This is a genomic window from Streptomyces tibetensis (assembly GCF_007655005.1).
Taxonomy (GTDB): domain Bacteria; phylum Actinomycetota; class Actinomycetes; order Streptomycetales; family Streptomycetaceae; genus Streptomyces; species Streptomyces tibetensis.
The window spans coordinates 166,724-222,556 of the sequence record NZ_SZVW01000014.1; the positions used below are offsets into that span (position 1 = coordinate 166,724).

Annotated in this window: 53 protein-coding genes (1 of these 53 running past the window's edge); 28 read left to right on the plus strand and 25 right to left on the minus strand. The window is 71.8% G+C overall.

The window, feature by feature from the left end:
• Positions 1-69: 69 nt before the first annotated feature.
• The 5 genes from FDO69_RS24455 to FDO69_RS24475 all read left to right on the plus strand — a co-directional run bounded on the left by FDO69_RS24455 (position 70) and on the right by FDO69_RS24475 (position 4,746).
• Positions 70-1,035: an NADPH:quinone oxidoreductase family protein gene (locus FDO69_RS24455; protein ID WP_104782000.1), complete on the plus strand. Its 966-nt coding sequence runs from the start codon at positions 70-72 to the stop codon at positions 1,033-1,035.
• Positions 1,032-2,213, plus strand: a complete 1,182-nt coding sequence (locus FDO69_RS24460) for an acyl-CoA dehydrogenase family protein (RefSeq protein WP_104782001.1) — start codon at positions 1,032-1,034, stop codon at positions 2,211-2,213. The genes FDO69_RS24455 and FDO69_RS24460 overlap by 4 nt, the downstream gene beginning before the upstream one ends.
• Positions 2,192-3,292 carry an acyl-CoA dehydrogenase family protein gene (locus tag FDO69_RS24465; RefSeq protein ID WP_104782002.1) on the plus strand — a complete coding sequence of 367 codons (1,101 nt, stop codon included), beginning with the start codon at positions 2,192-2,194 and terminating at the stop codon, positions 3,290-3,292. Before FDO69_RS24460 ends, FDO69_RS24465 begins: the two co-directional genes overlap by 22 nt.
• A 202-nt stretch (positions 3,293-3,494) precedes the next feature.
• A complete protein-coding gene (locus FDO69_RS24470) occupies positions 3,495-4,358 on the plus strand; it encodes a phosphatidylinositol-specific phospholipase C/glycerophosphodiester phosphodiesterase family protein (protein ID WP_104782003.1) in 864 nt (287 codons plus the stop codon).
• A 193-nt stretch (positions 4,359-4,551) separates the two neighbouring features.
• On the plus strand, positions 4,552-4,746 hold the full coding sequence (locus FDO69_RS24475) for a hypothetical protein (RefSeq protein ID WP_104782004.1): 195 nt from the start codon (positions 4,552-4,554) through the stop codon (positions 4,744-4,746).
• A gap of 2 nt (positions 4,747-4,748) precedes the next feature.
• Here the strand turns inward: FDO69_RS24475 and FDO69_RS24480 are convergent, their stop codons facing one another.
• The 6 genes from FDO69_RS24480 to xylB all read right to left on the minus strand — a co-directional run bounded on the left by FDO69_RS24480 (position 4,749) and on the right by xylB (position 11,340).
• A complete protein-coding gene (locus FDO69_RS24480) occupies positions 4,749-5,981 on the minus strand; it encodes a phosphodiester glycosidase family protein (protein WP_104782005.1) in 1,233 nt (410 codons plus the stop codon).
• Between the two features lie 127 nt (positions 5,982-6,108).
• Positions 6,109-7,323 (minus strand): bifunctional class I SAM-dependent methyltransferase/NUDIX hydrolase, encoded by a 1,215-nt coding sequence (locus FDO69_RS24485; protein ID WP_104782090.1) that lies wholly within the window; start codon positions 7,321-7,323, stop codon positions 6,109-6,111.
• 3 nt (positions 7,324-7,326) lie between these two features.
• Positions 7,327-7,725, minus strand: a complete 399-nt coding sequence (locus tag FDO69_RS24490) for a luciferase domain-containing protein (RefSeq protein WP_104782006.1) — start codon at positions 7,723-7,725, stop codon at positions 7,327-7,329.
• 119 nt (positions 7,726-7,844) lie between these two features.
• Positions 7,845-8,444 (minus strand): N-acetylmuramoyl-L-alanine amidase, encoded by a 600-nt coding sequence (locus FDO69_RS24495; protein WP_104782007.1) that lies wholly within the window; start codon positions 8,442-8,444, stop codon positions 7,845-7,847.
• A 226-nt stretch (positions 8,445-8,670) separates the two neighbouring features.
• On the minus strand, positions 8,671-9,879 hold the full coding sequence (locus FDO69_RS24500) for an ROK family transcriptional regulator (protein WP_104782008.1): 1,209 nt from the start codon (positions 9,877-9,879) through the stop codon (positions 8,671-8,673).
• 15 nt (positions 9,880-9,894) lie between these two features.
• Positions 9,895-11,340: a xylulokinase gene (gene xylB, locus FDO69_RS24505; protein ID WP_104782009.1), complete on the minus strand. Its 1,446-nt coding sequence runs from the start codon at positions 11,338-11,340 to the stop codon at positions 9,895-9,897.
• Between the two features lie 130 nt (positions 11,341-11,470).
• Here xylB and xylA point away from each other — a divergent pair, with 130 nt between their 5' ends.
• Complete coding sequence (gene xylA, locus FDO69_RS24510) at positions 11,471-12,637, plus strand: xylose isomerase (protein ID WP_104782010.1); 1,167 nt, start codon at positions 11,471-11,473, stop codon at positions 12,635-12,637.
• A gap of 150 nt (positions 12,638-12,787) precedes the next feature.
• Positions 12,788-13,138, plus strand: coding sequence for a hypothetical protein (locus tag FDO69_RS24515; RefSeq protein WP_104782011.1), 351 nt, complete (start codon positions 12,788-12,790; stop codon positions 13,136-13,138).
• Between the two features lie 575 nt (positions 13,139-13,713).
• On the opposite strand, the gene nadC is transcribed toward FDO69_RS24515, so the two are convergent.
• Entirely contained in the window at positions 13,714-14,832 is a 1,119-nt protein-coding gene (gene nadC / locus FDO69_RS24520) for a carboxylating nicotinate-nucleotide diphosphorylase (protein ID WP_234388064.1), read from the minus strand.
• A 3-nt stretch (positions 14,833-14,835) separates the two neighbouring features.
• Between nadC and FDO69_RS24525 the strand changes: the two genes are divergently transcribed.
• Positions 14,836-15,261 (plus strand): winged helix-turn-helix transcriptional regulator, encoded by a 426-nt coding sequence (locus FDO69_RS24525; RefSeq protein WP_234388065.1) that lies wholly within the window; start codon positions 14,836-14,838, stop codon positions 15,259-15,261.
• Positions 15,262-16,012: 751 nt separating this feature from the next.
• Positions 16,013-16,306 carry a DUF1330 domain-containing protein gene (locus tag FDO69_RS24540; RefSeq protein ID WP_104782013.1) on the plus strand — a complete coding sequence of 98 codons (294 nt, stop codon included), beginning with the start codon at positions 16,013-16,015 and terminating at the stop codon, positions 16,304-16,306.
• Between the two features lie 519 nt (positions 16,307-16,825).
• Here FDO69_RS24540 and FDO69_RS24545 read toward each other — a convergent pair.
• Positions 16,826-18,853, minus strand: coding sequence for a HelD family protein (locus FDO69_RS24545; protein ID WP_104782014.1), 2,028 nt, complete (start codon positions 18,851-18,853; stop codon positions 16,826-16,828).
• Positions 18,854-19,837: 984 nt separating this feature from the next.
• Between FDO69_RS24545 and FDO69_RS24550 the strand changes: the two genes are divergently transcribed.
• On the plus strand, positions 19,838-20,020 hold the full coding sequence (locus tag FDO69_RS24550; RefSeq protein ID WP_010040978.1) for a hypothetical protein: 183 nt from the start codon (positions 19,838-19,840) through the stop codon (positions 20,018-20,020).
• A gap of 55 nt (positions 20,021-20,075) precedes the next feature.
• On the opposite strand, the gene FDO69_RS24555 is transcribed toward FDO69_RS24550, so the two are convergent.
• A complete protein-coding gene (locus FDO69_RS24555) occupies positions 20,076-20,975 on the minus strand; it encodes a hypothetical protein (protein WP_104782015.1) in 900 nt (299 codons plus the stop codon).
• A 135-nt stretch (positions 20,976-21,110) separates the two neighbouring features.
• Positions 21,111-21,407, minus strand: a complete 297-nt coding sequence (locus FDO69_RS24560) for a hypothetical protein (protein ID WP_104782016.1) — start codon at positions 21,405-21,407, stop codon at positions 21,111-21,113.
• A 97-nt stretch (positions 21,408-21,504) separates the two neighbouring features.
• Here FDO69_RS24560 and FDO69_RS24565 point away from each other — a divergent pair, with 97 nt between their 5' ends.
• Positions 21,505-22,404, plus strand: a complete 900-nt coding sequence (locus FDO69_RS24565) for an oxygenase MpaB family protein (RefSeq protein ID WP_104782091.1) — start codon at positions 21,505-21,507, stop codon at positions 22,402-22,404.
• A gap of 115 nt (positions 22,405-22,519) precedes the next feature.
• On the opposite strand, the gene FDO69_RS24570 is transcribed toward FDO69_RS24565, so the two are convergent.
• Positions 22,520-23,119, minus strand: a complete 600-nt coding sequence (locus FDO69_RS24570) for a class I SAM-dependent methyltransferase (protein ID WP_104782092.1) — start codon at positions 23,117-23,119, stop codon at positions 22,520-22,522.
• Positions 23,120-23,271: 152 nt separating this feature from the next.
• Between FDO69_RS24570 and FDO69_RS24575 the strand changes: the two genes are divergently transcribed.
• From FDO69_RS24575 to FDO69_RS24595, 5 genes are all read left to right on the plus strand, one after another.
• The gene (locus FDO69_RS24575; RefSeq protein ID WP_104782017.1) at positions 23,272-24,045 is read left to right on the plus strand and encodes an MHYT domain-containing protein; all 774 of its coding nucleotides are present in this window, start codon (positions 23,272-23,274) and stop codon (positions 24,043-24,045) included.
• Between the two features lie 243 nt (positions 24,046-24,288).
• Entirely contained in the window at positions 24,289-26,901 is a 2,613-nt protein-coding gene (locus tag FDO69_RS24580) for a nitrate- and nitrite sensing domain-containing protein (protein ID WP_104782018.1), read from the plus strand.
• Positions 26,898-27,335 carry a roadblock/LC7 domain-containing protein gene (locus tag FDO69_RS24585; RefSeq protein ID WP_104782019.1) on the plus strand — a complete coding sequence of 146 codons (438 nt, stop codon included), beginning with the start codon at positions 26,898-26,900 and terminating at the stop codon, positions 27,333-27,335. Before FDO69_RS24580 ends, FDO69_RS24585 begins: the two co-directional genes overlap by 4 nt.
• 22 nt (positions 27,336-27,357) lie before the next feature.
• Positions 27,358-27,768, plus strand: a complete 411-nt coding sequence (locus FDO69_RS24590; RefSeq protein ID WP_104782020.1) for a DUF742 domain-containing protein — start codon at positions 27,358-27,360, stop codon at positions 27,766-27,768.
• Between the two features lie 118 nt (positions 27,769-27,886).
• The gene (locus FDO69_RS24595) at positions 27,887-28,492 is read left to right on the plus strand and encodes a GTP-binding protein (protein ID WP_053674300.1); all 606 of its coding nucleotides are present in this window, start codon (positions 27,887-27,889) and stop codon (positions 28,490-28,492) included.
• Positions 28,493-28,513: 21 nt separating this feature from the next.
• Here FDO69_RS24595 and FDO69_RS24600 read toward each other — a convergent pair whose 3' ends face one another.
• Positions 28,514-28,942, minus strand: coding sequence for a PPOX class F420-dependent oxidoreductase (locus tag FDO69_RS24600; protein WP_104782021.1), 429 nt, complete (start codon positions 28,940-28,942; stop codon positions 28,514-28,516).
• 104 nt (positions 28,943-29,046) lie between these two features.
• On the opposite strand from FDO69_RS24600, the gene FDO69_RS24605 reads away from it, so the two are divergent.
• The 4 genes from FDO69_RS24605 (at position 29,047) to FDO69_RS24620 (ending at position 31,921) form a co-directional block, all read left to right on the plus strand.
• Complete coding sequence (locus tag FDO69_RS24605) at positions 29,047-29,460, plus strand: roadblock/LC7 domain-containing protein (protein ID WP_104782022.1); 414 nt, start codon at positions 29,047-29,049, stop codon at positions 29,458-29,460.
• A 191-nt stretch (positions 29,461-29,651) separates the two neighbouring features.
• The gene (locus tag FDO69_RS24610; protein ID WP_234388066.1) at positions 29,652-30,656 is read left to right on the plus strand and encodes a DUF6397 family protein; all 1,005 of its coding nucleotides are present in this window, start codon (positions 29,652-29,654) and stop codon (positions 30,654-30,656) included.
• Positions 30,657-30,753: 97 nt separating this feature from the next.
• Positions 30,754-31,125 (plus strand): VOC family protein, encoded by a 372-nt coding sequence (locus FDO69_RS24615; protein WP_104782023.1) that lies wholly within the window; start codon positions 30,754-30,756, stop codon positions 31,123-31,125.
• A gap of 10 nt (positions 31,126-31,135) precedes the next feature.
• On the plus strand, positions 31,136-31,921 hold the full coding sequence (locus FDO69_RS24620; RefSeq protein WP_104782024.1) for an Fpg/Nei family DNA glycosylase: 786 nt from the start codon (positions 31,136-31,138) through the stop codon (positions 31,919-31,921).
• 122 nt (positions 31,922-32,043) lie between these two features.
• Here the strand turns inward: FDO69_RS24620 and FDO69_RS24625 are convergent, their stop codons facing one another.
• The 3 genes from FDO69_RS24625 to FDO69_RS24635 all read right to left on the minus strand — a co-directional run bounded on the left by FDO69_RS24625 (position 32,044) and on the right by FDO69_RS24635 (position 36,484).
• Complete coding sequence (locus FDO69_RS24625) at positions 32,044-32,997, minus strand: DMT family transporter (RefSeq protein WP_234388067.1); 954 nt, start codon at positions 32,995-32,997, stop codon at positions 32,044-32,046.
• 63 nt (positions 32,998-33,060) lie between these two features.
• Positions 33,061-33,933 (minus strand): acyl-CoA thioesterase, encoded by an 873-nt coding sequence (locus FDO69_RS24630; protein ID WP_104782025.1) that lies wholly within the window; start codon positions 33,931-33,933, stop codon positions 33,061-33,063.
• Positions 33,934-33,970: 37 nt separating this feature from the next.
• The gene (locus FDO69_RS24635) at positions 33,971-36,484 is read right to left on the minus strand and encodes a DEAD/DEAH box helicase (RefSeq protein WP_167526675.1); all 2,514 of its coding nucleotides are present in this window, start codon (positions 36,482-36,484) and stop codon (positions 33,971-33,973) included.
• 145 nt (positions 36,485-36,629) lie between these two features.
• Between FDO69_RS24635 and FDO69_RS24640 the strand changes: the two genes are divergently transcribed.
• Positions 36,630-37,424 (plus strand): metal-dependent hydrolase, encoded by a 795-nt coding sequence (locus tag FDO69_RS24640; protein WP_104782026.1) that lies wholly within the window; start codon positions 36,630-36,632, stop codon positions 37,422-37,424.
• Positions 37,425-37,524: 100 nt separating this feature from the next.
• Here FDO69_RS24640 and FDO69_RS24645 read toward each other — a convergent pair whose 3' ends face one another.
• From FDO69_RS24645 to FDO69_RS24660, 4 genes are all read right to left on the minus strand, one after another.
• Positions 37,525-37,770: a type B 50S ribosomal protein L31 gene (locus FDO69_RS24645; RefSeq protein ID WP_104782027.1), complete on the minus strand. Its 246-nt coding sequence runs from the start codon at positions 37,768-37,770 to the stop codon at positions 37,525-37,527.
• 91 nt (positions 37,771-37,861) lie between these two features.
• Entirely contained in the window at positions 37,862-38,332 is a 471-nt protein-coding gene (locus FDO69_RS24650) for a DUF5709 domain-containing protein (RefSeq protein ID WP_104782028.1), read from the minus strand.
• A gap of 212 nt (positions 38,333-38,544) precedes the next feature.
• Positions 38,545-40,326, minus strand: coding sequence for an ABC transporter ATP-binding protein (locus tag FDO69_RS24655; protein ID WP_104782029.1), 1,782 nt, complete (start codon positions 40,324-40,326; stop codon positions 38,545-38,547).
• Complete coding sequence (locus tag FDO69_RS24660; RefSeq protein WP_104782030.1) at positions 40,323-42,128, minus strand: ABC transporter transmembrane domain-containing protein; 1,806 nt, start codon at positions 42,126-42,128, stop codon at positions 40,323-40,325. The genes FDO69_RS24655 and FDO69_RS24660 overlap by 4 nt, the downstream gene beginning before the upstream one ends.
• 427 nt (positions 42,129-42,555) lie before the next feature.
• On the opposite strand from FDO69_RS24660, the gene FDO69_RS24665 reads away from it, so the two are divergent.
• The 3 genes from FDO69_RS24665 to FDO69_RS24675 all read left to right on the plus strand — a co-directional run bounded on the left by FDO69_RS24665 (position 42,556) and on the right by FDO69_RS24675 (position 46,573).
• Entirely contained in the window at positions 42,556-43,287 is a 732-nt protein-coding gene (locus FDO69_RS24665) for a L,D-transpeptidase family protein (RefSeq protein ID WP_104782031.1), read from the plus strand.
• A 43-nt stretch (positions 43,288-43,330) separates the two neighbouring features.
• The gene (locus tag FDO69_RS24670) at positions 43,331-44,935 is read left to right on the plus strand and encodes a peptide-N4-asparagine amidase (protein WP_104782032.1); all 1,605 of its coding nucleotides are present in this window, start codon (positions 43,331-43,333) and stop codon (positions 44,933-44,935) included.
• 174 nt (positions 44,936-45,109) lie between these two features.
• Positions 45,110-46,573, plus strand: a complete 1,464-nt coding sequence (locus FDO69_RS24675) for a cation:dicarboxylate symporter family transporter (protein ID WP_104782033.1) — start codon at positions 45,110-45,112, stop codon at positions 46,571-46,573.
• 120 nt (positions 46,574-46,693) lie between these two features.
• Here FDO69_RS24675 and FDO69_RS24680 read toward each other — a convergent pair whose 3' ends face one another.
• The gene (locus FDO69_RS24680) at positions 46,694-47,143 is read right to left on the minus strand and encodes a MarR family winged helix-turn-helix transcriptional regulator (protein WP_104782034.1); all 450 of its coding nucleotides are present in this window, start codon (positions 47,141-47,143) and stop codon (positions 46,694-46,696) included.
• Between the two features lie 86 nt (positions 47,144-47,229).
• Here FDO69_RS24680 and FDO69_RS24685 point away from each other — a divergent pair, with 86 nt between their 5' ends.
• Positions 47,230-49,032 (plus strand): ABC transporter ATP-binding protein, encoded by a 1,803-nt coding sequence (locus FDO69_RS24685; protein WP_104782035.1) that lies wholly within the window; start codon positions 47,230-47,232, stop codon positions 49,030-49,032.
• A gap of 43 nt (positions 49,033-49,075) precedes the next feature.
• The gene (gene mltG, locus FDO69_RS24690; RefSeq protein ID WP_104782036.1) at positions 49,076-49,927 is read left to right on the plus strand and encodes an endolytic transglycosylase MltG; all 852 of its coding nucleotides are present in this window, start codon (positions 49,076-49,078) and stop codon (positions 49,925-49,927) included.
• Between the two features lie 21 nt (positions 49,928-49,948).
• On the opposite strand, the gene FDO69_RS24695 is transcribed toward mltG, so the two are convergent.
• The 5 genes from FDO69_RS24695 to FDO69_RS43100 all read right to left on the minus strand — a co-directional run bounded on the left by FDO69_RS24695 (position 49,949) and on the right by FDO69_RS43100 (position 54,070).
• Positions 49,949-51,025: an NAD(P)-binding domain-containing protein gene (locus tag FDO69_RS24695; RefSeq protein ID WP_104782037.1), complete on the minus strand. Its 1,077-nt coding sequence runs from the start codon at positions 51,023-51,025 to the stop codon at positions 49,949-49,951.
• A 166-nt stretch (positions 51,026-51,191) separates the two neighbouring features.
• On the minus strand, positions 51,192-52,223 hold the full coding sequence (locus FDO69_RS24700; RefSeq protein ID WP_104782038.1) for an ABC transporter substrate-binding protein: 1,032 nt from the start codon (positions 52,221-52,223) through the stop codon (positions 51,192-51,194).
• A 45-nt stretch (positions 52,224-52,268) separates the two neighbouring features.
• Positions 52,269-53,009 carry an ABC transporter ATP-binding protein gene (locus FDO69_RS24705; protein WP_104782039.1) on the minus strand — a complete coding sequence of 247 codons (741 nt, stop codon included), beginning with the start codon at positions 53,007-53,009 and terminating at the stop codon, positions 52,269-52,271.
• Positions 52,982-53,851, minus strand: coding sequence for an ABC transporter permease (locus tag FDO69_RS24710; RefSeq protein ID WP_104782040.1), 870 nt, complete (start codon positions 53,849-53,851; stop codon positions 52,982-52,984). The genes FDO69_RS24705 and FDO69_RS24710 overlap by 28 nt, the downstream gene beginning before the upstream one ends.
• Positions 53,852-53,986: 135 nt before the next feature.
• Positions 53,987-54,070: a putative leader peptide gene (locus FDO69_RS43100; protein WP_349817350.1), complete on the minus strand. Its 84-nt coding sequence runs from the start codon at positions 54,068-54,070 to the stop codon at positions 53,987-53,989.
• A 122-nt stretch (positions 54,071-54,192) separates the two neighbouring features.
• Here FDO69_RS43100 and FDO69_RS24715 point away from each other — a divergent pair, with 122 nt between their 5' ends.
• Positions 54,193-54,615: a YjbQ family protein gene (locus FDO69_RS24715; protein ID WP_104782041.1), complete on the plus strand. Its 423-nt coding sequence runs from the start codon at positions 54,193-54,195 to the stop codon at positions 54,613-54,615.
• Between the two features lie 144 nt (positions 54,616-54,759).
• Positions 54,760-55,833, plus strand: partial view of a SpoIIE family protein phosphatase gene (locus tag FDO69_RS24720; protein WP_104782042.1) — the beginning only. The gene runs 1,989 nt beyond the window's last position; 1,074 of the gene's 3,063 nt are visible here — the first part of the coding sequence; it begins with the start codon at positions 54,760-54,762; its stop codon lies beyond the right edge, outside the window.

A 55,833-nucleotide genomic window follows, 5' to 3' on the forward strand; every position in this document is an offset into this window, starting at 1 on the left:
TCGGCAAGCGACCGCTTAGTATGCGAACCGACCCCGGTCAGACGAAGCAGTCCCCCGTGGAGGCCCCGCATGCAGGCATGGCAAGTGCACGAGAACGGCGAGCCGGGCGAGGTGATGCGGCTCCAGGACGTCGAGCCGCCCACCCCCGGTGACGGCCAGGTCCTGCTGAAGGTGCGCGCGGCCAACATCAACTTCCCGGACGCCCTGCTGTGCCGCGGCCAGTACCAGGTCAGGCCGCCGCTGCCGTTCACCCCGGGCGTGGAGATCTGCGGCGAGACCGAGGACGGCCGCCGGGTGATCGCCAACCCGGCGCTGCCGCACGGCGGCTTCGCCGAGTACGCCGTCGCGGACGCCGCCGCGCTCCTGCCCGCGCCCGACGCCCTCGACGACGCCGAGGCCGCGGCCCTGCACATCGGCTACCAGACCGGCTGGTTCGGTCTGCACCGCCGGGCCGGTCTGGAGGCCGGCGAGACCCTGCTCGTCCACGCTGCCGCTGGAGGGGTCGGCAGCGCGGCCGTGCAGCTCGGGAAGGCCGCCGGCGCCACCGTCATCGGTGTCGTCGGCGGCTCCGGGAAGGCAGCCGTCGCCCGCGAGCTGGGCTGCGACGTCGTGATCGACCGGCGCTCCGAGGACGTCGTCGCCGCCGTCAAGGAGGCCACCGGCGGCCGGGGCGCCGACGTGATCTACGACCCCGTCGGCGGCGAGGCCTACACCCAGTCCGCCAAGGTCGTCGCCTTCGAGGGGCGGATCGTCGTCGTCGGCTTCGCGAGCGGCACGATCCCCAGCCCCGGCCTGAACCACGCCCTGGTGAAGAACTACTCGATCCTCGGCCTGCACTGGGGCCTGTACAACACCAAGAATCCCAAGCTGGTCCAGCACTGCCACGAGCAGCTCACCGAGCTGGCCGCCCGGGGCGCGATCAAGCCGCTGGTGAGCGAACGCGTGCCGCTCGGCGGGGCGGCGGACGCCGTGCAGAAGGTGGCGGACGGCCTGACCACCGGCCGCATCGCGGTCGTCATGGAGGAGGCGGCATGACCGACGCCGAAGAACTGCGCACCCGTACCCGGGAGTTGCTGGCCGCCCACCCGCCGGCCTCCACCGACCGCCTGGACTTCCTGCGAGCCCGCTTCGACGCCGGACTCGCCTGGGTGCACTACCCGGAGGGCCTCGGCGGGCTCGGTGCTCCCCGCTCCCTGCAGGCCGTGGTGGACGCCGAGCTGGAGACCGCCGGAGCGCCCGACAACGACCCGCGGCGCATCGGCATCGGCCTCGGCATGGCCGCGCCGACGATCCTCCAGTACGGCACCGAGGAGCAGAAGCGGCGCTACCTCCGGCCGCTGTGGACGGGCGAGGAGGTCTGGTGCCAGCTGTTCAGCGAGCCGGGCGCCGGGTCCGACCTCGCCGCGCTGGGCACTCGGGCCGTGCGTGAAGGCGACACCTGGGTCGTCAACGGGCAGAAGGTCTGGACGTCCAGCGCCCACGTCGCCCGCTGGGCGATCCTCATCGCCCGCACCGACCCGGAGGTGCCCAAGCACCGGGGCATCACCTACTTCGTGTGCGACATGACCGACCCGGGCGTCGAGGTGCGGCCGCTGCGGCAGGTCACCGGCGAGGCCGAGTTCAACGAGGTGTTCCTCACCGACGTCCGCATCCCGGACGCGCGGCGCCTCGGTGCGGTCGGCGAGGGCTGGAAGGTCGCGCAGACCACCCTGAACAACGAGCGCGTGGCCATCGGCGGCATGCGACTGCCCCGCGAGGGCGGCATGATCGGCCCGATCTCGAAGACCTGGCGCGAGCGGCCCGAACTGCGCACGCACGACCTGCACCAGCGGCTGCTGAAGCTCTGGGTGGAATCCGAGGTCTCCCGCCTCACCGCGGAGCGGCTGCGCCAGCAACTCGTCGCGGGCCAGCCCGGCCCCGAGGGCGCCGGCATGAAGCTGGCCTTCGCCCGCCTCAACCAGGAGATCAGCGGCCTGGAGGTGGAACTCCTCGGCGAGGAGGGCCTGCTCTACGACGACTGGACCATGCGGCGCCCCGAGCTGGTCGACTTCACCGGCCGCGACGCCGGCTACCGCTACCTGCGCTCCAAGGGCAACAGCATCGAGGGCGGGACCAGCGAGGTCCTGCTGAACATCGTCGCCGAGCGCGTCCTTGGTCTGCCCGCCGAACCGCGCACCGACAAGGACGTCGCATGGAAGGACCTGGCCCGGTGAAGAACGAGCGCGACCTGTTGTATTCGGAAGAGGAAGAGGCGCTGCGCGCCGCCGTCCGCGACCTGCTCACCGACCACTGCGACGCGCCCGGCGTCATCGCCCGCACCGAGTCGGACACCCCGCACCACCTGGCCCTGTGGAAGGCCCTCACCGAGGGCATGGGTCTGGCCGGCCTGCTGGTGCCCGAGGAACTCGACGGCCAGGGCGCCACCCACCGCGAGGCCGCCGTGGTGCTGGAGGAGCTGGGGCGCGCGGTCGCGCCCGTGCCGTATCTGACGAGCGCTGTCGTCGCCACCGAGGCCCTGCTGGCCTGCGGCGCCGACGACCTGCTCCGCGACCTCGCGACCGGGGCGACGATCGGCGCCCTCGCGGTCGCACTGAACGTCGCGCCGGACGCCGCCTACCGGGTCGTCCGGCACGAGAACGGGCTGCTGCACGGCGAACTGACCGGCATCGCGGACGCGGCCGTGGCGAACGTGCTGCTCGTCCCGGCCGACGACGGCGGTCTGTACGCCGTCGACGCCACCGCCGCGACCGTCACGCCCCGGACCTCGCTGGACCTGACCCGGCCGCTCGCGACCGTCACCCTCGACGGGGTGCCGGGCCGCCTGCTGGGCGACGCCGAACCCGCCGTACGCCGAGCCCTGCGCGCCGGTGCCGGGCTGCTCGCCTCCGAGCAGTTCGGGCTGGCCGAGTGGACGCTGACGGAGACTGTCCGCTACCTGAAGGAGCGCAAGCAGTTCAACCGGCCCGTCGGCGGCTTCCAGGCCGTCAAGCACCGGTTGGCCCAACTGTGGCTGGAGGTCGTCAACACCCGCGCGGCCGCCCGCAACGCCGCCGACGCCCTGGCGAACGGCGAGGACGTCGACGTGGCCGTCACCGTCGCCCAGGCGTACGCGGCACCCGTGGCCGTGCGCGCCGCCGAAGAGGCCCTGCAGCTGCACGGCGGTATCGGCATGACGTGGGAGCACCCCGTGCACCTGTACCTCAAGCGCGCCAAGGCCGACTCGATCGCCTACGGCACGCCGGGCGCCCACCGGGGAGCCCTGGCCGCACTGGTCGACCTCCAAGCCCCCTGACGTCCCTCTTCACAACTCCGGGAACTCCCGGGCGAGAACGCGGACAGGCCCGTCCCACCAGGGGCGGGCCTGTCCGCGTGCCGGCCCGGTGAAGTGAACCCGTGGCGGCAGTCCGGCCAACTCCGTGCGCAGGCCTGCTCCTTGAGCTGTACGGCCCCCATACTCGCAGGGTCCCCGTACGGCATCTCCAGGGAGGCAGAGCATGGCCCTCACCACCCGTCGCACGGCCCTCACCGCCCTCGGCGCGGCCCTCGCCGGCTCGATCGCCCTGCCCGCCACCCCCGCGCCGGCAGGCGAACGCACGCACGCGCGCCGCCCGTTGTGGCGCGCCCACGCCCACAACGACTACGAGCACCCCCGCCCGCTGTTCGACGCCCTCGACCACCGCTTCGGCAGCGTGGAAGCCGACATCTACCTCGTGGGCGACCAGCTCCTGGTCGCCCACGACCCCGAGGATCTGGACCCGTCCCGCACCCTCGAGTCCCTCTACCTCGCCCCGCTCGCCGCCCGCGTCCGGGCCCAGCACGGCTCGGTGTACCGGGGGTACCGTGGATCGCTGCAACTGCTCATCGACATCAAGACCGAGGGCGCCTCGACGTACCGTGCACTCGACCGCCGGCTCCGGCGCCACCGGCACCTGTTCACCACATACGCCCACGGCCGCGTCCACCGCGGTCCGGTCACCGCCGTGGTCTCCGGTGACCGCGCGGCCCGCACGCCCATGGAGGCCCAGGCCGTCCGGCGCGCCTTCTACGACGGCCGCCTCGCCGACCTCGGCAGCCCGGCGCCCGCCTCCTTCGTGCCGCTGATCAGCGACAACTGGACGCTGAACTTCACCTGGCAGGGCATGGGCCCCTTCCCCGACGCCGAGCGCCAGAAGCTGCGGGGCATCACCGAGGCCGCCCACAAGCGCGGGCAGCGGGTGCGGTTCTGGGCCACCCCGGACCTGGCCGGTCCCGCCCGCGACGCGGTATGGGGCGAACTGCTCGCCGCCGGCGTCGACCACCTCAACACCGACGACCTCGCCGGCCTGGAGGCGTTCCTCGACGCCCGGCGGGCGGCTTAGGGGTCCTTGCACTACGAGCGCCCGGGTCGGCGCGACCTCATCGGGCGCTCATAGTGCAAGGACCCCTTGAGAGCGGCAGCAGGACACCACACGTTCGGCGGACACGTCAGCTGCCCGGACGAACCCTCCGCTACGCCACACTTGCGGCCGAACGCCGTGAACCGGACGTGACGGCGTGGCGGAGGAGTTGACGATGGCCATTTCCATCTCTGTGGTGCTGCTGCTCGCGATCCTTGCGGTGATCTTCCTGCGCAACGGCGGGCTGAAGGTCTCCCACGCGCTGGTCTGCCTGCTGCTCGGCTTCTACCTTGCCAGCACGAGCATCGCCCCCACCATCCACAGCGGCATCACGGCGACGGCGGAGATCGTCAGCGGTCTGCGGCCCTGAGCTCACCCCGAGAACACGCCGATGCCGTTCGGGACAAGGCGTTCGGCGCCGCCGCTGGGGTGGTTGCGCACGGAGACCGTGCTAGCGCCCGGCTTCCGCGCGACCAGCGTCGATGATCCGCCGCCGTCCAGGCTGAAGGCGTCCTGTGCGCCCAGATCCCGCATGGCGGCGGCGACTTCGGCGATCGTCAGGCCGCTGCGGTAGGCGGCGGCGCCGTCCAGCGCGAGCAGAAGTACCCGGCGCCCGCCGTCGGCGATCCCCACAGCCGTACGGACGGCCGAGGTCGTGTCGTCGAGCCCCGGCAGCGGCTGCCCGCCCGAGAGCACCGGGTAGCCGCCCAGGGCGAGCCGGTACGCGACGCCGTCCGCCGCCACGAGGCTGTGCTCGATCTCGACCGGTTCACCGGTGGAGAACTTGCGCAGCTGCTGGGCGCCCGCCTCCCGGCCGACCAGCACGGTGGTCCCCTCGGCGATCGGGCCGCTGCCCGGGGTGTCGGCGGCCGAGACGACCTTGCCGTCGCGCACCGCCACCTCGTAGGTGTCCGTGCTGCACGGGGCGGCGCGGTCCGTGTCCGTGCCGCAGGTGGCGCGCACCCGCGACACGCTGCCCCACTGGGAGGTGAACGCACCGACCGACCCCTCCGGCAGCGCGTACTGATTGAGGCCGCCGAGCGGCAGCTGCGCCTCGGCCGTACTGACCGAACCGGCCAGCGCCAGCCGGTCCAGCCGCGCCCGTCCGTCGGTGCCGACGCCGAAGACGTCCTCGGGGGTCGTGCCGGGCGGCAGCTCCGGCCCGAAACGCTGCCCCTTCGGCACGGCCGCCTTGAGCATCCGCCCGGTCGCGATCGCCGGACCCACACTCGCACCGGTCGCCTCCACGCCCGGATGCTGCGTCTCGGTGATGTTGAAGAAGTCGCCGTTGACACCGGCGACCGCGCCCTGGGTGTCCGCCATCGCCGAGACCCGCGCGCGTGCGGCCACGACCCCCGGGTACAGCAGATCGACCCGTACCTGCGGGTTGCCCAGGTCGACCCTCAGCACATGTGCGTGCGTCACCCCCCTCGCCGCCTGGATGTCGAACTCCTCGTACGTCACACCCGGCGCGACCCGTCCGCCCTTCTGGACGGCGCCGGCCGGAGCCGCACCCGCCAGGCCCGCGCCGACCAGCGCGCCGAACGCCGTGAGAAACGCCAGTACCGCTCTGCCTGCTCCCCGTCGCCTGCGACGACCTGCCACCGTGCCCCCTGATGCCTCGTCAACTGTCGGGACCCTCAGAGGCAGTGCACCAGACACCACGGTCCGGCAGGGCGGCTGAGCGCGCACTACGCGGGAACGGCTGAAAAAACGCACCCCTCTGGGTGCTTCAGCTGTCACCCGTTCCGGTGTCGCACGCCGTGACATGCGCCGGTGAGTGGTCGACCGGCAGCCCGGGCCGCCACACATGTGCCGGCGTGTGGTCGATCGGCAGCCCGGGCCGCCACAGGGTGAGGGCCTGCGCGCTGCACACGAACAGCTGCTCCGGCAGCCGGTCCAGGGCGAACCACCGCCAGCGGCCCACGCTCTCCCCGGGCTGATCCGACGGCTCGCCCCGCCAGACGGTGACCCGGGCGGCCACGGTCATACGGACGACACCTCCCGCGTCGTCCAGCAGCGTCCCGAGCAGCCGGACGTCCTCGGGCCGCGCCACGAGCCCCGTCTCCTCACCGAGCTCGCGCACCGCCGTCTCCTGAAACGACTCCCCGGGCTCCACCGTCCCGCCGGGCAGCTCCCACGTCCCTCGCCGGTGCCGGCCCAGAAGCAGCCCGCGCGGCCCGTACAAGACGGCACTTACGCCGAGCGCGGCGTGCGCGGGCGGCGGCTTGTCGACGCGTGGCCGGGAGGACACCCGGACGGGCCGGGTCACCCGGAAGAGCCGGTAGGAGGCCCTGTTGCCGTCCTCCGGGGCGTCGAGGACGTCGATCCCCTCCACCCGTAGCCCGTACTCGGTCAGCAGCGCCGTCCAGAGCTCCGGGGCGAGCACCCACATGCGGACGGTGACTTCACCGCCGTCCGCGAGGCGCAGGGTCTCCGGCCGGGCAGCGACCCGGTCCGACGGCCCGTCACCCCGGCTGTTGGTGTGCAGCACCGTGAAGCAGAACCTGCCACCCGGCTTGAGCGCTCCGGCGAGGGCGGGCAGCAGCCGGTGCGGATCGATGTACGGGACGGCGTTGACGGAGTAGACGACGTCATACGGCTCGGCCGTGAGCAGGTGCTCCACCGCGTCGGTGAGGACCAGCCGCAGCCCGGGCAGTGAGCCGTAGCGTGCACGGGCCCGCTCGAACTGACCGGCCGAGGCGTCGACAGCGTCCACCAGTGCCCCGTGGGCCCGCACCAGATGGGCGGCGTGCCGGGCCGGACCGCAGCCGAGGTCCAGCACCCGCCGACCCGTCAGCTCCCCGAGGACCTCGCTCCCGGGTCCGCCGCCCGCGAACCCCCAGTCGATCCGGGCCGCCTCGGGCAGCGCCGTACCTCGTCGCAGATGGTGTGCTCCGTACGTCTCCCACGCCTCGGCGTTGACCGCCTCCGGTTCTCCCCTCAACACTCAGCCGCCCGCCACGGTGTCACGCGGCAGCACCGTGACCCGGTGGAAGTTGCACCCGGCGAGCCTCGGTCCGTCCTCGTCGGCCGGCGGGGCCTGGTGAGCCTTGAGGGCGATGCTCATCAGACTCAGCAGCAGATCGATGTCCGCCTCGCAGTCGAGGTGGACCGTCACCCAGCTCGATCCGGGCAGCAGGTGGATCGCGCTCGAACCCGCGAGGTCGTAGTGGAAGCGCTGTATGGCCCGGCGGGTGAGGTGGAGGTCGACGTCCCGTGAGGAGTGGAAGTGGACTATCTCGTCACGGACGGAACGAAGCGCCCTTCCGGTGCCGCAACTCGCCGGGCCCGCCTTGAGGTCGGGCCAGGCCTGCAGGCGCTCCATGGCGCGCTGGGCCAGAGTCATGGCCCCATCGTCGCCTGCTCACCGGTCCGCAACCAGAGGTTGAGCGATTTGTAACCGGGACGTGAGGTGGACGGCCAGGGGGTGTCCGGCATTTCGGGCGGACTCGAAGAGCTCGGTCCTCAGGCCGACTTGACGAGTCTGAGGTAGCGCTTCCAGTCCCAGTGCCTGCCCGGGTCGGTGTGATCGCTGCCCGGGACCTCATGATGGCCGATGATGTGCGCGCGGTTCCTCGGGATGCCGTGCCTCCGGCAGATCGCCGCGGTCAGCCGGGCCGAGCGCTCGTACATGACGTCGGTGAAGTATCCGGGCCGGTCCACCCAGCCTTCGTGCTCGATGCCGATGCTGCGGGTGTTGTAGTCCCAGTTGCCCGCATGCCAGGCGATGTCGGACTCGCGCACGCACTGTGCGACCCGCCCGTCCGAGGAACGCACCACGTAGTGTGCGGACACCTTCCTTTCGGGGTGGCGGAAGACGGACAGGGTGCCGGAGTAGGTCGTCTGCGCCACGTGGATGATCACGTAGCGCAGCGGATGGGCCCGTGGGCGGTTGGACGGCGTGTAGTTGCTGCGGCTCGCCGGTCGCCACGCCGCTCCTGGGTGATCGACGACCTGCGGCCGGGCGTCGGCCCGGGTGCCGGAGAGCAGGCCGGTCGGTACGGCGGCGAGGGCGGCGCCCGCGAGGATGCCTCGCCTGCTGGGGAAAAGGGTGGTCTGTGGCATGGGCGTGTGCCTTCCGGGTTCGACAGGAGGGTGTCTCTCGCGCGACTGCGCGGAGCTGCGGCCGTTGCGATCGCGGCCCGCGTGATCAAGCTACGACGCCCGGCGGCCGGCCCGGAGAGAGCGGCTCGATTCGGTGGACGGGCCCCCGGTTGTGGACAACTCCCTCACCCGGTCGGGTGGTCAGGGGAGAAGGGGGAGTGCCTGCGACCGGTGTCGACGCGCGACTTCAGGCCTGTCCGGCGAACGCCGCCGGGTCGTCCAGCACCGCCCGGATCACCGAATGGGCGGCCCCCAGCAGCGGCCCCTGAGGGCCCAGCCGCGACACGGACACGGGGCAGGCGGGACCTGCCGTCCGGCGCGCGAGTTCGTCCTGGAGCGAGGGCAGCAGCCAGGGCGCGAGCCCGGACAGTTCGCCGCCCAGGACCACGCTCTCCGGGTCGAGCAGGTTGACCGCCCCGGTCAGGGCCACGCCCAGGGCCGTACCCGCGTCGCGCAGGGCACGGCGTACGTCCTCGTCGCCCTGCGCGGCGCGACCCGCGAGCAGCCCGACCCTGTCCTCATCGGGTTCCAGACCGGCCGCACGCATCACGGCCTCCTCGCCGGCGTACTGCTCCAGGCAGCCCCGCCCGCCGCAGGCGCACTCCGGCCCGTCCGGCCGGACCGGCATGTGCCCCAACTCGCCCGCGAAACCACGCGTTCCGCGCAGCAGCCCGCCGTCCACCACGACCGCCGCGCCGATACCGATCTCCGCCGAGACGTGCAGGAAGTCACGAGGTGTTCCGTCACCCAGCCAGAGTTCGGCGAGGGCACCGAAGTTGGCCTCGTTGTCCACGGTCAGCGGGATGTCCGCCGGCAGCAGCGGGGCGAGGTCCGTGTCGTGCCAGCCGAGGTTCGGGGCGCGCACGACCGTCCGGGCGTCGCGCGCCACCAGTCCCGGCACGGCCAAGGCGAGTCCGGCCGGATACAGGCCCTCGCCCTCCGCCTCGTCGACGACCTGCCGGATCAGGTCGGTGAGCTCGGCGAGCACGGGCCGAGGGGAGCGGCCTCGGTTCGCTCCCTGCCGTATCGCCCGCGACCGGGTCGTGCCGCGCAGGTCGACGGCACAGACCGCGAGATGGTCGACGCCCACCTCCGCGCCGATGCCGGCCGGACCGCGTCCGCTCACGGTGAGCGCGGAACCGGGCCGTCCCACCCGGCCGGGCCGCTCGGGCCCCAGCTCTTCGAGGAGCCCCGAGCGGATGAGTTCGTCGACGAGCGTCGAGACCGCCGCCCGGGTCAGGCCGATCCGCGAGGCGACCGCGGCCCGGGACAGCGGCCCCTCGGCGCGGACGGTGTGCAGGACACGGGCGAGGTTGCGGCGGCGCATGCCCTGCTGGGTGTCGGGCAGCGCGCGTCCCGGCCCGGCGGGACGCGCCTCGTGCAGCGGTGCGGTCATGCCTGACGCCAGTCCTCAGTCGGTGTCCGTGGGCCGCTCCAGCAGCGGAGCCGCGTCGGAGAGTACCCCGGCGATCCTGGCCAGCGTCTCCTGGTCCCGCTCGACGGCGTCGAGCACCGGCCCGGCCGCCGTGTCCCAGCGGCGCGCGACCGCCGCCGGATCCTCCCCGGTCAGCAGCCCCGCCGCCTGCGCCGCGGCGCCGAGGGCGACCAGTTCTCTGGCCTCGGGCACCTGCACGGGGCGCCCCGACAGCCGCCGCACGGTCTGCTGCCAGGCGGTGCCCCGGGCGCCACCGCCGATCAGCAGCAGCGGTTCCGAGGGGTCCGCGTCCTCGTCGAGGACCAGGTCGAGCGCCCCGAGCAGGGAGTGCACGGCACCGTCGTAGGCAGCCTGGAGCAGCTGGCCCGCTGTCGTGTCGTGACGCAGGCCGTGCAGCAGACCGGAGGCGTTCGGCAGGTTCGGGGTGCGCTCGCCGTCCAGGTAGGGCAGGAGCGTCACGGCCGTGCCGGGCTCGACGGCTTCGCGGTCCAGGCCCAGCAGCGCCGCCACGCGGTCGACGGCGAGCGTGCAGTTCAGGGTGCAGGCCAGTGGCAGCCAGTCGCCGCGGGCGTCGGCGAAACCCGCCACCGTGCCGCTGGGGTCGGCGGGCCGCCGCTGCGACACCGCGTACACCGTGCCCGAGGTGCCGAGGCTCATCACCGCAACCCCGGGACGCACCCCGAGGCCCAGCGCCGCGGCGGCGTTGTCGCCGGTGCCGGGCGCGACCAGCGTGCCCTTGGAGAACGGCAGGTCGTGGCTGTCGCGCACGGTGCCCGCGATCTCGCCGGGCCGGACCACTCGCGGCAGCAGGGCCGGATCGAGCCCCACGTGCGCCAGGATCTCCTCGTCGTAGGCCTCCGTCCGGGACGCCCACCAGCCCGTCCCGCTGGCGTCGCCGCGGTCGGTCGTGCCCTGTCCGGTGAGCCGCTCGGTGAGGTAGTCGTGGGGGAGGCGCACGGCCTTCGTGGCGCGTACCGCCTCCGGCTCGTGCTCGGCCAGCCAGGCCCACTTGGTGACCGTGAAGGAGGCCGCGGGGACGCTTCCGGTGCGTTCGGCCCAGAACTTCGCTCCGCCCAGCTCCTCCGTCAGCCGACGGGCCTGGGGGGCCGAACGCACGTCGTTCCACAGCAGGGCGGGCCGCACCGGCTCGCCCTGGCGGTCCAGCGTGACGAGGCCGTGCTGCTGCCCGCCGACCGACACCGCGGCGGCCTCGTGAGCCGCCTCCCCGCACTGGTGCAGGGCCTCGCACAAGGCGTCCCACCACTGACGCGGATCGGTCTCGCGCCCGGCTCCCGAGGAGACCGTGTGCGGCGCCTGGCCGCTCGCGACCACCCGGCCGGTGGACGCGTCGACGACCAGCGCCTTGGTGGACTGGGTGGACGAGTCCACACCGACGACGAGCGGACCCTCGGCTGCTGACATCGGGCTTCTCCCTACTGCGCGCGGCACGTGACTCCGTTCGGAGGCACCTTGTCTCTTCCCAGAGAGGTGCCCGCATACTAATTTGTAAATCGGCATGACGAAATAGCCTCAGCGAGCAAGGAGCCGCGGCATGAGCTTCCAGCCCACCCCCGAGGACAGGTTCACCTTCGGCCTGTGGACCGTCGGCTGGCAGGGACGGGATCCCTTCGGCGACGCCACGCGGCGTGCCCTCGACCCGGTCGAGACGGTGCAGCGCCTGGCCGAGCTGGGCGCCCACGGCGTCACCTTCCACGACGACGACCTGATTCCGTTCGGCTCGAGCGACACCGAGCGTGAGGCGCACATCAAGCGCTTCCGGCAGGCGCTGGACGCCACGGGCATGAAGGTCCCGATGGCCACCACCAACCTCTTCACGCACCCGGTCTTCAAGGACGGCGCGTTCACCGCCAACGACCGCGACGTGCGCCGCTACGCGCTGCGCAAGACCATTCGCAACATCGACCTCGCCGTCGAGCTCGGCGCCCAGGTGTACGTGGCCTGGGGCGGTCGTGAGGGAGCCGAGTCCGGTGCCGCCAAGGACGTCCGCGCGGCCCTGGACCGGATGAAGGAGGCCTTCGACCTGCTCGGCGAGTACGTCACCTCCCAGGGCTACGACCTGCGCTTCGCGATCGAGCCCAAGCCGAACGAGCCGCGCGGCGACATCCTGCTGCCGACCGTCGGTCACGCCCTGGCGTTCATCGAGCGCCTGGAGCGTCCGGAGCTGTACGGCGTGAACCCCGAGGTGGGGCACGAGCAGATGGCCGGGCTGAACTTCCCGCACGGCATCGCGCAGGCACTGTGGGCGGGCAAGCTGTTCCACATCGACCTCAACGGCCAGTCCGGCATCAAGTACGACCAGGACCTGCGCTTCGGCGCCGGCGATCTGCGTGCCGCCTTCTGGCTGGTCGACCTGCTGGAGTCGGCCGGCTACGACGGACCGCGCCACTTCGACTTCAAGCCGCCGCGGACCGAGGACCTCGACGGCGTGTGGGCCTCGGCGGCCGGCTGTATGCGCAACTACCTGATCCTCAAGGAGCGCGCCGCTGCTTTCCGCGCCGACCCGGAGGTGCAGGAGGCGCTGCGCGCGGCCCGGCTGGACGAGCTGGCCCAGCCCACCGCCGCGGACGGTCTCCAGGCACTGCTCGCCGACCGGTCCGCGTTCGAGGCGTTCGATGTGGAGGCGGCCGCCGCGCGCGGCATGGCGTTCGAGCACCTGGACCAGCTGGCGATGGATCACCTGCTGGGGGCGCGTGGCTGAGCCACGCGCGCGTGCCGGCCCGTCGTCCGGTCGTTCCGGCCGGCCGACGGGCCCTGTCGTGCCGCGGAATCGTGCGATCCACGCCATGAGTCCGTATCAGCTTCCGTACGCCCCTCCCGGCGTGAGCGGTGTGCGGCGACGCTGGTCGGTATGGCCCTGCCGCCCGTACCGCCCCGCCCGCCCGGACCTCCCCGGCGCCGGAATCCGCTGTTCATCCTGCTCGCCGTGCTCGTGGCCGTGGCAGCCGTGTCGCTCGTGGTGCTCATGGCCTCGGGCCGGGGCGACTCGTCGGACGAGGAGCCGCCCGGCGAGAGCACGACTCGCACACCGGCCCCGTCCATCGGCCTCCCCACGAAGCTGCCCACCATGCTGCCGAGCGAGCTGCCGACCAGATTGCCGTCGGGCTTCCCGACCCGGTTGCCGAGCGAATTGCCCAGTGATCTGCCGAGCGGCCTCGAATCGCTCGTCCCGTCCCTGGATCCCGGCCGACTGGTGCCCTGACATGGGCTCCACCGTGACCCTGCGGCGAAGGTTTGGGACCAGACGATCCTGTTCCGGGTCGACCCCCTGCGGTGAGTTCCCTTTCCCGGCGCGAGTTCCGCCGAGGCCGGGGCCGTCACCGAGGCTAAGGCCGTAACCGAGGCCAGGGCCGTCGCCGGATCCTGGGGGGGGGCGCCTCCTGCGGGCTGCCGGTGCGGCCGGTCGCACCGGCCGACAGCCCATGGGCGGCTCTGCTCGGCACGCAGCCTGACCGGCCCTGAGTACCGCAGGCCTGGGACCGGACGGGCAGCAGAAGCCTCGGCCGCCCGTTCGACGCCACACAGGCGTCCCCGGCGACTGCGTCCTCGGGCAGTCCGAGGCCGTGTGCGATCGCCTCCAGTTCGGTCCCTTGGGCGTCGCTCAGGCTGACCGGGCCCGGATCGAACGATGCTGTCAAGTCGCGCGGAGAAAGACGGCGCGCGACGTTCCCCACTCCGTGGGAATACGGCATCGTTCCTCGTCGGCCAACGGCGCGTCGTCCAGAACGGCGGTCGCGCTGCCACCCCTGCGCTGTCTCTGACAGGCGTCGACGATCGCTACCTCGGGCATGGCGCCGGGCCGGTGGTCAGCAGCATCGTCAGGTCGAGTGAGGGCGCGCTGTGTGTCAATGCTCCGACCGAGATGAGGTCGACGCCCGTTTCGGCGATGGCGCGGACACTGTCCAGGCGGACGGTACCCGAGGCCTCCAGCAGGATCCGGGCAGCGTCGGCCCGTCCGGCCCGGATCTTCACCACCTGCTCGATGTCGGCCAACGGCATGTTGTCGAGCATGATCCAGCGGGCCCCGGCATCGAGCGCCTCAGCAGCTTCTGCCACGGTCTGCACTTCGACATCGACCTCCACCGTCTGCCCGGTACGCGCCATCCCGCGGCGGACCGCCTCGATCGCTGCGGTCACCCCGCCCGCCGCGGCGATGTGGTTCTCCTTGAGCAGGACCATCTCCGCCAGATCGAGCCGGTGGTTGCGGCCGCCGCCGACGGTCACCGCGTACTTGTCGAGGGCACGCAGGCCCGGTGCCGTCTTGCGGGTGTCCAGAATGCGGGTCTTGGTCGCGGCCACGGCTTGGACGTAGCGGTCGGTCAGTGTCGCGATGCCGCACAGGCGCTGCAGGAAGTTCAGCGCCGTGCGTTCGCCGGTGATCAGGCTGCGCGCCGGGCCGGACAGGCGTAACAGGACGTCGCCGTCGGTCAGCCGGGCGCCGTCGGCGACGCTCGCCTCGATCTCGACCTCGGGATCGACCTGCGCGAAGACCTCGGCGACCGCGGGGAGGCCGGCGGCAATGCCGCTCTGCCGGGTGCGGACTTCGGCCGCGGCCGCCAGGTCTTCGGGAACACTCCACGCGGTGGTGATGTCGTTCCCCGAGGCGTCCTCGGCCAGGGCGGCGGCGACGGCGGTTCGTCCCGCAGCCGAGGGAAACTGTGTCGTGGTCATCTGGTCTCCATCTCCGAGTGGGCGTTGAGCCTGGCGGTCACCACCACTGGCGCAGCTGCGGCGCAGGTAGTGCTCCCAGACGGTGATCGTGGGATTCCGCAGCGCACGGCGCGGGCGACGGGGGTGGGCGGTTGCCGCGACAATCCCCATCGTTTCGTTTTCCGAAGCGAACTCGGATGGTAGCGTTTCGGAATCCGAAGCATCACCTTGAAGGCTGGACTCCACGCCATGCCAATCCCGCAGCCCGGCAAGCCAGTTCGTGGTTCGACCACCGGTCGCCCCCTCATGGCCGCACTCGACCTGTTCGGACGGCGGTGGAGCCTGCGCATCCTTTGGGAGCTGCGCGGGGGCCCCCTTGGGTTCCGCCCCCTGCAGAAGCAGTGCGACGACGTGTCCTCCAGCGTGATGCGGCAGCGCCTGATCGAACTGCTGGATGCCCACGTGGTTCACCAACTACCCGACAGCCGGTACGAGCTCACTCCACTGGGGCGGGATGCCTGCCTCGCACTCGGCCCTCTCGTCCAGTGGTCGGAGCGCTGGGCGGCGATGCTCGACCCGCAACCGGCGCACCGCAACAGCGAGCGGCCCGCCGACGGCGCCTCGCATCCCGACACCGTGGGCGACGGGACGCCCGAGAGGGGTTCTGCCGGTTGACGCCCGCGCGGCCTGGGTTGACGGCGCGCTCGGAGCCTCCGCCGGCACCTGGGTCCTCGCCAAGCTGGGTGAGGTGATGGGCGTCGCCATGCAGAGTGAGCACCCGGGCGCCGGTCGGCCCGCCCAGCCGGGTGCTGAGCGCGCTCGATGGCATGCGTTCACAACGGCGCCGCAACTCCCGGAAGTTTGACGGGGCTTGGCTCGATTCCCACAGGATGTGCAGCGTCCAGCGCCGTCCGAGCAGATCGAGTACAGCCATGACCGGGCGCCCTGAACCGGACCCTCGTGCCGGTGAGCCAGGCCGAGGTGTGTTCCGGCTTCCGTGCCCACTCCTTGCGCTTCGGGTTTCGAAGCATCATAGTGATTCGAAAACCGAAGCATGAGGTGTCCATGCCGCGCATCGAACCGCTCACCTCGCCATATCCCGCGCCCATCGACCAGGCGCTGCGCCGACGGATGCCTCCCGGCGGGTCGCGGCGTGTGCCCCCATTCGTAGGCGCAGCCGGTGCGTGCGGTCACTCGGCAGGCCGGACTGAGCCGGGAACAGCTCCGGGCCACCACTGACATCGACGTCGCAGTCAACGCAGGGCTCCATCGCCACCTGAGACATCGTCTTATTTCAACGGCACACCACAATCAGCCAGTCCCTTGCGAACCGCCCTCTGAAACGCCCGGCGATCCGTCACCGGGGCCGATCGATCTGAGTGTCGACTCGAAGGCTGGCACGCTTGTCCGAACACTGGAGGTTTTCATGGCCAAGGGCTACTGGGTCAGCGTCTACCGCACCATTTCCGACCCCGAGAAGCTGGCCGCCTACAACAAGCTGGCCCGTTCGGCCGTCCAGGCCGGGGGCGGGCGGACGCTCGCCCGCGGCGGTCGGGTCGTCGCCCACGACGCCGGAATCGCCGAGCGCACCGTCCTGGTCGAGTTCGACACCTTTGAACAGGCGGTCGCGGCACGCGAGAGCGCGGCATACCAGGAGGCGCTGGCCGCCCTTTCCGACGGCGTCGAGCGCGACTTCCGCATCATCGAAGGCGTCGACTGACCGGCGCACTGACGTTCAGGCCGGCCTGGCGGCCCCGCCGGCCTCGTCGGCAGAACTCACGCTCGCCCGAAGTGAACCGCGAACCGGTACTCATACGACAGATCGGTCCAGCGAGCAAACGGATCTGATGACCAGCAGCACGTCCAGCATTCATCTGGTGTGTGACCCGTCGGGGCTACTTTTATGAAAGGCGCGTGACCAGCAGGAATGCCGGTCGCGGGCCTTTTTGCGACCTCCGGTGTGCACGCGAGTGTGCACGAGTGCCCGGGAGAACCTCCCGTCCGGCATTGCGGGACAAGCCTTACCCGTCCGAGGCGAACCCCTCGGACGGGTAGAACAGGTCGCAGACTCCGTCGGTCTCAGTCTGCAGGGCCCGGGTAGCCGGCTCTCTCGTTGGACGACGCACGCCGGACGGCAGGGCATCAGGCCGAGCAGGGAGGTCAGGGCTACACCAGTGCGGACGTTGACGACGCGTTGGGGCACTTGTGCACCCGCGGCGACCACGCGGGCACCGCGCCATCATGCGGACTGGGTGGTGATGGTGCACAGGCGCTTGGTGGCCCGGGTCAGGGCCACGTACAGGTCCCTCTCCCCGCCGGGGCGGGCCGAGATGATCTCCTCGGGGTTCAGGACGACGACCCCGTCGAACTCGAGGCCACGTGCTTCGGACGCGGGCACGATGCGTGCGAGGTCGGCGATGCCGTGCGCCGTCAACTGGCTCACCCGGGTGTCCGCGCAGATCACACCCAGGAGTTCGTCCGGCTGCGCGGTGCTCTGGGCGCGCAGTTCCTCCACGACGGCGGTGACCAACCCCTCCCCAGGTGTGGTCACGGTGCGCGGGCTCTGACCGCTGCGCAGTGACCGTGTGGGCCGCTGGTCCGGAGCGATCCGCGCGAGCAGGTCCCGGACGCTGTCCAGGATCTCCTGCGTGGTGCGGTAACTGACTGTCAGGTCGTGCAGTCTGAACCGCGTCCCGACATGCGGGCTCAGGGCTTCCTTCCAGTCGCGTGCCGTCGTGGCCGGGCCCGACTGGGCGAAGTCACCCACCAGCGTCATCGCCCTCGCCGGGCAGCGGCGGACGATCATCCGCCACTGCATGGCGGTCAGTTCCTGCGCCTCGTCGACGACGACGTGCCCGTACGTCCGCTCGGGCGGGCCGTCGACCAGGCTCGCCGCCTCGTCCAGCAACGGCACGTCCGCATCGGTCCACGGGGCGTCCGGGGCACGCAGGAGAAGGGACCGCTCCTGCGGGGTCAGGGTCGGCAGGCGCTCGGCCAGGGCATCGGCATCCGTCAGCAGTGCCTTCACGAGGTCGCCGGGTACCAGCCTCGGCCACAGCGCCTCGACCGCCCGGTCGACACCGGCGTCGTCGAGGAGATCGGCCCCGATGGCGTCCAGGTCCAGCTCGTGGACCGGACCCGGGTCGGCGGCGCCCTCGGCACGGCGCTGGGCGACCCCCGTGAACCGGTCGAGGTTCAGGCCCGTCATCTGCTCGGCATCGGCGTCGATCTGCTCCAGGAGGTCGCCCATGTCCCGTTGCATCGCGTCGGTGACGGCGTCGACCAGGAGTTCCTTGAACGCCTGGCGCGCGGGATTGTGGCCGGATGCGGCCGCCAGGGCGGCGGCGCGTGCAGTGGCGACCTCCTTCTCGGACAGGTGGACCAGGTCCTGCCCGACCCGGACGGTGAAGTCACCGGCGGGGGCCTGATGGTCTCGCAGCAGGCCGGCCAGGGCGTCGGCGAGGTCCAGGCCGCCCTTGAGGCGCGCCGTGTCGAACGAGTCCACCGCGTCCGGGGACACTCCGGCCAGTTCCTGACAGGTCGCCAGATCGACGTCGTTCTCCCCGAGCGAGGGAAGGACCTGGGAGATGTAGTCGAGGAAACGGGCATTGGGGCCCACCACGAGGACGCCTTCCTCCGCGGCGCGCGGGAACGCGTACAGGACGTAGGCCGCCCGGTGCAGGGCGACCACCGTCTTGCCGGTGCCGGGCCCGCCCTGCACCACGGTCACCCCGCGGTGGGCGGAGCGGACGATCTCGTCCTGCTCGGCCTGCAGCGTCGCGACCGCCGCGTGCATCCTGCCCGTACGCCGTGCCGCCAGGGCCTCGGTCAACGGGCCGTCCCCCACGACGTCTTCGTCGGTCGGGGCGGTCCCGTCGAGCAGTTCGTCGCTCACCGAGACGACCGTGCGCTCCTCGAGGCGCAGGTGCCGGCGCCGCCGCAGATCCATCGGGTGGACCGGTGTCGCCTCGTAGAAGGGCCGTGCCGCGTTCGCGCGCCAGTCCACGAGCAGCGGCAGTTCGTCCTCCTCCGTGTGCAGTCCGATCCGCCCGATGCGCAGGGCCGTGCCGTCCGCCCAGTCGATGCGCCCGAAGACCAGCCCTTTCTCGGCGCCTTCCAGCCGGCCGATCTCCTTGGTCAGACGGTCGGCGGCGATCTCTCTCTCGTACGCCTCGCCGGCGCCGTCCGCCGGGGCCTTCAGCACACTCGCCCGGTTCGCTCGCGCCTCGGAAAGCCGCTCGGTGAGCAGCTCATACAATGAGGACACGTAACCTTGCTCCGATTCAACCGCACGCACGGCGGAATCGTTTTTGTTTGACAACAAGGGACTCCTTCGATTCGAGCCGCACCATACGGCCAAAGTTCCCCAAAGGTAAGTCTTGACTTACTTGTTGCGTCTATGTCCTTACGGCTGACCGCACTTCGTGTCATGCATTCCGTCGTTTCCCTTGAATGCCGGTGATACTTTCCCGTGCACGGGAAAAGCAGTGAATCCACGGGAAAGGTTCGTGGTCGCCTCTCAGGTCGGACGGGGCTGGCCTGCATTCCATATGCGGACACCGGCGGCCGCCGTGATCCGGTTGTGCGACGCGGCGAGTTGGGTGATGTTCCCGCCGCCGTGTGCGGCCCGGATGCCGGACCTCAACGACTCAACATGCTGACCTGACAGGGAAGATCAGCGTGATCGTCTTGCCGAGTTCCATGCCGTCGGCGAGACCGTCGGCGAGTTCGGCCGCGTCCGGCACGGCCGCCGACAGCAGGGGCGTGAGGGGGCCCAGGCCCCAGCCGCACGGCGCAGGGCGAGCTGCTCCGGGCCGGGCAACCGCATCGGCCCGGCGCTCTCCAGGGGCACGGTGTGCGCTTCGGGAGGCGTCGCGGCGGCGAGGCGGCGTACGGCCTCGATGTCGCGGGCGCGCAGTGGACAGGCTGCCGGTGCGCGCGGGATCGCCGGGCAGGAAAACGGAGCGGCAGAGGGCCGGTTCGGAGTTGTCGGAGGAGGGCGCCGGGTGATTCCGATGCACGGCTATGACGTAGTCCTCAAATTTGACTAGTGGGAGGGGAGTCGCCGAGAGTACAGCACTTTCAGTGCGTATGGGTATGACTGCGCTGTGAGCTGGGTCACCATGGAGGTCTCAGGGGTGCGTCGGGGTCGCACCTCAGGGATGTCTCAGGGTCGCGGTCCGGAACCGCCGTGGAGGCGGGACCGTTTTCGAGACAGAGAGCGGCAGCGGCCGCGAAGGAGGCGACAGTCATGTCGAAGAACGCCAAGATCGCCGCGGGCGGTGTGGCGGTCGGGCTCATCCTGCTGATCTGGCTGCCCTGGTGGGCATCGCTCCTGATCATTCTGGGAGTCCCGGCCGCCGCGTACCTCACGCTCGACCCATCGCAGCGGCGCAGGCTGCGCCGCGCCACCCGCAAGGAACTCGGCCGCTGAGGCCCCGGCTCCGCACGGCCCGGCCGGGCGCCGCAAGGGGCCCGGCCGCACCGGCTCAGTTCGGCCGTACGGCCATCTTGTCCAGTGCCTCCAGGAGACTCGGCAGTTCCGGCCCCCTGCCCACCGGCAGGACCTCGCCGGGCTCCTCGTCGAGCAGTACGAACGCGATGTCGTCGGTCCGCGCGACGAGCGACCAGCCCGGACCGTCGGCCCGCAGGGTCCGGGCGTCACCCGGCGCGAAGGACGACCTGACCCGGCCCAGCGGCGGCGGCGAGTCGATATAGGTGCGGGCCTCCGCGAGAACGCGCCGGATGCCGCTGTGGCCACCTTGCCGCCCGTTCTCCCCGTGCCCGTCCGGACCGCCGGCCGACCCGCGCCCGTCAGGACCGTCGGTCGCGCCGCCCCCGACGCCTCCCGGGGACCCGGAGGCCTCAGAGGGCTGCGGCGCCGGGAACCCCGCGTCGGCGACCTGCTCCCGCCAGGTCGCCCACTGCAGCGCGATCTCGTCCGCGCCCAGACGCCGCTGGGCGGGGCCCCAGACACCGGTGTCCGGCGGGGCCAGCGGGGGCCGGTCGTCGGCCTCCGGACCCGGATCGTGCGGCGCGGGCACCCCGGGGGCCGCGACGGCGACCGCGAGAGGCCATCCGGGCAGGGCCGCGACGACCGTGCGCTCGTCGGGCGACAGCTCGTACTCCATGCCGCAGTCCCAGGACGCGATCGCGACGGCCACCAGCGAGACGTCGTCGATGGCCACCGTCCACCGGGCGCCCTCACCGTCCTGGCCGAGCACCAGCCCGTACCCGTCGGCGAGCGGCGCGAGGCCGAGCGCCGCGCATGCCTCGGGATAGTCGTCGCCCAGCACGCTCGGGAACTTCGCCGGCGTCAGCAGCACCGCCGTGAGCACATAGAGCGCATCGTCCGCGGCGGCGACGGCTTCCTCATCCGTCCCGGCCATCCCAGCCTCCCCATCGGTTCGTCCACCGGCGCGCACCCTAATGCGCCCGCAAGCCCCTTGTCACGGTCTCGCAGGCGCACTCGGAGCTGCAGTTTTCCGGCGGACGGGGCGAATCGGCCGTCCTGGAGGTGCACATCATGCTCCCGGCAGCCCCAGCAACCCGCGGGCCACGGTCTCCGGCGACTGGCCGCGCTCACGGGCCAGTGCGACCACGGCCCGGCTGGCCAGCTCGTTCACGCCGAACGACAGCGCCTCCGGCGACACCCAGCCGGCCGCTTCGTCGGCGCGCTCCGGGTCGTTCTCCACGGAGGCCGTGACATAGGCCGCCGCCGCCTCGAAAAGATTGTGCGGACGCTTGTCCCCACCGGCTTTCGGCTCCGTGCGCAAGACATCGGCGACCCTTCCCCCGGCTCTGCGGAACCTGCCCCACATGCTGACCACCTTCCCCCTGCCTCTGTTGTGCCCGGTCGTTCATCTCCCGGTCACCAACGTAAAGTTGCAGGACCTGTGGCAGAAGGGGGACGGCACGGTGAAGCGATTCTCACGGCTCGAACAGATCCGGCGGATGGACCCGTACGAGGAGGCCACGGAGATCTACCGGCTCAGCGTCGCCTACGAGTTCCCCTGGGACTTCACACGCGCCCTGGAGCTGGCCCTGTACCGCACGTACGCCGTCCCCGGCATCGGCAGGCTGCTCGCGCGCACGGCAGAGCTCACGGACCGGACGCAGAAGCGCTACGACGACACCTCGCTGCTGCTGGACACCATCGTCGAGCACGGTTTCGGCAGTGAGCAGGGCAGGACCGCGATCCGCCGCATCAACCAGATGCACCGCAGCTACGACATCAGCGACGACGACATGCGCTACGTGCTCTGCACCTTCGTCGTGATGCCCAAGCGGTGGATCGACGCCTATGGCTGGCGCAGGATGTCACGCCACGAGATCGTCGCCAGTACGGTCCACTACCGCACTCTGGGCCGGCACATGGGAATCAAGGACATCCCCGAGACCTACGAGGAGTTCGAGAGCTGCCTCGACTCGTACGAGGCCGCCCACTTCGCCTGGGACGAGGACGCCCGGCGCGTCTCGGACGCCACGCTGGGCCTGATGGCCTCCTGGTACCCCGGCCCCCTCGCGCCCCTGCTGCGCACCACGACCCTCGCGCTGCTCGACGACTCGCTGCTGCACGCCTTCCGCTACACCCCGCCGAGTGCCACCACGCGAGCGTGGGTGCGGCGCGCCGTCCGGCTCCGGGGCCGCGCCGTCCGACTGCTGCCGCCCCGGCGCACCCCGCACTTCGCCCGCCAGAACCGGGAGATCAAGGGGTACCCGTACGGCTACCGGATCGCCGACCTGGGCACCCGCCCGGTCCCGGGCGTCCGGGGCTGTCCCGTGCGGCACGCGGAGCCGGACGCCCAGGCCGGGTGATGCGGCGGGGGCGCCCAGGCGGGGTGACGGCGCCGGATGGTCGGCGAAGCGGCCATGTCGGGTGCCCGGGCGGGGCGACCCGACGCCGGACGCCCGGGCAGCGCGACGCGGAGGCTCAGTCCTCGCGCACGGCGAGCGCCAGGAAACGGGAGTCCTCGTCGACATACGACGTCAGGCGCCACCCCGAACCGGCCAGCAGTGGGCGGAGGTTGGGCTCGGCACGCAGGTCCTGTGGGGTGAGCGGGCGGCCGTGGCGTGCCGCAAGAGCCGCCCTGCCGATCGGGTGGAACAGCGCCAGCACCCCACCGGGGCGCACCACGCGTGCCAGCTCCCGCAGGTCCTCGGCCGGGCTTCCCAGGTGCGAGATGAGGCCCGCTCCGAACACGGCGTCCAACGACCGCGAGCGCAGGGGCAGCGCGGCGACGTCCGTGAGCAGCAACTGCCCGTCACGGTCCCGTCCGGCCCGCACGGCCTCCCGCAGCATGGCCGGCGTCAGATCGGCCCCGAGGACCACTCCCGATGGCCCCACGGCGGTTCGCAGGGGCGGCAGGGCGCGCCCGGTGCCGCACCCCGCGTCCAGCACCCGGTCGCCCGTACGCAGTCCGAGCTCGGCGACCGCGGCCGCGTAGGCCGGACCGTCGTCGGGGAAACGGCTGTCCCAGTCGGCGGCGCGGGCGGTGAAGAAATCCTGGACACGCGTCTGCTCGTCGCTCATGTACCGCATGATTCCTCACCGGCACGGATGACGCCTCAGTGCACACGTTCGAGCGTGACCCGATCGTTCCGGTACAGCCTTGGGTCATATTCCAACACCTTTCGAAATGCGCCCCCTTCGGGCGCCGGTGCCGGGTCTAGCGTCCCGGGGCCATGGGACACCTGGACCACGCAGCCCTGGGGTGGCTGACCCCCGTACTGTCGTACGTGATGGCCTGCATAGGCGCCGCGCTCGGTCTGCGCTGCACCGTCCGCGCGCTCGCGACCACCGGGCGCTCGCGCCGCAACTGGCTCGTCACCGCCGCCTCGGCGATCGGCACCGGCATCTGGACCATGCACTTCGTGGCCATGCTCGGTTTCGGCGTCACCGGCACCGACATCCGCTACGACGTGCCGCTCACGCTGCTGAGTCTGCTCGTCGCCATGGTCGTCGTCTGCGCCGGTGTCTTCGCCGTCGGCTATGGCAAGGACCGCGGCCGCGCCCTGCTCGCCGGCGGCCTCACCACCGGCCTCGGCGTCGCGAGCATGCACTACCTGGGCATGGCTGCCGTCCGGCTGCACGGCGACGTGACCTACGACCCGCTGCTCGTCGCACTCTCCGTGCTGATCGCGGTCGTCGCAGCCACGGCGGCCCTGTGGGCCGCCCTCAACATCAAGTCGCCCGTGGCGGTCACCATCGCCTCCCTGATCATGGGCGCCGCCGTCAGCAGCATGCACTACACCGGGATGTTCGCGGTGGGCGTGCGCGTCACACCCTCCGGACAGGCCCTGCCCGGGGCCTCGGCGATGCAGTTCATCTTCCCCCTCGCCGTCGGCCTCGGCTCCTACCTCTTCCTGACGTCGGCCTTCGTCGCGCTGTCGCCGACAGCGGGGGAGCGTGCGGCGTCCGCCTCGGCTCAGAGCCCGGTCCAGAGCGCCGCCCCCTAGCCACGCGGCGGCCCGAGACCGCAGACCGCTGCCGAGCGGCCCGGGGGGCCAGGGCATGCCTCGCATCGAGCGCGCCCCGGCGGCCGAGGAGGGGCCGTCTCGACGGACCGGACGGCGGTGGCGCACCCACCCACCCGCATGGACAGTCCCCCTCCAGGTCGGGCCATGCGCTCCGAGCTTCACGGGCGCCCCTGCCAGGACGCCGGCCCTCAGCCCTCCGACCCACTCCCGAGCGAGGAGTCCATGCGCACACCCCGTAGGACCCCCACAGCCGGCGCCGAGGCGCCGTCCCCTCCCGTGCGCGGACGCCGCGCGCACGCCGGGCCCCCGGCCGACGAGAGCCCCGACACGCCCTCGGACGCCGCGCCGGACGAGGCGCCCGCGCGCGCGGAGCGGTGGCACATACGCCCCCGCACCGTACGCGCCAAGATCGTCTGCCTGCTGATGGTGCCGGTCGTCTCCCTCCTGGCCCTGTGGGGATACGCCACCGTCACCACCGCCCAGGACGTCTCCCGGCTCCGGCAGGTGCAGCGCGTGGACGCCACCGTCCGCGCCCCCGTCTCCGCCGCCGTCTCCGCCCTCCAGGCCGAACGCGCCGCCGCCGTACGTCACGCCACCGACCCGTCCGCCGTCCGGACCGGGGAACTGGACGAGCTGGCCCGGCGCACCGACCGGGCCGTCGCGAAACTACGGCTCGGGCAGGGCACCACCGTCGCCGACAGCGGGGAACTGCCCGCCGGAGTCGCCCAGCGGCTGAAGACGTTCGTCTCCGGTGCCGAGCGACTGCGGCCCCTGCGCACCGCGGTACGGGACCGGCGCGCCGGCTGGGCCGAGACGTACGACCGCTACACCCGGACCATCTCGGCCGCGTTCGGCGTCGGGGGCGCCCTCACCGGCATCCGGGACGCCGACCTCGGATCCGACGCGCGCGTGCTGCTCGAACTGGCCCGCGCGGGCGAGGCGCTGGCCCAGGAGGACGCGCTGCTGGCGAGCGCCCGTCTGGACGGCACCCTGACGGGGGAGCGGCTGCGGCTCTTCACGGGCGCCGTCGCCCTGCGCCGTACGCTCACCGAGTCGGCCGTCGAGGACCTGAGCGGCGTCGAACGCTCCGCATGGGAGGCCCTCGCCGACAGCAGCGCCTACGCCGGCCTGGGCGACGCCGAGGACGTCGTCCTCACCCGGGGGCCGGGCGCAAAGGCGGTCGAAGCGGCACCCGAGAGCAGTTGGAACACGGCACACGCGCGCGTCCGGAACGGCATGCGCACCATCGAGGACGACGCGGCACGCGGGGTCGCCGACCGCGCCGACCCGTTCACCCGAGGACTGCTCACCCCGGCCGGCGCCGCCGTCCTGCTCGGCCTCGCCGCCGTCGCCGCCTCGCTCGTCATCTCCGTGCGCATCGGCCGCGGCCTCGTGGTGGAACTGGAAGGCCTGCGCAACAGCGCCCTGGAGATCGCCCGGCGCAAACTGCCCGACGCCATGCGCAGACTGCGCGCGGGCGATGAGATCGACATCGGCGCGGAGGCACCGCCGGGAGCGCCCGCGGAGGACGAGACGGGGCAGGTCGCCGAGGCCCTCACCACCGTGCACCGAGCGGCGCTGCGGGCTGCCGTGGAACGCGCCGAACTCGCCAGCGGAATCTCCGGCGTCTTCGTCAACCTCGCCCGCCGCAGCCAGATCCTCGTCCACCGGCAGCTGGCCCTCCTCGACAGCATGGAACGCCGCTCCGACGATCCCAACGAGCTGAGCGACCTCTTCCGCCTCGACCACCTCACCACCCGTATGAGGCGTCACGCGGAGAGCCTGATCATCCTCTCCGGGGCCGCCCCGGGCCGGGCCTGGCGCATGCCGGTCTCCCTGACGAACGTGGTCCGCGCGGCCGTCTCCGAAGTGGAGGACTACGCGCGCGTGGAGGTACGGCAACTCCCCGAGGCGGCCGTCGCCGGCGCGGCCGTCGCCGACCTCACCCATCTGCTGGCCGAGATCATCGAGAACGCCGCCCAGTTCTCCCCGCCCCACACGCGAGTGCGCGTCACCGGCGAACCCGTCGGCAACGGCTACGCCGTCGAGGTCGAGGACCGCGGCCTCGGCATGGGCAACGAGACCCTCGCGGAAGCCAACCGCCGCATCGCCCAGTCGGAGGCCCTCGACCTGTTCGACAGCGACCGGCTCGGCCTGTTCGTGGTCAGCAGGCTCGCCGCCCGGCACGACGTCAAGGTCCACTTGAGGACCTCCCCGTACGGCGGCACCACAGCGGTCGTCCTGCTGCCCACCGGTCTCCTTCACACGGGCGCGGCACCACGCTCCCCCGAAGCGGTGGAACGCGCGCGGCAGTCCGAGGAACGCGCCTACGCGCGCGTGCCCGACGACACACCGCTCCAGGACGCCGTCCCCGCCCGAAGCGACAGGCGGGCCCTCGTGGCCCCCGTGCCATCCGCCGCGGAGTCCGAGACCTCGCCCCACGCGGATCCCTCCCGTCGCGCTGAGGCTTCGCGACACGAGGAAACCTCAGGTCACGCGGACGGCCCGCGTCACCTGGAGACCCCGAGCCAGACCCCACCCCCAGGAGTCGCCACCTTGCGACTGCACCGCCCACCGCAGCAGCCCGAAGACTACGACGACCTTCCGCGCCGCGTACGTCAGGCCAGCCTCGCTCCCCAACTGCGCGACGGGCGCCCTGAGGAACAGCCGCCCGTGCCCGCCCCCCTGGACGACGAGCGAACACCCGAACTCGTACGCGACCGCATGGCCGCCTACCGCGACGGCTGGGCGCGCGGCGGCGGGAGGCGACCCGGCCGCGGCACCACTCCCGGCCCCGCGACGGGCAGCGACAGCAGCGAAGGAGACCCCGCATGATCCAGGATCCGAGCACACAGTCCGCCCGGCCATCCGGCGAACTCGACTGGCTGCTGGATGATCTGGTGCTCCGCGTGAGCGACATCCGGCACGCCGTGGTGCTGTCCAACGACGGCCTCGCCGTGGGCGCTTCGTCCGGCCTGCGCCGCGAGGACGCCGAGCACCTCGCGGCGGTCGCCTCGGGTTTCCACAGCCTCGCCAAGGGCGCGGGACGGCACTTCGGTGCCGGCGGCGTCCGCCAGACCATGGTGGAGATGGACGAGGGCTTCCTGTTCGTGGCCGCCGCGGGCGACGGCTCCTGCCTCGCCCTCCTCACCGCCGTCACCGCCGACATCGGCCTCGTGGCCTACGAGATGGCCCGCCTGGTCAAACGCGTCGGCGAGCACCTCGGCACGGCGCCCCGCACGGCCGCGCGGCCACCCGTCGCCGGATGAACCGGGAGAACGGTCCGTGCAGATGACCGAGGACATGACGGGCACCCCGCACGAGCAGGGCAGCCACTGGTACGACAACGAGGCCGGCCCGCTGGTCCGCCCCTACGCCATGACGGGCGGACGCACCCGGCCCGGCCCCACCGGCGTACGGTTCGACCTCATCGCCCTGGTCACGCTGGACCCGGGGGCACCCGGGGTGGACGACGCCCCGCTCGGCCCGGAACACCGCAACCTCATCGACCTGTGCCGCCCGGAGACCCAGTCGGTCGCCGAACTCGCCGCAGGCGCGGACCTGCCCGTCGGTGTGGTCAGGGTCCTCCTCGGCGATCTCCTGGAACTCGGCTGTGTCACCGTCAGCCGTCCCGTCCCCCCGGCGCAGCTGCCCGACGAACGCATCCTGCGCGAGGTGATCGACGGCCTGAGAGCGCTGTAGCCCCGACGCACCGACGGAAACCGCACCACCCGCGCACGCCCAGCACCCGGCACTCCCGACCCCCGGACTCTCCCCGCACGGCACTCCTGACACCCGGCACTCCTGAGAGAAGTGATCAATGGTCTCCGAGCACTCCGACGCCCCGGACGGCGAGACCGCCGCGCTGGCGTTGAAGATTCTGGTCGCCGGCGGATTCGGCGTGGGCAAGACCACCCTGGTGGGCGCCGTCAGCGAGATCCGGCCGCTGCGCACCGAGGAACTCCTGAGCGAAGCGGGGCAGTCGGTGGACGACACCGACGGCGTGGACCACAAGACCACCACGACCGTCGCCATGGACTTCGGACGCATCACCATCCGGTCCGGCCTCTCCCTGTACCTGTTCGGCACGCCGGGCCAGGACCGCTTCTGGTTCCTGTGGGACGAGTTGTCGCAGGGGGCGCTCGGTGCGGTCGTCCTCGCCGACACCCGCCGTCTGGAGGACTGCTTCCCCGCGGTCGACTACTTCGAGCACCGGCGTATCCCGTTCGTCGTGGCCGTCAACTGCTTCGCGGGCGCCCGCCGGCACGGCGCCCCGGACGTCTCGCGCGCACTCGACCTCGACAGGGGCACCCCCGTGGTGCTGTGCGACGCCCGTGACCGCGACTCGGGAAAGGAGGTGCTGATCCGGCTCGTCGAGTACGCCGGGCGGATGCACACCGCCCGGCTGCTCGACTCGGTCGGCTGAGCGAGGACGGGGCCCCTGCGGTCAGTTCGCGACGTCCCGCTCCGCCAGCACCCTGTCGACGGTGACACGGACGAGGAGTTCGCCGGGGACGCCGTTGCGCGCGCCGAACTCCTCGGCGCGCTCCTCGCCCATGTACCGGGCGCCGATCCGGGTCGCCCAGTGCCGTATCTCGTCGAGGTCCTCCGAGACGCGGGCCCGGCCTCGCAGTACCACGAAGGAGTACGGCGGCCGGTCGTCGTCCACGCACAGGGCGATCCGGCAGTCCCGGACGATGTTGCGCCCCTTCACGCTGTTCTCGCCGGTGTTGAACACCACCTCGTCGCCGTCCAGAAGGAACCAGATCGGAACCACGTGCGGGCTGCCGTCGGCCCGGACCGTGGAGAGCTTTGCGGTGCGGGTTCCGTGGGAAACGAACTCCCGCCATTGCGCGTCGGTCATCTTCTCTGCCATGGCTTCCATCCTCCTTGCCCCGACCGCGGTCGTGGGGAAGGCTGACAAGGAGATCCTCCGGTCAGGAGGAAATCCGCACGGGGAGAAAACGGGGAGAACGGAAGATGGCGCAGAACCAGGGACTCGACTGGCTGCTGGACGACTTGACCGAGCGCGTCCACGAAGTGCGGCACGCACTGGTCCTGTCCAACGACGGCCTGGTGACCGGCGCGAGCACCGGACTGCGCCGCGAGGACGCCGAGCACCTCGCGGCCGTGTCGTCCGGGCTGCACAGCCTGGCCAAGGGCTCCGGACGGCACTTCGGTGCGGGCAGCGTACGGCAGACGATGATCGAGTTCGACGACGCGGTGCTGTTCGTGACCGCGGCCGGCGCGGGCAGCTGTCTGTGCGTCCTCAGCGGCGCCGAGGCCGACATCGGCCAGATCGCCTACGAGATGACACTGCTGGTCAACCGGGTCGGCGAGCGTCTCGACGTCGATGCGCGCCAGCCCGAACCGAAGCCGATCACAGACCTCTGACCGGCACGTTCGTCATCCCCCGTGGAGTTATCCACAGGCTCGCCACAAGATCCGCCGAAGCGGCTACGGTTTTTTCACGGCCACCGCGAACGGCCATCGGAAACGGCCATCGGAAACGGCCATCGCGCGAGGCCACTGCACGCGGCCACCGCACACGGCGTGAGCCGCTGACTCCACGGGGGAGACCGACCATGACACGTATCAGCACGACACCCGACCGCAGCACCTGCGCCCCGAGCCGGGCCGCCCGTGAACTGGGACTCAAGCGGCGCGAGTTCGACCTCGCGGTGAACCTGGGGCTCATCCGGACCGTTCCCGACGAAGGAGGCGGGGGCAGGCATGTGGCCCGGGCCGAGATCGACCGGCTGCGCTCAGGGGACGGTTTCCCGGGCGCCCTGCGCGAACGCGTCGCGACCGCCGGCACCGCGGAAGGCGCCGAGCTCATGGGGGTGGCGCCGACCAGGTTCACGAGCCTCGCGCGCTACGGCCTGCTGGTTCCTGTGACGTTCTACCTGAATCGCTATCGGACCGTCGTCTGGCTGTATCTGGCCGAAGAACTGCGGCAGTTCGCGGCCGAGAGGAGCAACGCCCGGCTGCTGACCGCCCGTCGCGCACCCCTGGAGATCCGGGAAGGGGTGAAGGCCGGAATGGACCGTCGGCCCCGCAACTGGCGGGGACGTCACGTCGGGTTCCTGACACGCCAGGCCGGCGACGACCCGTGGGCCCACGCGGCAGCGGTCGCCTCCCTCCTCGACCCGGCCGACGTGGCGGACGTCGTCCAGGACCCCGAAGAGCGAGCCCGCCTGGCCCGCCGCCGCCCCCGGTTCCCGGTGCACGGCACCCCCGGTTCACCCACCGCCGAGCTGGCCGAGACGCTGATGACGGCGAGCGAACCGGACGAGGTGGCCTGGTTCCGCGCGGACCTGGCCCACACGATGGAGACGGCCCGCCGGCACGACCACGAAACGAAGGCACCTTCTCCGGCACCGCCATCAGCATCAGAGTCCCCCACCTCACCCCCGGCACCGCGACGAGGTTCGAGGCTGCTTGTCCCACCCTGGAGCACGCGATCAGCGGCACAATGCCCCGCCTCGTCCCCCGCCCCGGCGGCGAAGCGGCCCGCGCCCTCGGGCTGTACCCCTCCGCAAGGCCTGCTGAGCCGGCTCCGCCGCAGAAGCCGGCGGCCGGCCGGGTGACCCGGCGGTCGGCGGCACCGCCGGGCGGCCCGTCGACCGATGACTTTCCGGATGCGCCGGGGTCACAGCCTGAGGAGACTGTGTCCGGGAGGCGACCATGTTCGGTACGACGAAGGCGTTCAGCGGGTTCTCGGTGGACGACATCGACGCGGCCAAGGCGTTCTACGCCGACACGCTCGGGATCCGGGTGTCGGAGGAGAACGGGCTGCTGATCCTGCACATCGCGGGTGACCGGGACACCCTGGTCTACCCCAAGCCGGACCACACACCGGCGACGTTCACCATCCTCAACTTTCCGGTCGACGACATCGAGGCCGCGGTCGACGAGCTGGGCAGGAGAGGGGTGCGTTTCGAGCGCTACGACCATCTCAAGGCGGACGACAAGGGCATCTTCCGCGGTGGCGGCCCGCTGATCGCCTGGTTCACCGACCCGGCGGGGAACGTGCTCTCCGTCCTGCAGGAAACCTGACGCGCCGGTCGTGCCCGAGCTGCCCGATGTCGAGGGCTTCCGGCAGGTGCTCGAGTCCTGCGCGAAGGGACGCGTGATCCGCCGGGTCGACGTGCGGGACCCGGGTGTTCTGCACGGCGTCGACACCCGGAGGCTGCGGGACGCACTCGAAGGGCGGCGGTTCGGTACGCCGGAGCGGCACGGCAAGTGGCTGCTGGCCCGTACCGGCGGCCCTACCCTCGTCCTGCACTTCGGCATGACCGGGCGGCTGGTCTGCGGGCATGTCGATGATCCCCTCGAGACGCATGACCGCGTCCTGTTCACCCTGGGCGGCGGCCGCCAGCTGCGCTTTCGTGACCAGCGCAAACTGCAGGGCCTGTGGCTGGCCCACGACGAGTCCGACGTCGACCGGCTGCTGCGCAGGCAGGGGCCCGATGCGCTGACGGTGGACAGGGCAGAGTTCGAGGAGGTGCTCTCGTCACGCCGGGGGCACCTCAAGACGGCCCTCACCGACCAGTCCGTGGTCGCCGGGCTCGGCAATCTGCTCGCCGACGAGATCCTGTGGCGGGCCCGGCTGCGCCCCGACCACGGGGCGCGTGATCTCACTCCGGAGGACCGCCGTCGCCTGTACAGGGAGATGCGCCGCACGCTGCGCTCGTCCGTCACCGCCGGTTGCGTACCGCCGCGTGACTCCTGGCTCACCGGCCACCGGGACGACCGTGCCCCGAGGTGCCCGCGGTGCGGCGCCGGGCTGCGCCGGACCCGTATGGCGGGCCGGGGCACGGTGTGGTGCCCGCGGTGCCAGCCGGACGGGTGAGCGGCGAAAACCGGGCCCGACGGCACGCGCGGCCACGGTTCCGCTGCCCTCGGCCAAGGTGCCTTCGGCCCCGTCGGTGATGATCCGCCTGCTCGTCGCGGCGTCCCGTCGTGAACCTGGGGTCAGGGCGCCGCAGCGGTCTCGCGCTCGTCGTCGGGAGCCACCAGCGACTGTGTGAACGGAATGCGCGCCAGCGCGAGCACCCCGGCAGCGATCAGCGCGACGCCGATCAGCTGGGGCAGCAGCCACCAACCGGAGCGGATGGTCTCCTCGTACAGGGTGATGCCGAGGGCGAAGCTCACCAGGGCGTCGCCGAGGGTGAGCGCGGGCTGCGAGGCGACCAGGGGGCCGGCCTGCATGGCGTTCTCCAGCAGGAACAGCGCGCACACGCCGGTGGCGGCGAAGGCGTAGGTCTGCCAGGCGGTGAGGAAGGCCACGAGGCCCTGCTCGTCGAGGATGTGGGTGGCGGCCTTCATCAGTGCCGCGGTCACCGCGTAGCTGATCGCCGTCGCGGCACCCAGGCAGGCCGCCCGGGCCCGGCCCTCGGGCCGCCGGAGGGCCGCGACCGCGAGCGCTGCTACCGCCCCCGCGCACACGGCGAGCGCGGGAATCCAGCGGTCCAGCGCCACATGGGTGCGGTTGCCAGCGGGGGAGGCGGCGGCGAGCGCGACCGCCAGACCGGCCACCACCACCGTGACGGCCAGCCAGCCCCTCCCCGGCAGGTGCCGGTGCATCAGTACAGAGGCGACGATCAGGGTGAGCGGCAGCTCCAGCACGAACAGCGGCTGCACGATGGTCAGCGGCCCGGTGGCCAGCGCCAGCGCCTGGCAGACGGCGGCGCCGATCACCGCGACGATGCCGGCCAGCCATACGGGCCGGCGCAGCAGATCGACGATCAGCCCGGCCCGCAACCCCTGGGAGGCGGGCACGGTGAGCGCCGCCTTGCGCTGCAGCACGGTCGCGACCGCGTTGCTGAAGGCGGCGCAGATCGCGAACACGACGGGGAGCACGGTGTGCAGCGTGGTCACCTCCCGGTTCGGCGGGCGTGTGACGTCGGCGGTGTCTGCTCCTGCCATGGTCGCCGGATCCGGTCAGGGGCGCGATCGGAACCCGGCGGGCAGGGCCCCCGTCGGCGAGGGTCAGCCCAGCTTCCGGAAGAGCCCCTCCTGCACCACGGACACGACGAGACGGCCCTCACGGTCGTAGATCCGGCCCCGGGCCAGGCCACGGCCGCCGACCGCGATCGGCGACTCCTGGTCGTAGAGGAGCCAGTCGTCCGCGCGGAACGGGCGGTGGAACCACATCGCGTGGTCCAGCGACGCCAGGTCGAAGCCGCGCGGGCCCCACAGCGGCTCGACCGGGATGCGGACGGCGTCCAGGAGGGTCATGTCGCTGGCGTAGGTGAGGGCGCAGGTGTGCACGAGCGGATCGTCGCCGAGCGGCCCGACCGCGCGCATCCACACGGCGCTGCGCGGCTCGGCGTCGCGGGTCTCCTCGACGGTCCAGCGCAGCCGGTCCACGTAGCGGATGTCGAAGGGTTGGCGGCGGGCCATCCGTTCCAGCTGTTCCGGCAGCGCGCCCAGGTGCTCGCGGATCTCGTCCGTGACGGTCGGCAGGGACTCCGGGTCCGGGACCTTGCGGGCGGGAGGCAGCTGGTGCTCGAAGCTGCCCTCCTCCGGCTTGTGGAAGGAGGCGGTGAGGTTGAAGATCGTGCGGCCCTGCTGCACGGCCGTGACCCGGCGGGTGGTGAACGACCGCCCGTCGCGCACGTGCTCGACCTGGTAGACGATCGGCACTCCCGGCCGTCCGGGGCGCAGGAAGTACGCGTGCAGCGAGTGCACGGGACGGTCGCCCTCGGTGGTGCGGCCGGCGGCGACCAGCGCCTGCCCCGCCACCTGACCCCCGAAGACCCGCTGCAGGGACTCCTGCGGGCTGCGGCCGCGGAAGATGTTGACCTCGATCTGCTCCAGGTCGAGCAGGTCGACGAGCCTCTCGGCAGGGTTGGTCGTCATGGGTGAGATTCTCCTGTGCTCGCTGCTGCCCGGCCCGTCACAGCTGGCCGACGTCGGTCACGCGGACGATCGCGCGGCCCTCCGCGTCCGAGGCCGTGAGGTCGACCTCCGCGCTGATGCCCCAGTCGTGGTCGCCGTTCGGGTCGTGGAAGATCTGCCGGACCCGCCACAGGGCGTTCTCCGGCTCCTCCTCGATGAGCAGCAGCTTGGGGCCGCGGGCGTCGGGTCCGGTGCCGAGATCCTCGTACTCGTCCCAGTACGTGTCCATCGCCTCGCCCCACGCGTCGGCGTCCCACCCGGACTCCCCGTCCATCTCGCCCAGTTCGCCCACCTGGTCGAGGGCGGCCAGCTCCACGCGGCGGAACATGGCGTTGCGGACCAGGACGCGGAAGGCGCGCGCGTTGGCGGTGACGGGCTTGACCTCGTCGGCCTTCTCCTGGGCCTCCTCGGCGGTCATCTCCGCCGGGTTGGCGAGCTGCTCCCACTCGTCCAGCAGGCTGGAGTCGACCTGGCGCACCATCTCGCCCAGCCAGGCGATCAGGTCCTGGAGGTCCTCGGACTTGAGGTCGTCGGGAACGGTGTGGTCGAGGGCCTTGAAGGCGCTGGCGAGGTAACGCAGCACGATGCCCTCGGTGCGGGCCAGTTCGTAGTGGGACACCAACTCGGTGAAGGACATCGCCCGTTCGTACATGTCGCGGATGACCGACTTCGGCGACAGCGGATGGTCGCCGACCCAGGGGTGGCTCTTGCGGTACGTGTTGTACGCGTGGAAGAGCAGCTCCTCCAGGGGCTTCGGGTACGTGATGTCCTGGAGGCGCTCCATGCGCTCCTCGTACTCGACGCCGTCCGCCTTCATCTGGGCCACGGCCTCGCCGCGCGCCTTGTTCTGCTGGGCGGCGAGGATCTGCCGCGGGTCGTCGAGCGTCGACTCCACGACCGACACCATGTCGAGCGCGTACGAGGGCGACTCGGGGTCGAGCAGCTCGAACGCGGCGAGGGCGAAGGTGGACAGCGGCTGGTTGAGCGCGAAGTCCTGCTGGAGGTCGACGGTGAGGCGGACGATGCGTCCCTCGGCGTCCGGCTGGTCGAGCTTCTCGACGATGCCGCCGTCCAGCAGCGAACGGTAGATCGCGATGGCCCGGCGGATGTGCCGCAGCTGCTGCTTGCGCGGCTCGTGGTTGTCCTCCAGCATGCGGCGCATCGCCTCGAAGGCGTTGCCGGGGCGGGCGATCACGGACAGCAGCATCGTGTGCGTCACACGGAAGCGGGACGTCAGCGGCTCCGGCTCGGAGCCGATGAGCTTCTCGAAGGTCTGCTCCGACCAGGCGACGAAGCCCTCGGGGGCCTTCTTGCGGACGACCTTGCGGCGCTTCTTGGGGTCGTCGCCCGCCTTGGCGAGGGCCTTCTCGTTCTCGACGACGTGCTCGGGCGCCTGCGCGACGACGAAGCCCTCCGTGTCGTATCCGGCCCGCCCGGCGCGGCCCGCGATCTGGTGGAACTCCCGGGCCCGAAGGGTACGTACGCGGGTGCCGTCGTACTTGGTGAGGGCCGTGAACAGCACGGTGCGGATGGGGACGTTGACGCCGACGCCGAGCGTGTCGGTGCCGCAGATGACCTTCAGCAGACCGGCCTGGGCTAGCTTCTCCACCAGACGGCGGTACTTGGGCAGCATGCCGGCGTGGTGCACGCCGATGCCGTGCCGGACGTACCGGGAGAGGTTGCGGCCGAACTTGGTGGTGAAGCGGAAGTTGCCGATCAGCTCGGCGATCTGCTCCTTCTCCTCCTTCGTGCACATGTTGATGCTCATCAGCGCCTGCGCCCGCTCCACGGCCTGCGCCTGCGTGAAGTGCACGATGTAGACGGGCGCCTGCCGGGCGGACAGCAGATCGGTGAGGGTCTCGGTGAGCGGGGTGTAGCGGTACTCGTAGGACAGCGGGACCGGCCGGGTCGCCGAGCGCACCACCGCCGTGGGGCGGCCGGTGCGGCGGGTGAGGTCCTTCTCGAAGAAGGAGACGTCGCCGAGCGTCGCCGACATCAGCACGAACTGCGCCTGCGGCAGCTCCAGGATCGGAATCTGCCAGGCCCAGCCGCGGTCGCCCTCGGCGTAGAAGTGGAACTCGTCCATCACGACCTGGCCGACGTCGGCGTCCTTGCCGTCGCGCAGCGCGATCGACGCCAGTACCTCGGCGGTGCAGCAGATGACGGGGGCGTCGGCGTTGACCGACGCGTCGCCGGTCAGCATGCCGACGTTCTCGGTGCCGAAGATCTTGCACAGCTCGAAGAACTTCTCCGACACCAGGGCCTTGATCGGGGCGGTGTAGAAGGTGACCTCGTCACGGGCGAGGGCCGCGAAGTGCGCGCCCGCCGCGATCATGCTCTTGCCGGAGCCGGTGGGCGTCGACACGATCACGTTCGCACCGGAGACCACCTCGATCAGCGCCTCCTCCTGGTGGGGGTAGAGCGTGAGACCCCGCTCGCCGGCCCACGACTCGAAGGCTTCGTACAGGGCGTCGGGGTCAGGGGTCCGCGGCAGCTGATCGATGAGGGTCACGCCCCCATCTTGCCCGGCCCGATGCCCGATGCGGGAATCGGCTGCGGGCCCGAAGATCACGAACGCTACGCTGGGGCGCCGACGGGACGTCAGCGCGCCCGGTCAACTGGACAGCGGCACATGAGGAATGAGGCGGGGCACGGCCATGATGGGACCAGCACACTCACTGTCGGGAGCCGCCGCCTGGCTCGGCGTCGGTGCGGCCGCTGCGGCGGCCGGACACCCGATGCCCTGGCCGGTCCTCCTCGTCGGCGCCCTGATCTGCGCCGGAGCAGCTCTCGCCCCGGACCTCGACCACAAGGCGGCGACCATCTCCCGGTCCTTCGGACCGGTGTCGCGCTGGCTGTGCGAGATCGTCGACAAGCTGTCGTACGCCGTCTACAAGGCCACCAGGAAGCAGGGCGACCCGCGCCGCTCCGGCGGGCACCGCACGCTGACGCACACCTGGCTGTGGGCGGTCCTGATCGGTGCGGGCACCTCGGTCGTGGCGATCACCAGCGACCGCTGGGGTGTGCTCGCGGTGCTCTTCGTGCACATGGTCCTGGCCATCGAGGGCCTGCTGTGGCGGGCGACGCGCGGCACCAGCAGTGAGGTGCTGGTGTGGCTGCTGGCCGCGACCACCGCGTGGATCCTCGCGGGCATACTGGACAAGCCGGGCAACGGCGCGGACTGGCTGTTCACGGCACCGGGCCAGGAGTACCTGTGGCTGGGGCTGCCGGTGGTGCTGGGCGCGATCGTGCACGACATCGGGGACGCGCTCACCGTGTCCGGCTGCCCGATCCTGTGGCCCATCCCCATCGGGCGCAAGCGCTGGTACCCGGTCGGGCCCCCGAAGGCCATGCGCTTCCGGGCGGGCAGCTGGGTAGAGCTCAAGGTGCTGATGCCGGTGTTCATGCTGCTCGGCGGCGTGGGCTGCGCGGCGGCGCTCAACTTCATCTGAGCGCAACCTCATCTCAGCACAGCTTCATCTGGGTACAGCTTCGTCCGGGCACTACTTCACCTGAGCCCGACTTCATCTGGGCGCGGCCCCGAGACGCGCTTCAGCCGCCGCCGTAGCGCCGCTCGAACGCGGCTACCCGGCCCTCCGAGTCCACCGTGCGGGCCTTGCCCGTGTAGAAGGGGTGGCTCTCCGAGGAGATCTCCACGTCCACGACCGGGTAGGTCTCGCCGTCGTCCCACTCGATGCTCTGGTCGCTGGTCGCGGTGGACCGGGTGAGGAACGCGTACCCGGCGGCGCGGTCGCGGAAGACGACGGGGTGATAGTCGGGGTGCTTGTCCTGCTGCATGGATGCTCCTCGAGCGGCTCGGGCCGGTTCCGCGATCAGCCGGACAGGGTGTCCTCGTCGACGATGTGCACTGCGGCCTCCTCTTCCGCGATCAGCCGGACAGGGTGTCCTCGTCGACGATGTGCACGGCGGCCTCCTCGGCCGACGCGGCGGCGCCGTCGATGCCCACGTCCATGGCGACCAGTGCCTCCTCCTCGTCCTCGTGGGCGCCCTCGTCGGGTGCCACGAGCCGGCCGGAGCGCTCGGCGCCGACCTCGTTGTCCAGGAGTTCCCCGTCGGTGCCCGCGCAGTCCCCGAGGCCGTCACCGTCCGGGGCGGCGGCGTCCGGCAGCTCCTCGGAGAGCCGCTGGTCCAGCGTCTCGCCCTGCCGCCGCTCGGCCGCCGTCACCCCGAGGTGCTCGACGGCCCAGGGCCGCTCGGGAGGGGACCAGCCCCGGTCCAGGGGATCGTCGACGCCGTCGTTCTCCAGGGTGTCCTCGGCGTCGAGCAGCCCCGTGTCCTCCCTCTGCTCGTCCTGGTCCGGCTGGTAGACGTCGTCTCCCCAACCGTCGGAGCTGTTCACGGGTACCTCCCAGGGGGTGGGACGGGCCCGTTCTCACGGGACCCGTGCCGGGCCGCCGCCGCACGGAGCACTGATGCCGCCCGAACCACTGGTTCCGGGGCGTTCCCCGAGCCGGTGCCTGATTCCAGCCTTCCACCCCGGTTCGGGACTGCGCAACGCCAAGGACCCGGCCGCCGCGCGGGGGACGCGCGCCGCCCGGTACGACGAGGTGCTCACCCGTGCCAGGACCTCCACAGCGCCGCATATGCCCCGTCCGCCGCGACCAGCTCCTCGTGGCTGCCCAGCTCGCTGATGCGACCGCTCTCGACGACGGCGATGACGTCGGCGTCGTGGGCGGTGTGCAGCCGGTGGGCGATGGCGACGACGGTGCGGCCGTCGAGGACCCGGGCCAGGGAGCGTTCCAGGTTGCGGGCGGCGCGCGGGTCGAGCAGCGAGGTCGCCTCGTCCAGGACCAGCGTGTGCGGGTCGGCCAGCACCAGGCGGGCCAGCGCGATCTGCTGGGCCTGGGCCGGGGTGAGCGCCAGACCGCCCGAGCCGACCTCGGTGTCCAGGCCGTCCTCCAGCGCCCGGGCCCAGCCGTCGGCGTCGACCGCTCCCAGCGCCGCCCACAGTTCGGCGTCGACCGCGCCGGTCCGCGCGAGCCGCAGGTTGTCGCGCAGGGAGCCCACGAAGACGTGGTGCTCCTGGTTGACGAGGGCCACGTGGGAGCGGACACGTTCGGCGGGCATCCGGGCCAGCTCGGCGCTGCCCAGGGTGATCCGGCCGTCCCGGGGCGCGTAGATCCCGGCGAGCAGCCGGCCCAGCGTGGACTTCCCCGCGCCCGAGGGGCCTACCAGGGCCAGCCGGGTGCCGGGGGCGACCTCCAGGGACACCTTGCGCAGGACGTCGACGCCCTCGAGGTAGCCGAAGTGCACGCGGTCGGCGTGCACGTGTCGTCCTTCGGGGGCCACCGACGGATCCCCGGCGTCCGGCTCGATGTCCCGGACCCCGACGAGCCGGGCCAGCGACACCTGGGCCACCTGCAGCTCGTCGTACCAGCGAAGGATCATGCCCACCGGGTCGACCAGCATCTGGGCGATCAGCGCGCCGGTCGTCAACTGGCCGACGTCGATCCACCCGTGCAGGGCGAACACACCGCCGATCATCAGGACCGAGGCGAGCACGGTCACGTGGGTGGTGTTGATGACCGGGAAGAGCACCGACCGCAGCCAGAGCGTGTAGCGCTCCCAGGCCGTCCACTCCTGGATCCGCTGCTCGGACAGCCCGACGCGACGCTCGCCCAGGCGGTGGGCCTCGACGGTACGCCCGGCGTCCACGGTCTCGGCGAGCGCGGCGGCCACGGCGGCGTACCCGGCGGCCTCGGAACGGTAGGCCGAGGGCGCCCGCCGGAAGTACCAGCGGCAGCCGACGATCAGCAGCGGCAGGGCGAGCAGCACGGCGAGCGCCAGCGGCGGCGCCGTGATCACCAGCCCGCCCATCAGCAGGAACACCCACACCACGCCGATCGACAGCTGCGGCACGGCCTCACGCATGGCGTTGCCGAGGCGGTCGATGTCCGTCGTGATGCGCGACAGCAGGTCGCCCGTCCCGGCCCGCTCCAGCACCCCGGGCGGCAGTCCGACCGACCGGACGAGGAAGTCCTCGCGCAGGTCGGCCAGCATCCGTTCACCCAGCATCGCGCCGCGCAGCCGCACCTGCCGGACGAACACGGCCTGGACGGCCAGCGCGGCCACGAAGAGCCCGGCCGTGAGCTCCAGCCGCAGGTCCCGCGCCCCGTCGGACACCCGCTCCACCAGTCCGCCCAGCAGCCAGGGACCGGCCATCGAGGCGATCACGGCGGCCGTGTTGACGGCGACCAGCAGCAGGAACGCCCGCCGGTGCCGGCGCAGCAGTTCGGCCACGTAGGCGCGGACGGTCTCGGGGGCGCCGACGGGCAGGGTGTTCGCCGTCGTCGGGGCCGCCGGGTCGTACGCCGGTGGCGCGACGCCGATCATGCCTTCTCCTCGATCTCTTCCAGTTCCTGCAGTACGTCCTTCAGGGCGACGGAGCCGTTCAGGGCGGCCTCGTCGTCCGTCTCGCGGGTGACCACCGCCCGGTAGCGGGGCTCGGTCCGCACGAGTTCACGGTGGGCACCGACCGCCACGGCCTCGCCGTCGTGGAGGAACACCACCCGGTCGGCGCGGTCCAGCAGCAGCGGGGAGGAGGTGAACACCACGGTCGTGCGTCCCGCGCGCAACTCCCGCACGCCCTGCGCGATCCGGGCCTCGGTGTGCGAGTCGACGGCCGAGGTCGGCTCGTCCAACACGAGCGCCTCCGGGTCCGTGACCAGCGACCGGGCGAGCGCGAGCCGCTGGCGCTGGCCGCCGGACAGGGACCGGCCGCGTTCGGTGATCCGGGCGTCCATCGGGTCGGCCGCGTCCAGTGAGCCCTGCACCAGGGCCGCCAGCACGTCGTCGCACTGCGCGGCGGCCAGCGCCTCTCGCGGCGCCACCGCACCCGACGCGGGTACGTCGAGCAGCTCACGCAGCGTGCCGGACAGCAGCACGGGGTCCTTGTCCTGGACGAGGACGGCCGTACGGGCGCTGTCCAGCGGGAGTTCGTCGAGGGGCACCCCGCCCAGCAGCACCGAGGTGCCCTCCTGGGACGGGTGTCCGCCCAGCCGCTCCGCCAGCAGGCCCGCCGCGTCCGGGTCGCCGCACACCACGGCCGTCAGCCGGCCGGCGGGCGCGAGCAACTCGGTCTCCGGGTCGTACAGGTCCCCCGAGGGAACCTCGGCCGCGCGTGATCCGGCGGTGTCCGTGGGCCGCTGGAGCGACAGCACTCCCGCGGCCCGTTTGGCGGACGGCCGGGAGAAGGAGTACGCCATGGCGATCTCCTCGAAGTGCCGCAGCGGATAGGTCAGGACCATGACCGAGCTGTAGACGGTGACCAGTTCGCCGACGGTGATCCGGCCCTCGCGCGCCAGCCCCACGCCGTACCAGACGACGGCGATGAGCAGCAGCCCGGGCAGCAGGACCTGGATCGCGGAGATCAGGGACCACATCCGGGCGCTGCGCACGGCAGCGTGGCGGACCTCCTGGGAGGCGCTGCGGTAGCGGTCGAGGAACAGCTCCTCGCCGCCGATGCCCCGCAGCACACGCAGACCGGCGACGGTGTCCGAGGCCAGTTCGGTGGCCCGTCCGGCCTTCTCGCGCTGGGTGTCGGCACGCCGGGTGGCGCGGGGCAGCAGCGGCAGCACGGCGAGCGCCAGCGCGGGCAGCCCCACGGCGACGACCACGCCGAGCGCAGGCTGGTAGACGAGCAGGCCGACACAGACCAGGACGACGGTGACCACGGCCGCGGTGAACCGGGACAGGGCCTCGACGAACCAGCCGATCTTCTCGACGTCACCCGTCGACACCGCCACCACTTCACCGGCCGCGACCCGTCGGGTCAGCGCCGAGCCCAGATGGGCGGCCTTGCGGGCGAGCAGTTGCTGGACGCGCGCGGCGGCGGTGATCCAGTTGGTGATGGCGGTGCGGTGCAGGAAGGTGTCACCGACCGCGTTGCCGACGCAGGCCAGCGCCAGCAGGCCGCCCGCCAGGGCGAGCCGGGTACCGGAGCGGTCGACGACGGCCTGCACGGCGACCCCGACACAGAACGGCAGGGCGGCGACGGAGGCGAAGTGCAGCAGCCCCCAGCTCAGCGACTTGAGCTGACCGCCCAGCTGATTCCGGAAGAGCCACCACAGGAATCGGGGGCCCGAGCGCGCGTCCGGGACGCCCGGGTCGGGGTACGGAAGGTCTTGAATCTGCATGACGTCCCAGTGGCTCGTGTCAGGGGGCGAACGGGTGGGGAGGCGGGTCGGCAGGGGAGTGGGGGCGGCCGCCGACGACGGCAGCAAACCGTGCCAGGTTCGCGTTGCGACGCGGCCGGAGGCAAACGGTTTTCCGTCCGCCGCACGGAACCGGCCGCCCGCCGTGCGCCACCGACCGGCAACCGCACGGAACCGGCCGCCCGCCGTGCGCAACCGACTGGCAGCCGGGCGGCACCGGCCGTCCGCCGTGCGCAACCGACTGGCAGCCGGGCGGCACCGGCCGTCCGCCGTGCGCAACCGACTGGCAGCCGGGCGGCACCGGCCCTCTGCCGTGCGCAACCGACCGGCAACCGGGTGGAACCCGTCGCCCACCGACTGTTCGGGCGTCAGCCCGCCGTAGCCCGGAGCGCGGTGCGACCATGGAGCGATGCAGAACGGTGGCGTACGACGAGCGGTGGGCGCGACGGTGGTCCTCGCTTCATTTCTGACGGCTCTGTCCGCCTGCGGCGGCGCGGAGGGCAGTGGGGGGACGGAAGCCGCCCGCCCGGCGGCCCGCACTCACGCTGCCACGGCCGCCCCGACGCGCATCCCCGGCGTCGGCGACCGGCTCCAGCGGCGGATCCCGTCCGGCTCCCACCAGGTCGTCGCGGTCTACGGCGACGGGAAGGACTCCGCCGACTCCACGGTCGTCCTGTACACGAAGCACGGCTCGACCTGGCAGCGGCAGCGCGGCTGGACCGGGCACAACGGCAAGAAGGGCTGGACCACCGACCACCACGAGGACGACGACCGCAGCCCTGTGGGCGTGTTCACCCTGAGCGACGCGGGCGGCGTGCTGCCGGACCCGGGCTCCGGGCTGCCGTACACCCGCTCCGCCGCCTTCGCCGCTCCGCGCTGGTGGGCCAAGTCGCACTGGCACGACTTCGACTACGTCATCGCCATCGACTACAACCGCGTCAAGGGCACCCCGCCGAACGATCAGACCCGCCCCGAGGGCGAGAAGAAGGGCGGCGGGATCTGGCTGCACATGGACCACGGCAGCGGCACGTCGGCCTGTGTCAGCGTGCCCGAGTCGGCGATGAGGTACCTGCTGCGCACGCTCGACCCGCGAGAGCGTCCCGTGGTGGTGATGGGGGACAAGGCGGACCTGGCGGCCTAAGGCCTCATTGCGCGGGTGGCCGACTCCCCGTAGAACACGGCCCATGAAGAGACGGATCGTCATGTCCATGCTTGCCGGAGCGGCCCTTCTGGCGGGCACCCTCATCGGCGGCACTCCCGCCGGGGCGGCGGACGTCCCGGCCCGGGCGGCCGACGTCCCCGCCGAGTTCGGCACCGACTGGCACGACCCGGTCACGGCCGTACCGCCCGTCGCGAAACCCGCCGGAAAGTCCTGCGAAGCCACCCTCGCCCGCGCGCAGTTCCGGGACTTCACCCCCTACCGCGGCACCTACACCCCGCCCGGCGGCTGCGGCGACCGCTGGAGCAAGGTGGTGCTGCGGCTCGACGGCAAGGTCAAGGGGCGCCAGTACGACCGGCTCGGCTATCTCCACGTCGGCGGCGTCGAGATCTTCCGGACGTCGACCCCGCAGCCCTCACCCGACGGCATCGAGTGGTCGGTGGAGAAGGACGTCACACGCTACAGCGACACCTTCCGCACGAGCCGGGACGTCGAGATGCTCATCGGGAACGTCGTCGACGACACCTACACGGGCGTCCTCGACGTCAACGTCACGCTGACGTTCTACCAGGGCCGCCCCGATCCGAAGAGCCCCGACCGGGTCCTCACCCTCGACGGCGCCTCGGCCCTCACCACCCCGCGCAACAGCGAGCGCATCCTCGCCGAGGTGTACGCGACCGGGTCCGGCGGCGGCTGCGAGGAGTACTGGTACCTGACGGTGCCCGAACCGGCGCCCTACTCCTGCAAGGCCGGCCAAGGCCCTTACCGGGAGGTGCAGATCAGCGTCGACGGCCGGCTCGCCGGCATCGCCACCCCGTTCCCGACGGTGTGGACCGGAGGCTGGTCCAATCCGTTCCTCTGGTACGTGATCCCGGGCCCGCGTGCCTTCGACATCAAGCCGATCACCTACGACCTCACCCCCTTCGCCGGGATCCTCAACGACGGCCGCGCGCACCGCGTCGAGGTCTCGGTGGTCGGTGTGCCCGAGGGGCAGAGCGGCTGGAGCACGCCCGTGAACGTCCTCGTCTGGCAGGACGAGCAGCGCGAGCGGGTCACCGGGAAGCTCACCGCGCACACGACGGAAGACCTCACCGACTCGTCCGTGTACACGCCGGGTTCGGAGCACCGGGTGGACACCGAGGGTGCCCACCGGCTGACCGTCGGCGGCTATGTCGACACGTCGCACGGCCGCGTCAGGACCACCGTCAGCCGCTCGCTGACCGGTACCTCCACACACCGCTGGACCGACGGCGAGACGCGTGACGCTCTCGAAGCCGTCTGGACCGATGACGAGTCGGTGACGGTCGGCGCACGCACCACGCGCACCCACCGCACCTACACGATGGACGGCACGACCACCCTCGGCGCGGGCGACCGCCTGCGCACGGTACTGAAGCTCGGCGACCGCGCCACGGTCGTGGCGACGAACGGCGGGCGGCGCACCGCGTGGTCACGGCTCGGCAACTCGTACACGGGCGACGCGACCTACACGGCGAACGTGCCGCGCGACCAGCGCCACGCGGTCGGCACCACGAGCCAGCGCTACCGGCTGTACGGCTCGCGCGGCTGCTACGACCGCACCCTGACCGCCGTGCAGGGGGTGCTCACGGAGGATCGAAACCGTTGCTGAGGTGACATCCGCGGCGCGGGTGATGTGCGTCACTCGCGACGTTTTACTTGGCTGAAACGTTGCGGTCTTGTGCGCGATCAAGACAGCCTTCAGGGTGTCGGAAGCGGAATCCCCATTCCGCATCACAGAAGTCCCCTCCGGCTTCCCTGTGTCCCGTCCCCCCTAGGAGGCTTCGTGCCGCCGTCTGTACCGTCCCTCCCGCGACGCCTCGCCCGCACTTTGCGCACTTCGCTTTTCGCGCAGGTTTCCTGCGCGCTCGTCCTCGGAATCGTCGTCGGAAAGCTGTGGCCGGACACGGCCACGGCTCTCCAGCCGCTCGGCGACGGTTTCACCCGGCTCATCAAGACGGTGATCTCGCCGCTGGTGTTCTGCGTTGTCGTCGTCGGCATCGCCAAGGCCGGTGACCTGAAGGCCTTCGGCCGGATCGGGGTGAAGGCCCTCATCTGGTTCGAGATCGCCTCAACGGCCGCCCTGGTCATCGGTCTCGTCGCCGCCAACGTCGTCGGCCCGGGCAAGGGCATGAACGTCGACCCCTCCTCGCTGAACACCGCGGCGGTCGACCAGACGACGGGCGGTGGCCATCTGCCCACGACGACAGAGTTCGTGCTGAACGCGCTGCCACAGAGTTTCGTCGGCGCCTTCGCCGAGAACGAGCTGCTCCAAGTCCTTATCCTGGCCTGTCTGGTGGGCGCCGCCCTGCTGCACCTCGGGCACACGAAGGTGCCGAAGATCCTGCCCGCGATCGAGCAGGCCCAGGAGATCGTCTTCGCGGTCGTCGGCTTCATCATGCGGCTGGCCCCGCTCGCGGTGTTCGGCGCGATGGCCCACCTGGTCGGCAACTACGGCCTGGGCGTGATGAGGACGTACGCCAAGCTCATCGTGCTCTGCTATGTGGCCGCGGCGCTGTTCGTCGCGCTGCTCGCCGTGGCCCTGAAGGCCGTCACCGGGCTCAGCCTCTGGAAGTTCCTGCGCTACATCCGCGAGGAGATGCTGCTCGCGCTCGGCACCGCGTCCACCGAGTCGGTGATGCCCCGCGTCATGCAGAAGCTGCGCCGGGCCGGCGCCCGCGACGACGCCGTGGGGCTGGTGCTCCCCACCGGCTACTCCTTCAACCTCGACGGCGCCTCGCTGTACCTGTCCATCGGCACGCTGTTCATCGCCCAGGCGGTGGGTGTGGACCTCAGCCTCGGCCAGCAGATCACGGTCGTGCTGGTGCTGATGCTGACCAGCAAGGGCATGGCGGGCATTCCGGGTTCGGCGTTCCTCGCACTGTCCGCGACCGCCTCGTCCCTCGGGGCGATCCCCGCCGGGGCCGTCGCGCTGCTGCTCGGCGTGGACCGCATCATGGACTCGATGCGCGTCGTCACGAACCTGCTCGGCAACTGCGTCGCCGTCTTCGCGGTGTCCCGCTGGGAGGGGGCCCTGGACATCGAACGGGCGAAGAGGACGCTGGACGGGGAGGACGACACCCCGGCGCCGGACGAGGCCGGGAAGGGCGCCGGTGACACGGAGGACGCCCCCGTGCCGGTCGGCACCCGGAAGGGCGCCGGTGCCGAGGGCGGCATCGGGGCACCGGTGCCGGACATCCCGGCCCAGAAGGCCCAGGACCTCAAGGAGCCCGCTCCCGAGGCTGGTTGACCCGAACGGCAACGGGCCGCGCCACCGCACAGGCAGGACGGGCGGTGACCGCGGCCCGCTGCCGTGCTCCCGTCGGCCGCCTGAGCCTGGCCGGTGTCCGCTGTCGTGGTTTCCGGCCCGTCAGCAGGACTGCACAGGCGTCCCGTCGATCAGCGTGTCCAGCAACCCCCCGAGCGCCTCTCGCTGTTCCTCCGTCAGCGGCGCGAGGATCTCCTCCGCGGCCGACCTGCGCGCAGCCCGCAGCTCGCGCAGCGCCCCCCGGCCGTCGTCCGTCAGCTCGATGCGGATGACCCGCCGGTTCACCGGGTCCGGGACCCGCCGCACCTTGCCACTCGCCTCCAGGCCGTCGACCAGCGTCGTCACGGCCCGCGGCACCACCTCGAGGCGCTCGGCCAGATCGGCCATGCGCGGCGGCGAGCCCCAGTGCGCGAGCGTGCGCAGCAGTCGGGACTGGGCCGGGGTGATGCCGAGCTCCCGGTGCTCCAGATGGCGCTTCTGGATGCGGTGCACCCGGCGGGTGAGCCGCAGCAACTGCTCGGCGAGCAGACTGTCGGGATCGGGCGTGGTCATGCGGGAACAATATCAGGATGCAGTTCATTGTGAGTATAGGTAACAATGAGCTGTGATCCGATCCGCCGCATCCCTCGTAGGAGCCCATGCATCCCGACCGTGAAGCCCCCTGGACCCCGCCGGCCGACTCCAAGGAGCAGCCCCGGCAGGTCCGCCGCATCCTCAGCCTCTTCCGCCCCTACCGGGGCCGTCTCGCGATCGTCGGCCTGCTGGTCGGCGCCGCGTCCCTGGTGTCGGTCGCCACGCCCTTCCTGCTGAAGGAGATCCTGGACGTCGCGATCCCCGAGGGGCGCACGGGCCTGCTCAGCCTGCTCGCCCTCGGCATGATCCTCAGCGCCGTCCTCACCAGCGTCTTCGGGGTCCTCCAGACCCTGATCTCCACGACGGTCGGCCAGCGCGTCATGCACGACCTGCGCACCGCCGTCTACGGCCGGCTCCAGCGCATGTCCCTCGCCTTCTTCACCCGCACCCGCACGGGCGAGGTGCAGTCCCGCATCGCCAACGACATCGGCGGCATGCAGGCCACCGTCACCTCCACCGCGACCTCCCTGGTCTCCAATGTCACCAGCGTGGTCGCCACGATCGTCGCGATGATCGCCCTCGACTGGCGCCTGACGGTCGTCTCCCTGCTGTTGCTGCCGGTGTTCGTGTGGATCAGCCGCCGGGTCGGCAACGAACGCCGGAAGATCACCACCCAGCGCCAGAAGCAGATGGCCGCCATGGCCGCCACCGTCACCGAGTCGCTCTCCGTCAGCGGCATCCTGCTCGGCCGCACGATGGGCCGCTCCGACTCGCTGACGAAGTCCTTCGCCGACGAGTCCGAGGAGCTCGTCGACCTGGAGGTGCGGTCGAACATGGCCGGCCGGTGGCGCATGGCCGTCATCACGATCGTCATGGCCGCCCTGCCCGCCGTCATCTACTGGACCGCCGGCATGGCCCTCCAGCTGGGCGGCCCCGCGGTCTCCATCGGCACGATCGTCGCCTTCGTCTCACTCCAGCAGGGCCTGTTCCGCCCGGCCGTGAGCCTGCTGTCGACCGGGGTGCAGATCCAGACCTCGCTCGCCCTGTTCCAGCGCATCTTCGAGTACCTCGACCTCCCGATCGACATCACCGAGGGACCCGACCCGGTCCGCCTGGACCGCATCAAGGGCGAGGTCCGCTTCGAGAACGTCTCCTTCGGTTACGACGACAAGGGCGGCCCGGTTCTCGACGGGATCGACCTCACCGTCCCGGCCGGCGGCAGCCTCGCCGTCGTCGGCCCCACCGGCGCCGGCAAGTCCACCCTCGGCTACCTCGTGCCCCGGCTCTACGACGTCACCGGCGGCCGCGTCACCCTCGACGGGACCGACGTCCGCGACCTCGACTTCGACACCCTGGCGCGCGCGGTCGGCGTCGTCTCGCAGGAGACGTACCTCTTCCACGCCTCGGTCGCCGAGAACCTGCGCTTCGCCAAGCCCGACGCCACCGACGAGGAGCTTCACCAGGCGGCGAAGGCGGCGCAGATCCACGACCACATCGCGGCCCTGCCCGACGGCTACGACACCGTCGTCGGCGAGCGCGGCCACCGCTTCTCCGGCGGCGAGAAGCAGCGGCTGGCCATCGCCCGCACCATCCTGCGCGACCCGCCGGTCCTCATCCTCGACGAGGCCACCAGCGCGCTGGACACCCGGACCGAGGCGGCCGTGCAGGACGCCATCGACGCCCTGTCGGCCGACCGCACCACCCTCACCATCGCCCACCGGCTCTCGACCGTGCGGGGAGCCGACCAGATCGTGGTCCTCGACGCGGGCCGCGCGGTCGAACGCGGTACACACGAGGACCTCATGGAGGAGGGCGGCCGGTACGCGGCACTCGTACGCCGGGACGCCCAACTGGAACCGACAAGATGAAAATATGCCGGGTTTATGGCGGTATGGGGGTTACCGTGCCCGCATGGAGAAGAACACTCCGCCACGGAGCACGATTCGACTGACGCGCAGGGGCCGCATCGCCCTCGTCGCGACCGGAGCCGTCGTGGTCGGTACCGCCGTGGCGGTGCCGCTGCTGACGCTGCGGACCGGGACCGAGAAGGAGAGCCGGCCCACGACCCTGGCCATCCCGGAGGGCCGGCGCGCCAGCCAGGTCTACGCGGCCGTCGACAAGGCCCTCGCCCTGCCTGCCGGCAGCACGAAGAAGTCTTTGGACAAGGCCGCGCTGAAACTGCCCAATGACGCCGAGGGCAATCCGGAGGGCTACCTCTTCCCGGCCACGTACCAGCTCCGGGAGAAGACCACTCCCGACAAGCTCCTTGCGCTCATGGTCGACACCGCGAACGAGAAGTTCAACGGCGCGCCCATCGCCGCCGGGGCGCAGCGCAACGCCATGAACGTGTATCAGGCCGTCACCATCGCGAGCATCGTCCAGGCCGAGGCCGCCACCAGGGCCGACATGGGGAAGGTGGCCCGGGTCATCTTCAACCGCCTCGAACGCGGTATGCCCCTGCAGATGGACTCCACCATCAACTACGCCCTCAATCGCTCCTCCCTCCGCACGACGGAGAGCGACACCCGGATCGAGAGCCCCTACAACTCGTACCAGCGCATGGGCCTGCCGCCCACGCCGATCGGCAGCCCGGGCGAGGACGCGATGCGCGCGGCCGTCAATCCGACCGCGGGCAACTGGCTGTACTTCGTCACCGTCCGCCCGGGCGACACCCGGTTCACGGCGGATTACCACCAACACCAGCGCAACGTCGCGGAGTTCAACGCGCTGAGCAAGAAGAGCGGGGTCCGGGCGGCCGGGTGACAGCCCGTGCTCCCGCCCGTGTCATGCCGCGACCGGTTCGCGCTCCAGCAGTCGCCTGATGTCCCGTACGGCCGCCCGCCCGGCCCGGTTGGCCCCGATGGTGCTGGCCGAAGGGCCGTAGCCGACGAGGTGGATGCGCGGGTCGGCGGCCGCGTGGGTGCCCTCCATGCGGATGCCGCCACCGGGGGCACGCAGCCGGAGCGGGGCGAGGTGGTCGATCGCGGCGCGGAAGCCGGTGGCCCACAGGAGGACGTCGGCGTCGAGGTGGCGCCCGTCGGCCCACTCGACACCGGTGGGAGTGATCCGGGCGAACATCGGCTGCCGGTCGAGCACGCCGTCCTCGATGCCCTGCCGGATCGCGTCGTTGAGCGGCAGCCCGGTGACCGAGACGACACTGCGGGGCGGCAGTCCCTGCCGTACCCGCTCCTCGACGAGCGCCACCGCCGCGCGGCCCGCGTCCTGGTCGAAAGGTCCCTCCCGGAAGACGGGCGGGCGCCGCGTGACCCAGGTGGTGGCCGACGCGTACGAGGCGATCTCCAGCAGGTGCTGGGTGCCGGAGGCGCCGCCGCCGACCACCACGACCCGCTGCCCGGCGAACTCCTCGGGCCCGGGGTACTGCGCGGTGTGCAACTGCCGTCCCCGGAAGGTCTCCTGGCCCGGATAACGCGGCCAGAACGGCCGGTCCCAGGTGCCGGTCGCGTTGATCAGCGCCCGCGCCGACCGCACGCCGTCCGAGGTCTCCACGAGCAACCGTCCGCCCGGCCCTTCCCGCACGGCCCGTACGTCCACCGGGCGCCTGACCGGCAGGCCGAAGGTCCGCTCGTAGCGGTCGAAGTACGCGCTGATCACCTCGGCCGACGGCCGTGACGGGTCGGCGTCCGTGAGCTCCATGCCCGGCAGCGCGTGCATGCCGTGCACCTTGCCGTAGGTCAGCGACGGCCAGCGGAACTGCCAGGCGCCGCCGGGGCCGGGGGAGTGGTCCAGCACGACGAAGTCGCGGTCCGGCTCGAAACCGGATCGCCGCAGGTGATAGGCGCCGGCCAGACCGGCCTGACCTGCGCCTATGACGACTACCTCGACCTCGCGCGTGTTGTTCACATTTCTACTAACCGCGACGGGGCGGAGGATCTTCCCGCCGCGGATCTTTCCGCCACGACTCTTCCCGCCGTGGAACTCGCGCCGAGGATTCCTTCGCCGTGGATCTTCCCGCCGCGCGGCCCCGCGGGGTCCCCCGCCCGGCGGCGGGGGACCGGCTACGGCTGCCTCACGAACCGGTGGAAGGACGCGCCTGGGTCGTCGACGGCGGCAGGCCGTCGTTGAAACGCGTGTCCGTGAACTCGGCGAAGTCGACCTTGCGCGGGATGAGCTTCAACGCCGTGAAGGTGTCGGCGATCTCCTGCTCGGAGGCGATCAGGGGCTTGTCGACGGCGACCGCGATCCGGGTCGTGTAGGTGCGCCTCACCGCGGCCAGCGCCACGTCCTTCGGGAGCCCGGTGTCCTCGGCCCAGACCTTCGCCCACTCCTCCTCGTGGTCGTACACCCAGGTGTAGGCACGCCGCAGCCGCTCCAGGTAGTCCTTGATGGCGGCCGCCTTCTTCTTGTCCTTCAGGGCGGCCGGGGCCGCGACCTGGAACGTGAGCCCGTTGGTCACGCCGTCGCCGTCGGTCAGCACCCGCCCCTGCTTGCCCTGGAGGATCTGTGAGGTGTACGGGTCCCACACCGCCCACGCGTCGACCTTGCCGGACGTGAACGCGGCCAGGGCGTCGGCCGGCTGGAGGTACTTGACCTTGATGTCGCTCAGCTTCAGCCCGGCCCTCTTCAGGGAGGCGACCAGCTGGAAGTGCGCGGAGGAACCCTGCGCGACGGCCACCGACCTGCCCTTGAGCTGCTCGGGGCTCTTCAAGGGCGAGTCGTTCGGGACGAGGACGGTGTCGCCCTTGGACGTGCCGTGCCAGGCCGCCACCACCTTGATCTTCGAACCCGCACCGGCCGCGAAGACCGGCGGGGTGTTGCCCACGCCTCCGGTGTCGACGGCCCCGGCGTTGATGGCCTCCAGCAGCGGCGGGCCGGAGGTGAACGTCGACCATTTGATCTTGTAGTCGAGGTTCTTCAGTTCTCCGGCGGCCCGCAGGATGGCCTCCGAACCGCCCTTCTGGTCACCGACGTCGAGCGTCACGGAGCCCTTGCCGTCGACGCGGCCCTCCGACGTGCCGGCTGCCGAGGTGCCGCCGCAGGCGGTGAGCAGCAGGGCGAGGGGCAGGAGCAGGGCGGCAGGCAAGAGGCGGCGTCGTCGCATGGTGGTTCCGTTCGTGTGGGTCGTACGGGCGGTACGCGGGGAGGGTCAGGCGGCTTCGGCGGCCGTCGCCTCGACGCCGAGACGTTCGAGGAGGCCGGCGCGCAAGGAGGCGAAGCGGGGGTCGGTGATGTCGCGGGGGCGGTCCAGGTCGATGCGCTGCTCGTGGGCGATGACCCCGCGGTCCATCACCAGGACGCGGTCGGCGAGCAGTGCGGCCTCCTCGACGTCGTGGGTGACGAGGAGCACCGCGCAACCGCGGCGCTGCCACAACTCGCCCACGAGCCGCTGAGCCTTGATGCGGGTGAGAGCGTCGAGCGCGCCGAACGGCTCGTCGAGCAGCAGCAGATCGGGTTCGCGCACCAAAGCCCGGGCCAGGGAAGCGCGTTGCGCCTCGCCACCGGAGAGGGTCTTGGGCCAGGCGTCCGTGCGGTGGCCGAGGCCGACCTCGTCCAGGGCCTGCTCGGCGACGGCCCGCTCGGGCTTGCCGGGCAGACCGAGCAGCACGTTGCGCCACACCTTCTTCCACGGCATCAGCCGCGGTGCCTGGAAGGCGACGGCCTTGCGGCGGGGCACCAGCACGCTGCCCTCGATGTCACGGTCGAGCCCGGCGAGGATGCGCAGCAGCGTCGACTTCCCGCATCCGCTGCGGCCGAGCAGGGCCACGAACTCGCCCGGCCGGACGTCCAGTCGCAGGTCGTCGATGACGGCCCGGCCGTCGAACGAACGGGTGAGGCCCTCGACGTGGACCGCCTGGGGGGTCACCGGCCGGTGAACGTCGGTCGCCATTGCAGCAGCACCTTTTCGAGAGAGCGGACGATGAAGTCGGCGAGCAGGCCGAGGAAGGCGTAGACGACGAGGCAGACCACGATCACGTCGGTCCGCAGGAAGTCCCGCGCCTGCACCATCAGGAACCCGATGCCGGAGTCGGCGTTGACCTGCTCCGCGAAGACCAGCGCGAGCCAGGCGATGCCGAGCGAGTAGCGCAGGCCGGTCATGGCGCTCGGCAGGGCACCGGGTAGCACGACGTGCCGCACCAGTCCCCACCGCGACAGCCCGAGGGACTCGCCGGCCTCGATCAACTGGGCGTCCACGCCCCGGATTCCGGCGTAGACGTTGAGGTAGAGCGGGAAGGTCACGCCGAGCGTGATGATGGCGACCTTGGGGGCCTCGCCGATGCCGAACCAGATGATGAACAGTGGGATGAGCCCCACGAACGGCACGGTCCGCAGCATCTGCACGGGCGCGTCCACGAGGTCCTCGCCGATCCGGAACAGACCTGCGAGCAGGGCGAGGCCGGTGCCGACGACGAGCCCGAGCAGCAGCCCTCCGGCGACCCGCTGGAGCGAGGTGCCCATGGCCGTGGGCAGTGAACCGTCGGCCAGCATGTCTCCGCCGACCTGGGCGATCCGGCCGGGTGAGGCCAGCACGTCGGGGGGCAACGCGCCTGTGCCGCTGAGCAGTTGCCACAACACCAGCAGCAGCACCGGGCCGGTGGTGCGCCGCAGCCAGCGCGGGACGCGGGCGCGGCGGGAAGAGGTGGGGACGAGGGGCTGGAGGTCGAGATCGGAAACCGATACAGGCGAAATATCGGGTTCTTCGGATACGGGCGGGGCGTGACTGATGCTCATGAGTGATCCACGGGGGAGAGCGCGGGCCGGCCAAAGCGCGCCTCACCGCCGCCGTGTCATGCGATCAGGAACGATCGGCGGGCAGGCGCAGCGCTGGCGAGGAAGCCGGAAAGAGAGGAGGAGAGGAGAAGGGCGTCAGCAGCCGCGGCGACACGCGGCGGAGGCCACCCGCAGCAGGTCGATGTGACCGCGCGTGGTGAGCAGGGCTGAACGCAACATGCGGCCGAACCTAGTCAGCTGGCATGCGCACGGTCAACGGCGTCTCGATCAGTGGGACGCCCGTATCGCCACCCGGCCCGGCAGGGCCCGGAGAAAGCCGGCGCGTGCGTCAGGATGGGGGCATGTCAGATGTCTTCACCACTCGAGTTCTGAACGTCAGCACCGGTGCCGCCGAGCGGGTCCTCGACATCACCGGCGACTGCGAGTCCTTCCTGCGTGAGGCGGCGTCCGGCCGGGACGGCCTCCTCAACGTCTTCGTCCCGCACGCGACGGCCGGCATCGCCGTCCTTGAGACCGGCGCCGGCAGCGACGACGACCTCCTGGCCGCGCTGCACAGCCTGCTGCCCGCCGACGACCGCTGGCAGCACCGGCACGGCAGCCCCGGCCACGGCCGCGACCACGTCCTGCCCGCCCTCGTCCCGCCCCACGCGACCCTTCCCGTGCTGGGCGGCCGGCTGGAGCTCGGCACCTGGCAGTCGGTGTGCCTGGTCGACACCAACAAGGACAACCCGGAACGGAAGGTGCGCTTGAGTTTCCTGGGGTGAGCGCGGTCCCGCCGCCCCGGCGCCCGGCCGTCGGCCCCCCATGACCCCGGCGCGCCGTGACGCCCGCCCGTAATGCCCGTATCCTCATCAATGCCAGATTCTCTTCCGAGCAGCGGATTACCGCGGGCGCAAGTGAGGCGAAGCGTGGTTCGGTCCGGCGAGGAACCCAGGCCGGCGGGGCGTGCGACGGACGGCACGGGGCCCGCCAGTCTGCGCGAGCTGTTCCTCCAGGGCGAGCCTGTCGAGACGGGTGTGCGGACGTCCATCCTGAACTCGTGGCAGCGCTGCCGGTCCCTGGGGCTGTCGCCGGACACGTTCGACCTGCCCTACCGGGAGGACTTCGACGCGGGCGGCCGTATCGTCCGGGCGGCCGTGCCGGTGCTCGACCGGCTGCAGTCCACGTTCGCCGGCAGCCAGGTCAACATCTCGGTCGCCGACGCGAACGGGACGGTCCTGCTGCGCCGCTTCGGGGACGCGTCGATGGCCCGGAGCCTCCCGGCCATCCAGGTCGTCCCGGGGTTCGTGTTCGCCGAGCAGGTCGCCGGTACCAACGGCATCGGGCTGGCCCTGGCGGAACGGCAGCTCATCCGCGTCTACGGCGCCGAGCACTTCGCGCAGCGCTCCCAGCAGAACGCCTGCGTGGCGATGCCCGTCCGGGACCCGCTCAGCGGGCGCATCGAGGGTGTCCTGTGCCTCGGCTACCCGCGCGGCTTCGAGCGGCCCGCACTGGGGGTCGCCATCCGGCGGGCGGCCGAGGGCATCGAGCGGCGGCTGCTGGGGCAGAGCTCCGCACGCGAGCAGGCCCTGCTGCGGACGTACCTGGCCACCGGAGCCGGGACCGCCGGTCCGCGCCATGGCGTGGCGCTGGATGCGCTGGCGAGCGAGTTCCACCCCCGTGACCATGCGATCCTCCGGGAGAAGGCCGCCGAGCTGATCTCCGGTGCCCAGCGCGGCGCCGCCGAGGTGACCCTGCCCGACGGCCGACGGGTGACGCTGGTGAGCCGTCCGGTGACGAGCGGCTCCGGGGTCCGGGGGTTCGCCATCGAGGCCCTGCTGCCGGACTTCCCGGCGGGGGAGCCGCTCGTCATACCGCACCAGACGGACGAGCTGTCCGGCCTCGCCGTCTCCGCCGTCGCACTCTCCCTTGCGCGCCCGGCGCTCACCCTGCCGGCCGGGCACCTCACCGCGTCCCCCCGCCCGGCCGGGACGCCCGACGGA

Excerpts from the sequence above, each read along its gene's own strand:
- FDO69_RS24455 (WP_104782000.1), top strand. The coding sequence starts at position 70 with ATGCAGGCATGGCAAGTGCACGAGAACGGCGAGCCGGGCGAGGTGATG.
- FDO69_RS24460 (WP_104782001.1), top strand. The coding sequence starts at position 1,032 with ATGACCGACGCCGAAGAACTGCGCACCCGTACCCGGGAGTTGCTGGCC.
- FDO69_RS24465 (WP_104782002.1), top strand. The coding sequence starts at position 2,192 with ATGGAAGGACCTGGCCCGGTGAAGAACGAGCGCGACCTGTTGTATTCG.
- FDO69_RS24470 (WP_104782003.1), top strand. The coding sequence starts at position 3,495 with ATGGCCCTCACCACCCGTCGCACGGCCCTCACCGCCCTCGGCGCGGCC.
- FDO69_RS24475 (WP_104782004.1), top strand. The coding sequence starts at position 4,552 with ATGGCCATTTCCATCTCTGTGGTGCTGCTGCTCGCGATCCTTGCGGTG.
- FDO69_RS24490 (WP_104782006.1), bottom strand. The coding sequence starts at position 7,725 with ATGACTCTGGCCCAGCGCGCCATGGAGCGCCTGCAGGCCTGGCCCGAC.
- FDO69_RS24495 (WP_104782007.1), bottom strand. The coding sequence starts at position 8,444 with ATGCCACAGACCACCCTTTTCCCCAGCAGGCGAGGCATCCTCGCGGGC.
- FDO69_RS24500 (WP_104782008.1), bottom strand. The coding sequence starts at position 9,879 with ATGACCGCACCGCTGCACGAGGCGCGTCCCGCCGGGCCGGGACGCGCG.
- xylB (WP_104782009.1), bottom strand. The coding sequence starts at position 11,340 with ATGTCAGCAGCCGAGGGTCCGCTCGTCGTCGGTGTGGACTCGTCCACC.
- xylA (WP_104782010.1), top strand. The coding sequence starts at position 11,471 with ATGAGCTTCCAGCCCACCCCCGAGGACAGGTTCACCTTCGGCCTGTGG.
- FDO69_RS24515 (WP_104782011.1), top strand. The coding sequence starts at position 12,788 with ATGGCCCTGCCGCCCGTACCGCCCCGCCCGCCCGGACCTCCCCGGCGC.
- FDO69_RS24525 (WP_234388065.1), top strand. The coding sequence starts at position 14,836 with ATGCCAATCCCGCAGCCCGGCAAGCCAGTTCGTGGTTCGACCACCGGT.
- FDO69_RS24540 (WP_104782013.1), top strand. The coding sequence starts at position 16,013 with ATGGCCAAGGGCTACTGGGTCAGCGTCTACCGCACCATTTCCGACCCC.
- FDO69_RS24550 (WP_010040978.1), top strand. The coding sequence starts at position 19,838 with ATGTCGAAGAACGCCAAGATCGCCGCGGGCGGTGTGGCGGTCGGGCTC.
- FDO69_RS24555 (WP_104782015.1), bottom strand. The coding sequence starts at position 20,975 with ATGGCCGGGACGGATGAGGAAGCCGTCGCCGCCGCGGACGATGCGCTC.
- FDO69_RS24560 (WP_104782016.1), bottom strand. The coding sequence starts at position 21,407 with ATGTGGGGCAGGTTCCGCAGAGCCGGGGGAAGGGTCGCCGATGTCTTG.
- FDO69_RS24570 (WP_104782092.1), bottom strand. The coding sequence starts at position 23,119 with ATGAGCGACGAGCAGACGCGTGTCCAGGATTTCTTCACCGCCCGCGCC.
- FDO69_RS24575 (WP_104782017.1), top strand. The coding sequence starts at position 23,272 with ATGGGACACCTGGACCACGCAGCCCTGGGGTGGCTGACCCCCGTACTG.
- FDO69_RS24580 (WP_104782018.1), top strand. The coding sequence starts at position 24,289 with ATGCGCACACCCCGTAGGACCCCCACAGCCGGCGCCGAGGCGCCGTCC.
- FDO69_RS24585 (WP_104782019.1), top strand. The coding sequence starts at position 26,898 with ATGATCCAGGATCCGAGCACACAGTCCGCCCGGCCATCCGGCGAACTC.
- FDO69_RS24590 (WP_104782020.1), top strand. The coding sequence starts at position 27,358 with ATGACCGAGGACATGACGGGCACCCCGCACGAGCAGGGCAGCCACTGG.
- FDO69_RS24595 (WP_053674300.1), top strand. The coding sequence starts at position 27,887 with ATGGTCTCCGAGCACTCCGACGCCCCGGACGGCGAGACCGCCGCGCTG.
- FDO69_RS24600 (WP_104782021.1), bottom strand. The coding sequence starts at position 28,942 with ATGGCAGAGAAGATGACCGACGCGCAATGGCGGGAGTTCGTTTCCCAC.
- FDO69_RS24605 (WP_104782022.1), top strand. The coding sequence starts at position 29,047 with ATGGCGCAGAACCAGGGACTCGACTGGCTGCTGGACGACTTGACCGAG.
- FDO69_RS24610 (WP_234388066.1), top strand. The coding sequence starts at position 29,652 with ATGACACGTATCAGCACGACACCCGACCGCAGCACCTGCGCCCCGAGC.
- FDO69_RS24615 (WP_104782023.1), top strand. The coding sequence starts at position 30,754 with ATGTTCGGTACGACGAAGGCGTTCAGCGGGTTCTCGGTGGACGACATC.
- FDO69_RS24625 (WP_234388067.1), bottom strand. The coding sequence starts at position 32,997 with ATGGCAGGAGCAGACACCGCCGACGTCACACGCCCGCCGAACCGGGAG.
- FDO69_RS24630 (WP_104782025.1), bottom strand. The coding sequence starts at position 33,933 with ATGACGACCAACCCTGCCGAGAGGCTCGTCGACCTGCTCGACCTGGAG.
- FDO69_RS24640 (WP_104782026.1), top strand. The coding sequence starts at position 36,630 with ATGATGGGACCAGCACACTCACTGTCGGGAGCCGCCGCCTGGCTCGGC.
- FDO69_RS24645 (WP_104782027.1), bottom strand. The coding sequence starts at position 37,770 with ATGCAGCAGGACAAGCACCCCGACTATCACCCCGTCGTCTTCCGCGAC.
- FDO69_RS24655 (WP_104782029.1), bottom strand. The coding sequence starts at position 40,326 with ATGATCGGCGTCGCGCCACCGGCGTACGACCCGGCGGCCCCGACGACG.
- FDO69_RS24660 (WP_104782030.1), bottom strand. The coding sequence starts at position 42,128 with ATGCAGATTCAAGACCTTCCGTACCCCGACCCGGGCGTCCCGGACGCG.
- FDO69_RS24665 (WP_104782031.1), top strand. The coding sequence starts at position 42,556 with ATGCAGAACGGTGGCGTACGACGAGCGGTGGGCGCGACGGTGGTCCTC.
- FDO69_RS24670 (WP_104782032.1), top strand. The coding sequence starts at position 43,331 with ATGAAGAGACGGATCGTCATGTCCATGCTTGCCGGAGCGGCCCTTCTG.
- FDO69_RS24680 (WP_104782034.1), bottom strand. The coding sequence starts at position 47,143 with ATGACCACGCCCGATCCCGACAGTCTGCTCGCCGAGCAGTTGCTGCGG.
- FDO69_RS24685 (WP_104782035.1), top strand. The coding sequence starts at position 47,230 with ATGCATCCCGACCGTGAAGCCCCCTGGACCCCGCCGGCCGACTCCAAG.
- mltG (WP_104782036.1), top strand. The coding sequence starts at position 49,076 with ATGGAGAAGAACACTCCGCCACGGAGCACGATTCGACTGACGCGCAGG.
- FDO69_RS24700 (WP_104782038.1), bottom strand. The coding sequence starts at position 52,223 with ATGCGACGACGCCGCCTCTTGCCTGCCGCCCTGCTCCTGCCCCTCGCC.
- FDO69_RS24705 (WP_104782039.1), bottom strand. The coding sequence starts at position 53,009 with ATGGCGACCGACGTTCACCGGCCGGTGACCCCCCAGGCGGTCCACGTC.
- FDO69_RS24710 (WP_104782040.1), bottom strand. The coding sequence starts at position 53,851 with ATGAGCATCAGTCACGCCCCGCCCGTATCCGAAGAACCCGATATTTCG.
- FDO69_RS43100 (WP_349817350.1), bottom strand. The coding sequence starts at position 54,070 with ATGTTGCGTTCAGCCCTGCTCACCACGCGCGGTCACATCGACCTGCTG.
- FDO69_RS24715 (WP_104782041.1), top strand. The coding sequence starts at position 54,193 with ATGTCAGATGTCTTCACCACTCGAGTTCTGAACGTCAGCACCGGTGCC.